Source organism: Bacillus sp. G1(2015b), assembly GCF_001482475.1.
GTDB classification, from domain to species: Bacteria; Bacillota; Bacilli; order Bacillales; family Bacillaceae; genus Bacillus; species Bacillus safensis.
This window is the reverse complement of sequence record NZ_LKIC01000002.1, coordinates 57,672-115,342: the sequence shown is the minus strand read 5'-3', so window position 1 is coordinate 115,342 and position 57,671 is coordinate 57,672. Positions and strand designations below refer to the sequence as shown.

General features: G+C 41.3%; 55 protein-coding genes and 2 other annotated features (2 of these 57 cut by a window edge). Of the genes, 33 read left to right on the top strand and 22 right to left on the bottom strand.

Going from position 1 to position 57,671, the window contains the following annotated elements; translation table 11 throughout:
• On the bottom strand, window positions 1-29 hold the 5' portion of the coding sequence (locus AMR95_RS02525) for a phenolic acid decarboxylase (RefSeq protein WP_008341777.1). It extends 457 nt beyond the left edge of the window; only the first 29 of its 486 coding nucleotides appear in the window; it begins with the start codon at window positions 27-29; its stop codon lies off the left edge, out of view.
• Window positions 30-141: 112 nt separating this feature from the next.
• Between AMR95_RS02525 and AMR95_RS02520 the strand changes: the two genes are divergently transcribed.
• Window positions 142-699, top strand: coding sequence for a PadR family transcriptional regulator (locus tag AMR95_RS02520; RefSeq protein ID WP_058837494.1), 558 nt, complete (start codon window positions 142-144; stop codon window positions 697-699).
• 104 nt (window positions 700-803) lie between these two features.
• Window positions 804-1,910 (top strand): nitric oxide synthase oxygenase, encoded by a 1,107-nt coding sequence (locus tag AMR95_RS02515; RefSeq protein ID WP_058837493.1) that lies wholly within the window; start codon window positions 804-806, stop codon window positions 1,908-1,910.
• A 286-nt stretch (window positions 1,911-2,196) separates the two neighbouring features.
• On the opposite strand, the gene AMR95_RS02510 is transcribed toward AMR95_RS02515, so the two are convergent.
• Complete coding sequence (locus AMR95_RS02510; protein ID WP_058837492.1) at window positions 2,197-3,594, bottom strand: MFS transporter; 1,398 nt, start codon at window positions 3,592-3,594, stop codon at window positions 2,197-2,199.
• 117 nt (window positions 3,595-3,711) lie between these two features.
• On the opposite strand from AMR95_RS02510, the gene AMR95_RS02505 reads away from it, so the two are divergent.
• The gene (locus tag AMR95_RS02505) at window positions 3,712-4,599 is read left to right on the top strand and encodes a LysR family transcriptional regulator (protein ID WP_058837491.1); all 888 of its coding nucleotides are present in this window, start codon (window positions 3,712-3,714) and stop codon (window positions 4,597-4,599) included.
• A 260-nt stretch (window positions 4,600-4,859) separates the two neighbouring features.
• Here the strand turns inward: AMR95_RS02505 and AMR95_RS02500 are convergent, their stop codons facing one another.
• Complete coding sequence (locus AMR95_RS02500) at window positions 4,860-5,132, bottom strand: acylphosphatase (RefSeq protein WP_058837490.1); 273 nt, start codon at window positions 5,130-5,132, stop codon at window positions 4,860-4,862.
• Between the two features lie 122 nt (window positions 5,133-5,254).
• Between AMR95_RS02500 and AMR95_RS02495 the strand changes: the two genes are divergently transcribed.
• Entirely contained in the window at window positions 5,255-5,905 is a 651-nt protein-coding gene (locus AMR95_RS02495) for an MOSC domain-containing protein (RefSeq protein ID WP_058837489.1), read from the top strand.
• 42 nt (window positions 5,906-5,947) lie between these two features.
• Here the strand turns inward: AMR95_RS02495 and AMR95_RS18720 are convergent, their stop codons facing one another.
• The 3 genes from AMR95_RS18720 to map all read right to left on the bottom strand — a co-directional run bounded on the left by AMR95_RS18720 (window position 5,948) and on the right by map (window position 7,254).
• Window positions 5,948-6,085 (bottom strand): YflJ family protein, encoded by a 138-nt coding sequence (locus AMR95_RS18720; RefSeq protein ID WP_064497716.1) that lies wholly within the window; start codon window positions 6,083-6,085, stop codon window positions 5,948-5,950.
• A gap of 134 nt (window positions 6,086-6,219) precedes the next feature.
• On the bottom strand, window positions 6,220-6,381 hold the full coding sequence (locus AMR95_RS19190; protein WP_087976421.1) for a hypothetical protein: 162 nt from the start codon (window positions 6,379-6,381) through the stop codon (window positions 6,220-6,222).
• Between the two features lie 123 nt (window positions 6,382-6,504).
• Complete coding sequence (map, locus tag AMR95_RS02490) at window positions 6,505-7,254, bottom strand: type I methionyl aminopeptidase (protein WP_024424611.1); 750 nt, start codon at window positions 7,252-7,254, stop codon at window positions 6,505-6,507.
• Between the two features lie 189 nt (window positions 7,255-7,443).
• Here map and nagE point away from each other — a divergent pair, with 189 nt between their 5' ends.
• Window positions 7,444-8,811, top strand: coding sequence for an N-acetylglucosamine-specific PTS transporter subunit IIBC (gene nagE, locus AMR95_RS02485; protein ID WP_058837488.1), 1,368 nt, complete (start codon window positions 7,444-7,446; stop codon window positions 8,809-8,811).
• A gap of 18 nt (window positions 8,812-8,829) precedes the next feature.
• Here nagE and AMR95_RS02480 read toward each other — a convergent pair whose 3' ends face one another.
• Together AMR95_RS02480 and AMR95_RS02475 are read right to left on the bottom strand one after the other, a co-directional pair.
• On the bottom strand, window positions 8,830-9,588 hold the full coding sequence (locus AMR95_RS02480) for a DUF817 domain-containing protein (RefSeq protein ID WP_058837487.1): 759 nt from the start codon (window positions 9,586-9,588) through the stop codon (window positions 8,830-8,832).
• A gap of 357 nt (window positions 9,589-9,945) precedes the next feature.
• Complete coding sequence (locus AMR95_RS02475) at window positions 9,946-11,337, bottom strand: DJ-1/PfpI family protein (protein ID WP_058837486.1); 1,392 nt, start codon at window positions 11,335-11,337, stop codon at window positions 9,946-9,948.
• Window positions 11,338-11,816: 479 nt separating this feature from the next.
• On the opposite strand from AMR95_RS02475, the gene AMR95_RS02470 reads away from it, so the two are divergent.
• Entirely contained in the window at window positions 11,817-12,320 is a 504-nt protein-coding gene (locus AMR95_RS02470) for a DoxX family protein (RefSeq protein WP_024426621.1), read from the top strand.
• A gap of 43 nt (window positions 12,321-12,363) precedes the next feature.
• On the opposite strand, the gene AMR95_RS02465 is transcribed toward AMR95_RS02470, so the two are convergent.
• A complete protein-coding gene (locus tag AMR95_RS02465; protein ID WP_058837485.1) occupies window positions 12,364-12,951 on the bottom strand; it encodes a YjgB family protein in 588 nt (195 codons plus the stop codon).
• A 98-nt stretch (window positions 12,952-13,049) separates the two neighbouring features.
• Window positions 13,050-15,035, bottom strand: a complete 1,986-nt coding sequence (locus tag AMR95_RS02460) for an LTA synthase family protein (protein WP_039177124.1) — start codon at window positions 15,033-15,035, stop codon at window positions 13,050-13,052.
• Window positions 15,036-15,614: 579 nt separating this feature from the next.
• On the opposite strand from AMR95_RS02460, the gene AMR95_RS02455 reads away from it, so the two are divergent.
• From AMR95_RS02455 to treR, 6 genes are all read left to right on the top strand, one after another.
• On the top strand, window positions 15,615-17,273 hold the full coding sequence (locus tag AMR95_RS02455) for a pyridoxal phosphate-dependent decarboxylase family protein (protein WP_058837484.1): 1,659 nt from the start codon (window positions 15,615-15,617) through the stop codon (window positions 17,271-17,273).
• A gap of 31 nt (window positions 17,274-17,304) precedes the next feature.
• Window positions 17,305-19,029 (top strand): methyl-accepting chemotaxis protein, encoded by a 1,725-nt coding sequence (locus AMR95_RS02450; protein WP_058837483.1) that lies wholly within the window; start codon window positions 17,305-17,307, stop codon window positions 19,027-19,029.
• Window positions 19,030-19,186: 157 nt separating this feature from the next.
• Window positions 19,187-19,573, top strand: a complete 387-nt coding sequence (locus AMR95_RS02445; protein WP_058837482.1) for a J-domain-containing protein — start codon at window positions 19,187-19,189, stop codon at window positions 19,571-19,573.
• Between the two features lie 168 nt (window positions 19,574-19,741).
• Window positions 19,742-21,178, top strand: a complete 1,437-nt coding sequence (gene treP / locus AMR95_RS02440; RefSeq protein WP_058837481.1) for a PTS system trehalose-specific EIIBC component — start codon at window positions 19,742-19,744, stop codon at window positions 21,176-21,178.
• A gap of 15 nt (window positions 21,179-21,193) precedes the next feature.
• Window positions 21,194-22,894 (top strand): alpha,alpha-phosphotrehalase, encoded by a 1,701-nt coding sequence (gene treC, locus AMR95_RS02435; RefSeq protein WP_058837480.1) that lies wholly within the window; start codon window positions 21,194-21,196, stop codon window positions 22,892-22,894.
• 19 nt (window positions 22,895-22,913) lie between these two features.
• On the top strand, window positions 22,914-23,642 hold the full coding sequence (treR, locus tag AMR95_RS02430; RefSeq protein ID WP_039177134.1) for a trehalose operon repressor: 729 nt from the start codon (window positions 22,914-22,916) through the stop codon (window positions 23,640-23,642).
• Between the two features lie 16 nt (window positions 23,643-23,658).
• Here the strand turns inward: treR and AMR95_RS02425 are convergent, their stop codons facing one another.
• Window positions 23,659-27,951, bottom strand: coding sequence for a multifunctional 2',3'-cyclic-nucleotide 2'-phosphodiesterase/3'-nucleotidase/5'-nucleotidase (locus AMR95_RS02425; protein ID WP_058837479.1), 4,293 nt, complete (start codon window positions 27,949-27,951; stop codon window positions 23,659-23,661).
• A 253-nt stretch (window positions 27,952-28,204) separates the two neighbouring features.
• Here AMR95_RS02425 and AMR95_RS02420 point away from each other — a divergent pair, with 253 nt between their 5' ends.
• Window positions 28,205-28,723, top strand: coding sequence for a type 1 glutamine amidotransferase domain-containing protein (locus tag AMR95_RS02420; protein WP_058837478.1), 519 nt, complete (start codon window positions 28,205-28,207; stop codon window positions 28,721-28,723).
• Window positions 28,724-28,830: 107 nt separating this feature from the next.
• On the opposite strand, the gene AMR95_RS02415 is transcribed toward AMR95_RS02420, so the two are convergent.
• Both AMR95_RS02415 and AMR95_RS02410 read right to left on the bottom strand, forming a co-directional pair.
• A complete protein-coding gene (locus AMR95_RS02415; RefSeq protein ID WP_003214000.1) occupies window positions 28,831-29,046 on the bottom strand; it encodes a DUF1128 domain-containing protein in 216 nt (71 codons plus the stop codon).
• Between the two features lie 74 nt (window positions 29,047-29,120).
• Window positions 29,121-30,476 (bottom strand): alanine/glycine:cation symporter family protein, encoded by a 1,356-nt coding sequence (locus AMR95_RS02410; RefSeq protein WP_039177145.1) that lies wholly within the window; start codon window positions 30,474-30,476, stop codon window positions 29,121-29,123.
• 173 nt (window positions 30,477-30,649) lie between these two features.
• On the opposite strand from AMR95_RS02410, the gene AMR95_RS02405 reads away from it, so the two are divergent.
• Genes AMR95_RS02405 through AMR95_RS02395 form a run of 3 tightly spaced genes read left to right on the top strand, consistent with a single transcriptional unit; the run spans window position 30,650 to window position 32,310 of the window.
• Window positions 30,650-31,120, top strand: a complete 471-nt coding sequence (locus AMR95_RS02405; protein WP_058837477.1) for a low molecular weight protein-tyrosine-phosphatase — start codon at window positions 30,650-30,652, stop codon at window positions 31,118-31,120.
• Between the two features lie 20 nt (window positions 31,121-31,140).
• Window positions 31,141-31,464 carry a YtxH domain-containing protein gene (locus AMR95_RS02400; RefSeq protein ID WP_039177147.1) on the top strand — a complete coding sequence of 108 codons (324 nt, stop codon included), beginning with the start codon at window positions 31,141-31,143 and terminating at the stop codon, window positions 31,462-31,464.
• 27 nt (window positions 31,465-31,491) lie between these two features.
• Window positions 31,492-32,310 (top strand): YihY/virulence factor BrkB family protein, encoded by an 819-nt coding sequence (locus tag AMR95_RS02395; RefSeq protein WP_039177150.1) that lies wholly within the window; start codon window positions 31,492-31,494, stop codon window positions 32,308-32,310.
• Between the two features lie 205 nt (window positions 32,311-32,515).
• Here AMR95_RS02395 and AMR95_RS02390 read toward each other — a convergent pair whose 3' ends face one another.
• The gene (locus tag AMR95_RS02390; protein ID WP_058837476.1) at window positions 32,516-33,697 is read right to left on the bottom strand and encodes an MFS transporter; all 1,182 of its coding nucleotides are present in this window, start codon (window positions 33,695-33,697) and stop codon (window positions 32,516-32,518) included.
• A 75-nt stretch (window positions 33,698-33,772) separates the two neighbouring features.
• Between AMR95_RS02390 and AMR95_RS02385 the strand changes: the two genes are divergently transcribed.
• The 3 genes from AMR95_RS02385 to AMR95_RS02375 all read left to right on the top strand — a co-directional run bounded on the left by AMR95_RS02385 (window position 33,773) and on the right by AMR95_RS02375 (window position 36,133).
• On the top strand, window positions 33,773-34,150 hold the full coding sequence (locus AMR95_RS02385; RefSeq protein WP_058837475.1) for an OsmC family protein: 378 nt from the start codon (window positions 33,773-33,775) through the stop codon (window positions 34,148-34,150).
• Window positions 34,151-34,215: 65 nt separating this feature from the next.
• Entirely contained in the window at window positions 34,216-35,283 is a 1,068-nt protein-coding gene (cax, locus tag AMR95_RS02380) for a calcium/proton exchanger (protein WP_058837474.1), read from the top strand.
• A gap of 67 nt (window positions 35,284-35,350) precedes the next feature.
• Window positions 35,351-36,133 (top strand): YfkD famly protein, encoded by a 783-nt coding sequence (locus tag AMR95_RS02375; RefSeq protein WP_039177159.1) that lies wholly within the window; start codon window positions 35,351-35,353, stop codon window positions 36,131-36,133.
• Between the two features lie 354 nt (window positions 36,134-36,487).
• On the opposite strand, the gene AMR95_RS02370 is transcribed toward AMR95_RS02375, so the two are convergent.
• The 4 genes from AMR95_RS02370 to yfkAB all read right to left on the bottom strand — a co-directional run bounded on the left by AMR95_RS02370 (window position 36,488) and on the right by yfkAB (window position 39,805).
• On the bottom strand, window positions 36,488-37,207 hold the full coding sequence (locus tag AMR95_RS02370) for a YebC/PmpR family DNA-binding transcriptional regulator (RefSeq protein WP_003218036.1): 720 nt from the start codon (window positions 37,205-37,207) through the stop codon (window positions 36,488-36,490).
• A 131-nt stretch (window positions 37,208-37,338) separates the two neighbouring features.
• Window positions 37,339-37,740 (bottom strand): nuclear transport factor 2 family protein, encoded by a 402-nt coding sequence (locus AMR95_RS02365; protein WP_058837473.1) that lies wholly within the window; start codon window positions 37,738-37,740, stop codon window positions 37,339-37,341.
• A gap of 99 nt (window positions 37,741-37,839) precedes the next feature.
• Window positions 37,840-38,676 (bottom strand): mechanosensitive ion channel family protein, encoded by an 837-nt coding sequence (locus AMR95_RS02360; protein ID WP_058837472.1) that lies wholly within the window; start codon window positions 38,674-38,676, stop codon window positions 37,840-37,842.
• A 7-nt stretch (window positions 38,677-38,683) separates the two neighbouring features.
• A complete protein-coding gene (gene yfkAB, locus AMR95_RS02355) occupies window positions 38,684-39,805 on the bottom strand; it encodes a radical SAM/CxCxxxxC motif protein YfkAB (RefSeq protein ID WP_041106321.1) in 1,122 nt (373 codons plus the stop codon).
• 146 nt (window positions 39,806-39,951) lie between these two features.
• Here yfkAB and AMR95_RS02350 point away from each other — a divergent pair, with 146 nt between their 5' ends.
• Window positions 39,952-40,143: an SE1561 family protein gene (locus tag AMR95_RS02350; protein ID WP_012009274.1), complete on the top strand. Its 192-nt coding sequence runs from the start codon at window positions 39,952-39,954 to the stop codon at window positions 40,141-40,143.
• A gap of 101 nt (window positions 40,144-40,244) precedes the next feature.
• On the top strand, window positions 40,245-41,036 hold the full coding sequence (gene pdaA, locus AMR95_RS02345; protein ID WP_058837471.1) for a delta-lactam-biosynthetic de-N-acetylase: 792 nt from the start codon (window positions 40,245-40,247) through the stop codon (window positions 41,034-41,036).
• A gap of 34 nt (window positions 41,037-41,070) precedes the next feature.
• Here the strand turns inward: pdaA and AMR95_RS02340 are convergent, their stop codons facing one another.
• The 3 genes from AMR95_RS02340 to AMR95_RS02330 all read right to left on the bottom strand — a co-directional run bounded on the left by AMR95_RS02340 (window position 41,071) and on the right by AMR95_RS02330 (window position 43,205).
• Window positions 41,071-41,565 (bottom strand): DUF2716 domain-containing protein, encoded by a 495-nt coding sequence (locus AMR95_RS02340; protein ID WP_058837470.1) that lies wholly within the window; start codon window positions 41,563-41,565, stop codon window positions 41,071-41,073.
• Window positions 41,566-41,598: 33 nt separating this feature from the next.
• On the bottom strand, window positions 41,599-42,558 hold the full coding sequence (corA, locus tag AMR95_RS02335; RefSeq protein WP_048240108.1) for a magnesium/cobalt transporter CorA: 960 nt from the start codon (window positions 42,556-42,558) through the stop codon (window positions 41,599-41,601).
• A gap of 131 nt (window positions 42,559-42,689) precedes the next feature.
• A complete protein-coding gene (locus AMR95_RS02330) occupies window positions 42,690-43,205 on the bottom strand; it encodes a hypothetical protein (protein ID WP_039177173.1) in 516 nt (171 codons plus the stop codon).
• Between the two features lie 434 nt (window positions 43,206-43,639).
• Between AMR95_RS02330 and AMR95_RS02325 the strand changes: the two genes are divergently transcribed.
• The 12 genes from AMR95_RS02325 to AMR95_RS02270 all read left to right on the top strand — a co-directional run bounded on the left by AMR95_RS02325 (window position 43,640) and on the right by AMR95_RS02270 (window position 56,580).
• Complete coding sequence (locus AMR95_RS02325; protein ID WP_058837469.1) at window positions 43,640-44,509, top strand: DNA-3-methyladenine glycosylase family protein; 870 nt, start codon at window positions 43,640-43,642, stop codon at window positions 44,507-44,509.
• A gap of 102 nt (window positions 44,510-44,611) precedes the next feature.
• A complete protein-coding gene (gene rlmD, locus AMR95_RS02320) occupies window positions 44,612-45,997 on the top strand; it encodes a 23S rRNA (uracil(1939)-C(5))-methyltransferase RlmD (RefSeq protein ID WP_058837468.1) in 1,386 nt (461 codons plus the stop codon).
• 115 nt (window positions 45,998-46,112) lie between these two features.
• Window positions 46,113-46,523 (top strand): DUF6508 domain-containing protein, encoded by a 411-nt coding sequence (locus tag AMR95_RS02315; RefSeq protein ID WP_058837467.1) that lies wholly within the window; start codon window positions 46,113-46,115, stop codon window positions 46,521-46,523.
• A gap of 32 nt (window positions 46,524-46,555) precedes the next feature.
• Entirely contained in the window at window positions 46,556-47,071 is a 516-nt protein-coding gene (locus AMR95_RS02310; RefSeq protein WP_058837466.1) for a hypothetical protein, read from the top strand.
• Window positions 47,072-47,231: 160 nt separating this feature from the next.
• Window positions 47,232-48,053, top strand: coding sequence for a MerR family transcriptional regulator (locus AMR95_RS02305; protein WP_058837465.1), 822 nt, complete (start codon window positions 47,232-47,234; stop codon window positions 48,051-48,053).
• Between the two features lie 26 nt (window positions 48,054-48,079).
• Window positions 48,080-49,267: an MFS transporter gene (locus AMR95_RS02300; RefSeq protein ID WP_058837464.1), complete on the top strand. Its 1,188-nt coding sequence runs from the start codon at window positions 48,080-48,082 to the stop codon at window positions 49,265-49,267.
• A 186-nt stretch (window positions 49,268-49,453) separates the two neighbouring features.
• Complete coding sequence (locus AMR95_RS02295) at window positions 49,454-50,284, top strand: DNA alkylation repair protein (protein ID WP_058837463.1); 831 nt, start codon at window positions 49,454-49,456, stop codon at window positions 50,282-50,284.
• A gap of 216 nt (window positions 50,285-50,500) precedes the next feature.
• Window positions 50,501-51,262, top strand: a complete 762-nt coding sequence (locus AMR95_RS02290; RefSeq protein WP_058837462.1) for an HNH endonuclease — start codon at window positions 50,501-50,503, stop codon at window positions 51,260-51,262.
• A 189-nt stretch (window positions 51,263-51,451) separates the two neighbouring features.
• Window positions 51,452-51,675: a binding site (T-box leader), on the top strand.
• Window positions 51,676-51,712: 37 nt separating this feature from the next.
• Window positions 51,713-51,937 (top strand) — a binding site (T-box leader).
• A 52-nt stretch (window positions 51,938-51,989) separates the two neighbouring features.
• A complete protein-coding gene (gene thrS, locus AMR95_RS02285; protein WP_082672193.1) occupies window positions 51,990-53,918 on the top strand; it encodes a threonine--tRNA ligase in 1,929 nt (642 codons plus the stop codon).
• A gap of 158 nt (window positions 53,919-54,076) precedes the next feature.
• Complete coding sequence (locus AMR95_RS02280; RefSeq protein WP_058837461.1) at window positions 54,077-54,646, top strand: hypothetical protein; 570 nt, start codon at window positions 54,077-54,079, stop codon at window positions 54,644-54,646.
• A gap of 26 nt (window positions 54,647-54,672) precedes the next feature.
• Window positions 54,673-55,956, top strand: coding sequence for a hypothetical protein (locus AMR95_RS19185; protein WP_058837460.1), 1,284 nt, complete (start codon window positions 54,673-54,675; stop codon window positions 55,954-55,956).
• A gap of 342 nt (window positions 55,957-56,298) precedes the next feature.
• On the top strand, window positions 56,299-56,580 hold the full coding sequence (locus AMR95_RS02270; protein WP_039177194.1) for a hypothetical protein: 282 nt from the start codon (window positions 56,299-56,301) through the stop codon (window positions 56,578-56,580).
• Between the two features lie 57 nt (window positions 56,581-56,637).
• On the opposite strand, the gene AMR95_RS02265 is transcribed toward AMR95_RS02270, so the two are convergent.
• Window positions 56,638-57,671: the 3' portion of a helix-turn-helix domain-containing protein gene (locus tag AMR95_RS02265; RefSeq protein ID WP_058837459.1), read on the bottom strand. 475 nt of this gene lie beyond the right edge of the window; 1,034 of the gene's 1,509 nt are visible here — the last part of the coding sequence; its start codon lies beyond the right edge, outside the window; the stop codon is at window positions 56,638-56,640.

The window sequence follows — 57,671 nt, the reverse complement described above, 5'->3', positions numbered from 1 at the left end:
ATCATATGAAGTCCAACGAATTGATCCATGTTTATTCCTTCTTTCATTAGAATGATGTTTTTTCAAACATGTTGTGATTTACATGTTTATTTTAAAGTCTATGGTATACTATTGTCAAAGAATAAGCGTTGGAGGCACATCATGAGAGTACTAAAATATGCCATTCTTGGCTTGCTGGATCAGCATGAGCTGACAGGATACGATATTACGAAACATTTTAAGGACTCCCTTGGACAGTTTTGGAGTGCAAAGCACAGTCAGATTTACCCTGAGCTGAAGCGTCTTACAGAGGAAGGGTTTATTGAATTTGATATTCACATACAAGGAAAAAAGCTGGAGAAGAAGGTCTATCAAATTACAGCGGCAGGAAAAGAAGAATTGCGTCAGTGGTTAAGAACAAAAGATCCGATTCCAGAAACAACAAAGGATGAATTCATGCTCAAAACATTTTTCATCTCCTCCATGGACAAAAAAGAAGCGGCTGACCTCTTTGCATATCAACTTTTAGAGCGCACCAAGAAAGTAGATGTGCTGGAACAAAAGCTGCACGCTTTGACAGAGGAAGACCCTTCTGCTGAATCACTGCACTCAGCGCAATTTGGTCATTACTTAGTGCTGACAAGAGCAATCGAAAGAGAAAAAGGCTATGTCCGCTGGCTCCAAAAGACCCTTATACGTATTGATTCATCTATGGTCTAAGGACAATGGTCGGATGATTTGATAAAAAATGGTTTGAAACGAGTGAATTTATCAATAGAAACCGCTACAATGGATATATTCGTATTAAAGTGAGGCGAGTATGTTTGAGTAATCAAGAAGCGTTGTGGAATGAAGCAGAAGCTTTTATTTCTGTATGCTATGAAGAATTAAACAAATCAAATGAAGAGAAAGCAGCACGTCTGCATGAAATAAAAAAAGAAATTGAGTCTGAAGGTAGTTATACGCATACACTAGAGGAATTAGCTCACGGGGCGAAAATGGCATGGCGCAACAGTAACCGCTGCATTGGCCGTTTGTTTTGGTCGACCCTGCAAGTGCATGACTGCCGGCATGTAAAGACTGAGGATGAGGTGAAAGAGGCGCTCTTTCATCATATTGAGTATGCGACAAATGGCGGGAAAATCAAACCGTCTATTACGATCTTTCCCCCAGAGAGTCACAAGCAGAAGGAAGTCGTCATTTATAATCATCAGCTCGTTCGTTATGCAGGCTATGAGACGGAATATGGCATCATCGGCGACGAGGCATCTCTTGAATTAACAAAATTATGTGAAGCCCATGGCTGGAAAGGAGAGGGCACACATTTTGATATTCTACCTCTCATGTTTCAGCTAAAAGGTCATCCGCCTGTTCTGTATGAGCTTCCGAAAGAAATCGTCCAAGAGGTAGAGATCACCCATCCTGAATATGATGGATTCCGTGATTTGGGACTAAAATGGTATGCGGTTCCGATTATTGCTGATATGAAATTAGAGATTGGCGGTATTCATTACAACGCTGCACCGTTCAACGGCTGGTATATGGGCACAGAAATTGGCGCACGCAACCTAGCGGATGAAAACCGCTATAATATGCTAAAAAAAGTTGCTTCTCTTTTAGGACTGGACACGACCAAGAATTCGTCCCTTTGGAAGGATAAAGCCATTGTCGAATTGAATGTGGCGGTTCTCCATTCTTATCGCGAAGCAGGGGTGACGATTGTTGATCACCATACAGCAGCACATCAATTCAAGCAGTTTGAAAAGCAGGAAGAGAAGGCTGACCGCAAGCTGACTGGGGACTGGACATGGCTGATTCCCCCTGTATCACCAGCAGCTACCCATATATTCCACAAGCATTACGACAATACCATTGTGAAACCAAACTATTTTTATCAGGACAAGCCCTATCACGGGACAGAAAAAGCCTAGCGATAGTTATATGTATGTTCTCTAATATGATGTTGAACATTTAAATTGATTAAAAAACAAGGGATAGATATCTATCCCTTGTTTTTTATTTATGATGACCACAAAAGATCTCTTCCTTACTACAACAAGGGGCGAAAATTTGCGCTCTCGCATTCCACTTCTGTATGACTTTCTCACCCTGGGGTTGTTTATCCTTTTGCATTCCCTGCCAAGTTTGATCCCATGAGGACCATTCCTTGATATTAACAATTGTTATAACATTCAACTCCTATTTTTATTTTTTGTTTTAATTGCTTTTACTCGGTTCATCCAATTGCTCAGAATTTCTGAGTCGCAGACTTATAAATACTAAGATCAATGCAATGACCGTTAGGAAAACCCCCAGCAATCGGAATCCTGTAAAGTTGAACGCACCTCCCATAATGATACCTGTCAACAGTGAAGATAAAATTGTTCCCAAGTATCTCGATGTAAGAAATAGGCCAGATGCTACACCGGCAATTTCTTTTGGAGAGCTTTTAAACAAAGCTGCCTGCATACCAACAGCGTTTAGCCCGTTGCTAAAACCGAATGCGGCTAACGCCAGACACACACTGATGACTGGTGAACTTTGCGTCCATGTCACGATCCACACTGCCCCTACCACCATCAGTAATGAGGATACAATCAATACAGGTCTGGGTCCTGATTTATCGACCCATTTCCCTGCTATTGGCGAAGCTACAATCGAGCTCAAGCCCAAGGTTAACATAAGAATCCCTGTCTGGAATTCACTGACAAGACGTACCATTTGCAGGTATGATGGAATCCCAAAAAAGAGTGAATAATAAAGTAAGTTAACTAGCAAGTATTGTATATTGACCCAAGTCATCTCTGGATATTTGGCGAAGGTGCGTAAAGGAATAAATGGCGACACTGTTTTTAGCTCATGTCGTACGAATATTCCCACCGCAATGAGACCGATTAGCACAATAACGATATTCCACATAGAGAAATGCCCAGATGATTTCGCTGCCAGCAAGCCAACTAGAAGGGCAATCAGACCCACCGCAAAGAGCAGAATTCCTGGCACATCAATCACACCCAGTAATTTTCGAAACGACATGTCACGTGAAACCGTTGCGGCTGGTCCATCGTTAGGAATCATTTTCCAAGCTAATATAAAGCTCGCCACTACAAACGGGGTATTGACGATGAAGATCGCTGGCCAGTCCCACCATTGAATAAGTACTCCTCCGGCAAAGGGTCCTATAGCTGCTGCACCGGATAGGAAAATTGATAAACCTGCTAAAGCATCTGATTGCTTTTCAGTAATATGAATGCGTATTATAGCTGTTCCAACTGCAATCAGCATACTAGTTCCGATTGATTGTAAGATTCTGAACACAATTAGCCATCCGAAATTTGGAGAAAATGGAGCCAGAATAGAAGAAACTAAGGATACAACAAGACCCGCCAGAAATATCTTCCTCCGACCGAATAAATCACTAGCCTTCCCCATGACAGGTTGGGCGATAGCACTAGCGATATAAAATGAAAACACAATCCAGGAAACAGCAGTAAAATCAATGCTATACACATGTTGCAACCTAGCAATAGCAACAGAAATCATTGATGAATTTAAAGGGTTTAATAATATTCCTAGTCCAACGGATATCATTAACCATCTGCTACGAGAATTCATTTTTTCTCCCCCTTTATAGTTGTTACATTGATATCTTAATTGGAATTTTACATTCATTCCAACGCATTTAAAGTTATGATATCATTGACCAAAAGGAATGATTGGAGAGAAAATGAAATGGAACTCCTTCAACTACAATATTTTCTAGAGGTAGCTCGATTAGAGCATGTAACCGAAGCTGCACGAAGCCTCCACGTTACGCAATCGTCGCTAAGCAAAACGATTCAGCGTCTGGAAGAAGATTTAGGGGTACCTTTATTTGATCGCACAGGCAGAAAACTGCGATTAAATGAATTTGGCAACAAATTCATTCGTCGCGCGGAAAGGGCTTTGTTTGAGTTGGAACAGGGAAAACAAGAGATTAGCGATTTGTCTAGAGCAGAATCTGGCACACTAAAGCTTGCGGTAACCACAGCAAGCACTTTGCCTCAGATTATGCGAGAGTTTCGTAAAAAACGACCTAATATCCAATTTCATGTGCAAATGCTGACCACACTGGAAATGGTCACGCTTTTACATCGAGGCGAAGTCGATTTTTGCTTGTCGTCCTCTCCTTTTCAAGGGGAAGACATCGAATGTCAAGTTGTCTTTGTTGATCCCATTCTTGTAGCAGTTCCTAATGGGCATCGACTGGCAGACCGAAGTAGCGTATGTTTAACAGAACTTAAGGATGAATGCTTTGTCGGTGTGAAAAGAGGATACGGCACTCGTGATTTAGTAGACTCTGTATGCAAATCGGCTGGAATTGACCTTAAATATGTGTATGAGGGCGATGAACCTACACGTTTGATCAGTCTTGTAGAAGCTGAAATTGGACTTGCCTTCATACCAAGCACAGCAAAAATATCATGGGGAAAGATTAAATATTTGCAAGTTGAGAATCATGAACTTGTACGTGATATCGCTTTATTATGGCATACAAGCCGATACATGACGCAAGCTTCATTGGAATTCCGCAAGGTAGTTCTAGACTATTTTGAGGCAATATCGAACCAGTCCAATTAATCTTATGCATGACTTGTACCGATTCGATGTTATACGAGGTCTAAGTCCCAACCAGCCTCAAACATATCTCTACAAGTAGGTGTTAAACTGTTTACTTGACGGAAATCAATGTCCTACGCCCCCGTACGTTCTACCCTGGCTACTGATAGATTAAATCTAAATAAAAAAAGTTCAACCAGAAAGTTCTGGCTGAACTATATAATACGAACGCTCCGTCTAACTATCATGAATAGGAATAATGTTTACAAATAGCTAGTTTTTTATGACCGTATTCGAAAAACCTTATAATGAGCCAGCTCGGTGAGCGGTTCCATGTGCATGCCGGTGACTTTTGAAAAAGGACTTCCTTTCCGGACAGTTTCTAAGAAATCAATCACTTTCTGCTGCTCACCTTCTACCTTTAACTCGACATGACCTTCATCTGTGTTGCGTACCCAGCCTTTCATTCCACGATTGACGGCTTCTCCCTGAACAAAATAACGAAAGCCGACTCCTTGCACACGTCCTTTTACAATGGCGTGATAATGAACCATGGTCATCTCTCCTTTTTTCACATCGTACCATAGCCTGCATCTGATCTTCACGCCTCGACTTTGATTTGTTTGTCAAACGATGTAAAATAAAAGCCAGTAGACAACCAAAGGAGATGGCCATCGTGGGACAGAAGAGATATGCCATAGAAGGAATCCAGGTGGGACAACCTATCATTACCTATGCGAACGGAAAAGAAATCAAAACAGCCATCAACAAAAAGCGCATTCATGAGCCTGTGTATTTAAGTCAGATCAATTTTGAGGGAGATGGCCAAGGTGATTTGATTCATCATGGGGGTTATGATAAAGCCGTCTGCGTCTTTCCGTACGATCATTATGCTTACTTTGAGCAATTTTTAGGGATTCCTTTACAGGAAGCTGCCTTTGGCGAGAATGTAACAGTACGCAAGCTAGTCGAGACGAATGTGCATATTGGCGATGTGTTTCAGCTTGGAGATGCATTTGTTGAGGTGAGCCAGCCAAGACAGCCTTGTGTGAAATTATCTGTTAAGCATGGCAACATGAAGCTTGTAAAAGAAGTGCAAAAAACAGGGTATACAGGCTTTTATTTACGTGTACTGAAAGAAGGCATGGTGCCGCCTGATGCATCGCTTGTACTCGTAGAAAAAGCGTCCCATCACATTACGGTCCATGAGGTCAATGAAGTCAAATATCGTCAAACAAGTCCAGAGAGACTGAAAGCCGTTCTTGAAGTAGAAGCTTTAGCAGATGTGGTGAGGAAGTCTTTAGAAAAACGAATTCAGCACATTTAAAAAAAGCCGTACATCAGCTTAAGATGTACGGCTTTTCAGCGTTTATGAGCTGCGTTTCTTTTGCTCAAGAAGATTTGCAAGGAAATATGTTTTTAAGCTTTGAAGCTTTCTTCCTTCATGCTTAGTCACACCAAGCTTCTTTAATTCTTCGACATACCAGCCTTTGCTACCATAATGCATGATAGAAAACTCCTTTCAATTGAAACTGCCTGCATTGTAACATCTCAAAAAAGGACGTGAAAAGTGTGCAGGTGTCAAGAAATGAAAACTGATTCTATCTGCCTATGATCCATGTATATGCTGGAAATATTGATTTATGAATTTGGCGGGTTGAGGGTAACGAGGATCATGCCGACCGTCATAATCATGATGATAACACCAAGATAGGTCATCATGGATTGTTTTTTCTTAATCCCTACAACCGTTAAAATAATACTTTCGATGAAAAAGATAACACCTATGATGATGAACCACATATCAAATAAGACCCCTTTCGCATATCTTTGCCTATTTTACCACAGGCATTTTTGTTTAGTCGTGACAGATTCGTGAAACGGGCATGAAAAAATCCCCTCCAGTAAAGGAAGGGATCCGCTGGCTTACAGCTTTGTTAAAATAATCGGTTCGTCTTTAGTGATCACAATGGTATGTTCAATCTGTGCGACTAGACTTTTATCTGGTGTTTTAAATGTCCAGCCATCATCAGCCTGATAAATCGATTCAGCATTTGTTGAAATGAAGGGCTCGAAGGCAATAACTGTGCCATTTTTAAACAAAGCATTATCGAATGGATCATAGTAGTTCAAAATATGGTTAGGTGCTTCATGCAGGTTCTTCCCAATGCCGTGTCCTGTCAGGTTTTTAATAACGGTAAACCCTTGTTCTTTCGCTGTATTGTAGACCGCACGGCCAATTTGGTTTTGTCTTTTACCGGCTTTTGCATGTTTTAATCCTTCTAGGAACGCATCCTCCGCACACTTACATAATGCTTCAAGACGAGCATCACCTGTACCTAAAACAAATGAAATGCCTGTATCGGAATAATATCCGTCAAGCTCTGCTGAGATATCAATGTTTACGAGGTCACCCTCTTGTAAAATCGTTTTTTCACTAGGGATACCGTGTGCCACTTCATCGTTTACACTGATACAAGTGGTACCAGGGAAGTCATATTCCTTTTCAGGTGCTGAATTGGCACCGTGCTCTTCTAATATTTTTTTCCCAATCAAATCTAATTCTTTTGTAGACATGCCTGGTTTCGCTTGGCTTTTCATTTCTTCTCTTGCCAAAGCGACAATTCGGCCGACTTTTTTTAAGGCTTCTAACTCATGATCATGTTTGACAATCACTGTTCATTCCCGCTTTCTATAACTTCATTCTATTCAATAGCTTACCACATTTTACGCAAAAAGAGTAAAGAGCGGAATTCAAATGGATGTGGACAAATTGGTATAGATAACTAGACGTGCATATGATATATTTTTTATGAACATCATGAACGATTTAGTCATGATGATGACAAAGGGGGGAGAAGTCAGATGGTGTTTCAGTTTTTTCAAAAGCTAGGAAAATCATTTATGCTTCCAATCGCTGTACTTCCAGCAGCAGGGATTATTTTGGCCATTGGGCGTGAGGATGTATTCAATATCCCGTTTATTTATGAGGCAGGGAATGCAATTTTTGCGAACTTGGCTTTAATTTTTGCAATGGGTGTAGCGATTGGTATTTCAAAGGATGGGAACGGGGCAGCGGCATTATCAGGTGCGATTTCTTATTTTATTTTGTCAGCCGGTACAACGTCGATCAACTCAACCAACAATATGGGGGTATTGGGCGGTATTTTGTGCGGGCTTTTGGCAGGTTATGTTTACAATAAATTTAAGGATACGAAACTGCCGGAATACTTAGGTTTCTTTAGCGGAAGGCGGCTTGTGCCTATTATGACGGCACTTTTCACCATTCTATTAGCAGCCGTTTTCGGATATGTATGGCCTCCGATTCAAAGTGTGATCAATGATTTAGGGGAATGGATTTTAAGTCTCGGTGCAACAGGTGCAGGGCTGTTTGGTTTCTTTAACCGATTGCTCATTCCATTAGGACTTCACCATGTTTTGAATAACTTATTTTGGTTTCAATTCGGGGAATTCAGCGGGGCAACAGGGGATTTAGCGCGATTCTTTAAAGGAGATCCAAGCGCGGGTGTCTTTATGACAGGATTCTTCCCAGTGATGATGTTTGGTCTGCCAGCGGCATGTCTAGCCATGGTTGTGACTGCAAAACCTGAGAAGCGAAAAGCAACAGCTGGTCTGATGATTGGGATGGCACTTACATCATTTATTACAGGGATCACTGAACCAATTGAATTTTCTTTCATGTTTTTATCTCCACTTTTATATGGTGTGCATGCTATTTTAACAGGGCTTTCGCTTTTTATTGTGAACACCCTCGGGATTCATAGCGGCTTTGCCTTTTCAGCAGGTGCGATTGATTACGTCTTAAGCTTCGGCATTGCGCAAAAGCCGATCTTGCTTCTTGTAGTAGGAATCATTTATGGCGTCGTGTACTTTGTCGTTTTCTATTTCCTCATTAAACTATTAAAGCTGAAAACACCAGGCAGGGAAGATGATGACATGGAAGATATCGCAGCGGATGATGCGGTGACAACAGGAGGAGCAAGTATGCTCGTAGAGGGACTTGGGGGCAAAGACAATATCACCACGATTGATCATTGTGCCACACGTCTTCGCTTAACAGTAGAGGATACAAATTTATTAAATGAAGGTACATTGAAAAAAGCAGGCGCCAAAGGGGTGCTGACTTCTGGAAAAACATCCGTACAAATTATTATTGGAACGAATGTAGAATTTGTCGCAGATGATCTCCGTAAGGAAGTCGATCGAGATTAAAAAAAGCGTTCAGCCAGGTCAAACGGGCTGAACGTTTTTTTGTTTACGCTGTTCGATCACTAGCACAATACTGATCACAACGAGTAAGAACCATGAACTAATTTTCCCTAGATGAACAATGGACCAAGCATGCTGCTGATTTGGATATTGCCATGCGCCTAAAAAGGTGGTGACATTTTCGGCAATCCAAATGAAAAAGCCAATCAGGAAAAATGAAACAACAAGCGGCATTCGAAAGGAAGATGGACCAACCTGAAACGAAACCGACGTTTTCCAAAACACAACAACAAGCAGACATGTCAGCCACCACCTGACATCATAAAGCCAGTGATGCGTAAAGAAATTGAGATAAATGCACAAACTGATACCAATTGAAAGAAATGGATGAGGCCAGTCGGTCACTTTTACATGAAGTCGTGAAAATGCCTGATAAATATAACTAGCCACACTTGCATACATAAAGCCGCTATAAAGTGGAACCCCGAATATTTTTGTATAAGCTTCTTCTGGATAGGACCAAGAGCCCATATGTACTTTATACACTTCTAAACAGATTCCTATGAGATGAAATAGACAAATGACCTTTAGCTCCGTCCAAGTCTCCAGCCGCAACGCAAGCATCAGGATTTGAGCTGCGAGGCAAAGCAGTAGAATGAAATCATACCGGTGAAGAAAAGGAATAGACACCGTCTTTGATAGGGCAAGCGCCGCAAAGATCATGACGGGGAATAGACATGAGATGGCCTGTAAATAAGCAAAATGAAATAGTGTTTTCATACAAAATTAAACCCCTTTTTACTGTCTGAAATGACTTAGACGGTTTTCGCAAGGGAAAAGTTTACCTCTATGAAGCAGCAAAAAGAGAAATAACAAGATAAGATGAATTCTGGTGTGACCTGTTCAGTTTTGACTCATTGGAAAGTTTGAAAGGTGTTGCTTTGTAATAAAGTTTAATCATAAATACCTCATAAACCCTTATTTTGCGATAAATTAGAAGAACCCATTTTTGAAAAAAGTTTGATCATTTTTTATCAGGAATTTAATTAAATTTATAGTAATCAACCATTATGGCAACTTTAAAAGCATGATCAATCTCATTTACTCTTAATTGTAAATGGATTGTGTTTCTTCTTCCTAAACTGTGATGTTTCTTTTGCTTCCTGTTTTATGTGGAACAGTTTTTTTCCTTAAGAAACGTCTTTCTACCAAATATACGACGAACATAGACAACAAGCCGACACCGATCGGTATGCCGAACGCTTCGTACGAAAATGATGATCCTTTAAGCTTAAGCTGGCTTGTGGCGCGGTACTCGAGCCGCTTGGCGGCGAATTTCGCCGTCAAGATATCTTCTTGCTTCGCCAAATCTTCAAACGCAGGTTCCATCGCGAACCGCTCTGGCGAATCACTGTGCAGGAAAAGCTGCTCAGCCTTTCCACCGTTCACGTTCCAGTTTCGGATATCATCTGCAGCGCGCGTCTTCACGTCCGGTCCCACAAAAATCATTTTGTCGAGTTTTGGAGCATCCTCTATTTGATATCGGGCGATCAGGTTCAGACCGTGCCGAGTAACAACCGGCTCGCGTTTGTTGGATATCGTCAATGTTGTTGTTGTTCCAGAAGCCCCGTACGTGTCAAAAGCCGAGGATAACATAAGCTCGTCGGCACCGTCATACAGCAGGACTCCGTTCTTTTCCTTGCTCCATTGAAACGCATTGTTCAAAATATAGACGATATCGCTCAATCCGGCCGTGAAAGGCTCCATTTGCGGATGCTGAACAAAATCGTAGGAAGGGTAATTCATTTCCTTCGCCACTTTCTCCGCTACAGGATCTCCCATTTGCTGGGATATAACATACAGTGTGGCATCAATCCCCGAAGTCAGGCCGGCGGAGGAGACTATGTTACCGTCATGCACGTAACGCTGATCCCTTTTCCAAGTAATCTCGGTATATTTCTTTTCCAATCTGCCGATATCTCCCCAATGTGTTGCTGCAGATTTCCTGTTCAGCAGGCCGGTATCCGCCAAATTTTCCGCCCCATTGCAGATGGACAACAATATCGTTTCCTTGCCGGAGTGCTTCATTATCCAATCGCGGACGGGCTTGTATTGCGCTTCATCCAAAATCGGCATGAAAGGGATCACAATTATATCCGGGCTTTTGCCTGTCAATTTGTCCAACTCGTCGAAAGAGTAATGCGGTACGACATCAAGCCCGCCCGTCAACGATTTTATGTTTTTGTTGGGAGCTGCCGCAAATACATTGTACGAACCCGTCATGGAGAACATTTCGTATGGTACGAGAAAATCAAACACCTCGGTTACTTCATTCGCCAAAATAACGACCACTGTTGGCTTTTTCGAATCATAGGTAGGAGTTTGGATGCTTTGTAGAGAAGCAGGAACTGGCTTATCATAAACCGACATAGCCTCCTGCATCGTGCTCATGAAACCGATCGCTCCGGTTCCTCCAACAACCAGAACGAAAATGCATACATACACGATGAAACGCCATAATTTATTCAATTGTCTTCTCTCCCTTAATGTTCTCTAGTTAATTGTGACGTGTTACTTACTTTGATAATAAAGGGAGGAGGAAATTGATTAAACCCGCTCGAGGCTTATATTTTCTCTGACTAAGGTCTTAGTAAAGGACTTTTTTCTCGAACAGCAGACGAAAGCTTATTTTAAAATATTAACTGACCGGACAGGTTGTTAGAGTATTACTTCTGGTTCTTTAAAGGTACACATCACTACTAACCAATACCTCATCCCTATCGTACTTTGACACAGCAGTTGAGTTGTTTGAAAACCATGAAACGCGTCACACTCCAAAAGTTTATTTCTACAAGCTGCACACACTTTTGAGATTTGCATAAATTAGATATTCATGAACAATTTGTGAATATATATGTGAAAAAGATCACAAATAAGAAATAGCATAGTATAATAAGATCATAAAGAAAATGTGAAATATTTCACATAATTTAAAAGGAGGCATCATCATGTTTACAAAATTCTTACAAACGAATGTATGGGCAGCCGTTATCCTTTTGGCAGCAAGACTTTATATCGGATGGACTTGGCTGACATCTGGTATTGGAAAACTAACAGGTGGATTTGATGCATCAGGCTATTTGCAATTTGCGATATCTGAACCTGTCGTCAAAGATGGTCATCTTGTGTATCCGTTCTATGTATGGTTTTTAGAAAATGTCGCTTTGCCAAATGCCGGATTATTTAGTGCTATGGTCATGTGGGGAGAAATCTTAGTAGGCCTAGGATTAATTGTCGGATTATTCACAACAACGGCAGCCTTTTTTGGAAGCGTGATGAATGTCTCTTTCTTACTAGCTGGAACTGTCTCTGTGAACCCGCTGCTTCTTCTGATCGCGGTCTTCATCATGGCAGCGAAAGGAAATGCCGGAAAACTTGGTCTTGATTATGTAGCAGGTCCAGTCCTCAAACGAAAACTGAAAAGAAAGCCGCAATTAGAAGTGGCATCATAATAAAGAAAAGCATCCAGAGCATGTGCTCAGGATGCTTTTTAATTTAAGAATTGGCTTTTATCAAGTTGATATGCAGCACGGTGAGTTCATGCTGGCTAATATCAGGATCATGTCCAACGATAAATTCGAGCTCATAATCACCCGTTCGATACACATATTTTTTCTCTTTTGTTTGCGGGATGGTGCTCACTGAATCCGCTGATCCAAGCTGTTTCTTTAGTAGAGCAGGGGTCATTCCACCAATATTCGTTTCTTTTTCTACATTCGTTCCGAAATAACGGATTTCATCAATCTTGCCTTTTGCATCATAGTGAAAAGCAAATCCAGGATTCCCCATTTCAGCGTGATAGAGATCAAAGCTGCTTTGACCTGTTTCTGGGTATGGATTTCCGAGCTTATGATGAACGTCTTTTTTGGTTTGAACGCCAATTTTCAATCCTTTAGCATAGTAGGGCATTTGTCCTTTATGTGCCAGCTCATAAATGCTGGTAAGCGCGGCTTTTGGACCTTGAGGAACGGATTGTTCTGCTGCTGGTTTGGCCATGGCGTGTGCTGAGACAGCAGGGCTGAAACCGAATAGGGCAGACGAAGCAAGTGAGGCAGTCACGACAAAAGCTGCTGTTTTCTTCATGATAAATCCCTCCTTCTTCTCCTATACCCGGTGCAATCATGATCAAACGTAAAAAGAACCAGCTGATCAAGGATCGGCTGGTTCTTAGCATGAGAAAGTTATTTTGAAGAAGAGCTGGATTCATCTTTGGCGGAAGAGGAATCCTTTTCATCCTGTACTTTCTTTGTATAGTCATAGTCGTTGCGGTCAATCGGTGTAAAGCCTTTAGGTTTGTAGAAACGGAGTAAATCTTCGGTGACAATCTTATCAGATGTCTCCAGCATCTTTTTCACCGTTTCATTTTCTTGTGATGCCTTGTCAGTTGGCTCGATTTTCTCGCCTGTTTTGTTGCTGTAATAGTTATTGCCTACTTTCGTGTAGTCCTTAGACACGAAGTCACCGTTTCTAAATGGCACAAGCTCTTTAAAGTTCTTCGATAAGATATCAGAACCAGACATTAAATAGTTCTTCGTATCATCGCCGAGCAGGTGCAGAAGGGTTGGTGCGACATCGACTTCACCAGAGTATTTATGAATCTGTCCGCCTTTTACGCCAGGTACATGGATAAAGAGCGGCACACGCATGAGCTGTGCATTTTCATAATCTCCAATTTTTTGCCCTGTCACTTTTTCCATCGCTTCATTATGGTTTTCAGAAATGCCGTAATGATCTCCGTACATAATGACGACTGTGTTGTCATAGAGACCTGACTTTTTCAAATCGTTGAAGAACTGTTCAATCGCTTCATCTAAATAATGAGCCGATTGGAAGTAGTTATCGACGACAGAGTCACCGAAGTCACCAGGTTCGAAATCAGTGTCACCTTCGTCCATTCCAAATGGGAAATGGTTCGATAAGGTAATGAATTTCGAATAAAACGGCTGCTTCAGGTTTTTAAGCATTGGCATCGATTCTTTGAAGAACGGTTTGTCTTTCAGTCCGTAGTTCTTCGTATCCTGCTCGTTCATATCGTAGTACTCAGAATCGTAAAATCTGTCATACCCAAAGGATTTAAACATTTCATTACGGTTCCAGAAGGTTTTCGTATTGCCATGGAATTCGGCTGACGTATATTGATCCTTCTTCAAAATACCAGGAAGTGCTTGATACGTGTTTTGCGCTTTGTTAATAAAAACAGAGCCCTGTGATAATGGGAATAATCCAGTATCCATCATAAATTCAGCATCAGACGTTTTTCCCTGTCCTGTTTGATGGAAGAAGTTATCAAAGTAAAACGTTTTGTTGTCGTGTGCCAATGAGTTAAGGAACGGCGTTACTTCTTTTCCATTCACTTTATAATCAATGACAAAGTTTTGCAGAGATTCAAGAGAAATTGTAATCACGTTCATGCCTTTCGCTTTCCCGTAATAAGCCGGGTTAGGATCAGCGCTGTTCGCTTTTAAATAATTCTCTACATCTGTCACGTCATTTGAATTTGCGAGAGCACGCTGGCTGTTTGATTTCACATTTTGAATGGCATCAAACACAGTAAAGTTATAAGCACCTAAATATTTAACTAAATAATTGCGGTCGAACGATCTTGATAAAAGCTCTGGACGATCGATCTCTGCAGCAACTAAGTTTAAAACAAAGATCACAACAGAGGACACAAGGACGAGTCTAAACGATTTTGACTTTTGTACAGGTACAGTCGTGGCTGTACTTGTTTGCTGCTGCCTTTTCATGCGGACTGCAAGTACGATCAAAATGATTGTATCAATAAAGTAAAACACATCAGTCCAACGCATGAGTGAAAATGCACTATCACCTAATTGTCCGCCATTCGTTCCTGCCTGCATCACTGTAGGCAGCGTGATAAAGTCATTGAAGAATCGATAGTACACGATGTTTGCGTATAGTAAAAAAGACATGAAAAAGTGAATCACAATGATAGCGGCAGGCTGCCATTTTTTCTTGAACAATAAAGCAAAGCCAAGAAAGAACAAGCTGGAGCTAATAGGATTCACGAAAAGCAAAATATGCTGAAGCACATTTGATATACCAAGTTTAAATTCGATTAAATACGCTGAATACGTTTTGAGCCATAGTAAGATGGCTGCAATCAGAAAGAAGCCGAGACCTCTTTTTTGAATAAATGTTTTCATATAAACACTCCTTTTCTCCGATACACGGAAGAGGCGGAACGAAAGAAAACGAACCATTAGAATATACCACGAAATGCACAAATAGAAAAGTCATAACCGGTGAAGCGCCTTTGCAAGCCTGTCCGAGCAATAAAAGGAGAGAAAATGAAAATATTCGCCCATCGAAAAACTTTTTATGAAAATCGACCTATTATTGACAGAAAATTCAGCAATTTTCCAGTTGCTATATCAATAAAACAGGTAAAAAGGCATAAGTCTAAAGAATTAATTTAATTTCTACAATGGTCATTTAGAGAGTTTTTCCATTGTTTATTAATGTTTATGCAGGTTAAGCAAAAAAAATGAACAATGGAATGGAACAAGAAGATGGATAAAAATTCCTCTTATACGATATATCAATATATTTTTGTGTTTCATCAACATAATGCTTTTGATGTGTTTTTTAAGGGTTTCATTTATTTTAATAAGTAAACAAATTATCTAGATATACTTAAGTGAACATATCGAGACTATAAACTTCTGAATTGGGGTCGATATAGACAGTGACAGGAAATCTTCCATTGAAAGGATTGATAGTATATGACTGTACGAGCAGAGAACCTCGTTCAGAACTGGTTTCCGAGTGAGGACGGAAATGCAGGAGAGCGTAAAGAACTCGTCAAATTGATGGAGCAGATCATTTCAGGGGTCGATGACCTGAAGGATCCCAACCGTGCACACCTTAAAGGCGAAAAGAATCGTGGGGAGGACTTTTACAAAAAGCTCACTGAAACAAGTCAAATTCCGATGAACGGCCAGCAAGCGGAACTTGTGAATGAAGAATTACTGAAGCTTTTACATAACCATCCATACCACACCAAGTATTTCTTCACGAACATTTTGCCAATGGCAAGTACACCAGGAATTTTAGGCATGCTGACAGCTATGCTGGTAAACGGAAACAACCTATGGGATGTTTATGGGCCAGCAGGTGCGGAAGCTGAGGTCAGAGTGGTCTCAATGATGTCTAAGCTCATCGGATATGATCCAAACGTGAGCGGGGGATACACAACATGGGGAGGTCAAGGAGCGATTTTTTCAGGACTTCGTTTAGCGATTGCCAAAGCAGCGCCGGAGTCACTGCGAAAAGGAGTTCCGCAAAATCTTTATGCGTTTTGTTCTGATGCCGCACATTACAGCTTATTTAAGTCAATGGAAGCAACAGGACTTGGCACAAACAACTTAATCAGAATTAAGACGAATAAAGATCATTCAATGGATATGGAAGATTTGCGTTGTCAAATGGAACGTGTTGCACAGGATGGCGGGATTCCCGTTTATATTGTGGCAACAACCGGAACAACAGATGCCATTGCAATTGATGATGTAAAAGGGGTACGTGAAACAGCAGAAGCGATTGCTGAAAAGTATGATCTGAAGGTGCCGCATATTCATGCAGATTCGGCGCTGGGTGGATTCTTTGCTTTCTTTAATGAGTATGATGTATCAGAAAACCCGCTGCAATTCACAGACGGTGTTCTTCGTATGCTAAAAGAAATCAAAGCGAAATTCCAGCATCTTTCTCTTGCAGACTCGATGTGCTTTGATTTTCAAAAGCTCGGCCAAACACCTTACACATCCAGTTTATTCTTAGTGAAAAACGCTGCTGACTTAAAGCGTTTGGATCTGGAAGAACAAGAGACGCCATATGTTGGCCATAGAGGCTACGGGGAATACCATACGGGTTATACACTTGAGTGCTCAAGAATGGGAAGCTCAATCAGCATGCTGAGTGTGCTGTTAACGTTTGGGATTGAAGGCTACCAGCGCTTGCTCGGTCAATTCTTAGAAGTAAACCTTGCCTTCAGAGAAGCACTTAGTAGGGAAATTCCGCAAGCAGAAGTCGTGAATGATGACAACGTCGGAATGGCTACATTATTTAGAATTTACCTAGACGGCTCACCGCGTTTTCAAGAAGAGATTTCTGGCGAAGCGACTTCAATGGAAATTGAGCGAAACAATGAATTGAACAAAATGTTGTTTGAAAAGCTTGGAGAGAAAAGAGACGAGATGTTCTTTGGCGATACAACGAAGTTTTTACTTGTTAACTCAAAAGAAGGTCAAGAATTCTATCTAAGTGTTAGTAAGTTTTTTGTCATCTCACCTTATACGTTACCAGAGCATATCCCTCATATCGTATCTTATTTAAAAGATGTGATTGCATCTGTTTGTGGACAATTTGAAAATGTACATGCTTAAACCAAATCTGAGAGTGGAGATGTAGGAAAAAATGGCGAAACAAAGGAAATTTGGAGGATACACGATATCCTCTAAAATCATGTCAGTCGTTACCGTAACATTACTCGCAACCGTTGCATTATTCGTTCTAACATTTTATCTAGTCAGCCAGGATTTATCATCCCAGTTATTAAAGCAATTTGATTATCGATTAACAACAGATATTGATACCGCCAAAAAAGAAATCGATAACATCGATGGAAACGTGCTCAGCATTAGCGGGAAGGATGATCCCATTTATGTTGATATCAAAAAGAAATTCACAGAGCTTCAAAAAGATCATACGCTTGAGAACTTATACGTGTTATCTAATAAAGGCGGTAAAGAAAGAATTATCGTATTAACTGGGGAAGACAATGATTTTGACCAGGATTATGCATTCTCAGATGAGATGAAGCAAGCTCTTTCTGAAGATAAAATGGTCAAAAGTGATATTTACCATGATTCATATGGAACACATAAATCAGTCTTTTTGCCAATCAAAGATTCAGGCGGTGAGCTGACAGGGATTTTAGGGATTGATCTAGATGCATCAATTGTTCCAGCCACTACGAAGAAGCTCACAATCTACATTACGGTTGCATCGGCTATTGTGCTCATCGGTGGATTGCTCTTCTCCTTTATCATGGGAAGAAGAATTGCGAAACCAGCACGTTCATTGATGGATTCAGCGAACCGAATTGCTGACGGTGATTTAACTGGAATGGTAGAAGTTGAGAGTAAAGACGAGATCGGCCAGCTTGCCGCATCCTTCCAAAAGATGCAGGGGCGGATCAAAGAGCTCATTTCGAAGATCTCGCACTCATCTAGTGAAGTATCAAAAATGTCTTCACAGCTTCGCACGGTGACGAACGAATCAAGTCAAAGTGCGCAGCAAGTGTCAGAAGCCATGACGAATATGAGTGAAGGAATCAATGATTCTGTCGCAAATATTACGGATTGTACGAGATCTGTTGCAGAGATCGATACTCAAATCGAAGGCGTCACAAAAGAAGTCGATGAAATGAAATCTGTTTCATCTGATGTACAGGAGCAGTCAGAATCTGGTCAAAAACTTGTGAACCATGTGCTTGATCATCTGAACTTGTTACATGACAAGATGACCAACTCGAAGCAGGCAGCAGAAGAATTACAGTCTCATTCCACGGAGATTGAAAGTGTGATCTCGATTATTACGGACATTTCAGCACAAACGAATCTTCTTGCACTGAATGCTTCCATTGAAGCGGCACGTGTTGGGGAAGAAGGAAAAGGGTTTGCTGTTGTGGCAGATGAGGTACGTAAATTAGCAGAGCAATCAGCAGATGCAGCTAAAACTGTTTCAGACCTCGTTATCGGTACACAGGAAAACAGCCAGCGTGTTCTTGAAAGCGTAGAGGAAAGCAGTAAAGCAGTGGAAGAAGGACGTGAGCAAATGGAAGGCACGTCACAGAACTTCGCTGTGATTTACGACGGTGTATCTCAGTTTTCAAGAAGAACGAACAATTTGCTTGCTTCTATTAAGCAAGTTGAGCGAGCATATCAAACGATTTCTACATCGATTGAGCAAATTTCTGTTGTATCGGAAGAACATGCAGCCAGCTCTCAAGAAGTAGCGGCAGCAACAGAACAGCAAAGTGCTGGTATGCAGCAAATTTCAAGTGCGATTGAACAGCTCTCTGACATGTCAGACGACTTAGCACAAATGGTCTCAACTTTCAAAATCGACAAGAAATAACGAGAAAGGGCTAAAATATTTTAGCCCTTTTTCTCTTTTCAGCGAAGAAGGGACGAGCGCCGAATGCGGTTTGTCTAGACGCTGAAGCTGGCTCTTGTGAGAGAGCCAGCTTTTTTGCTATGCTTAATCACATACTTGCGGTGAAAGGAGAAACGCTATGGATTTTGCGCAGAGATTATCAGAAGAACGGATCAAAAAAGCGATGGATAACGGGGCTTTTGAAGGATTATCTGGCTTTGGGAAGCCTCTGCCAAAAGATGACGCTGCTCATGTACCAGAAGAACTTAGAATGGGCTACCGCATTATGAAAAATGCCGGATTTGCTGGGGAAGAAACAGCGCTGAAAAAAGAACTTATGACTGTCAAAGAATTACTTCAATCGAGTATAGATGGAGAGGTAAGAAAGAAACTGTCTCTCATATGTGAAGAAAAACAAAAACGTCTGGATGAACTTACATCTAAGCGTCAAACTTTTGCCCGCCCAGCCTCCTCCTTTTACAAAAATAAGGTCTACGAGAAATTAACGGAGCATAAAAAAAGATGATGACACGCTGCCTCTCCCTGAGCACATTGAGGGAGCTTTTTTTATGTAAGCGCTACATTTTATTGTTGACTACATGTATATACAAATATAAAATATGAAGTGAACATGTATATACAAGTTTTTTGGTTCTTTTTTCTTATATAAAAAAACGATCTCGGAGGGGATAGTATGGCTGATTATCAGGCAGCAGCAGATCAGATTGTGAAAGCCATCGGCGGCAAAGAAAATATCGATCAAGCGACACATTGTGTAACAAGGCTGCGCTTTGTGCTGAAAGATGAGGGCAAGGTGGATGAGAAAGCACTTGAACAAATTAATGAAGTGAAGGGATCTTTCTCAGCGAACGGTCAATACCAAGTTGTTATCGGCCAAGGGGTCGTCAATCGAGTATATGCCGAAATGGTCAAAAGGACGGGAATTGGGGAAGCCACAAAAGAGGACGTCAAGCGTGCCTCTGATCAAAAATTGAATCCATTGCAGCGTGCTGTGAAAACGCTTGCGGATATCTTTATACCGATTCTTCCTGCTATCGTCACAGCCGGTTTATTAATGGGGATTAATAATATTTTAACAGCTCCTGATATTTTCTTCGATCAAAAATCGATTGTGGATGTGTACCCAGCATGGGCTGATTTAGCGAATATGATCAACTTAATTGCAGGCACTGCCTTCACGTTCCTGCCAGCATTAATTGGCTGGTCAGCTGTGAAGAGGTTTGGGGGGAATCCGCTTTTAGGGATGGTCCTCGGTCTGATGCTCGTACATCCAGACTTGTTAAACGCATGGGGCTATGGAGCGGCAGAGAAGACAGGTGACATTCCTGTTTGGAACTTGTTTGGACTTGAAGTGCAGAAGGTAGGCTATCAAGGACAGGTTCTTCCGATACTCGTTGCCTCCTATTTACTTGCAAAGCTCGAATTATTTATCACAAAACGGACACCTGAAAGTATTCAGCTGTTAGTTGTTGCACCGATTACGTTATTAGTCATTGGATTTTTATCATTCATTGTCATTGGACCTGTTACATTTGCAATCGGTAATGTTTTAACATCTGGACTTGTAGCGGTATTCCAGCAATTCGCAGCACTTGGCGGTCTATTATACGGCGGACTGTATGCAGCATTAGTCATTACAGGAATGCACCATACGTTCCTCGCTGTTGATATTCAATTGATTAACTCAAAGCTGCACGGCACGTTCCTATGGCCAATGCTTGCCTTATCCAACATTGCACAAGGATCAGCTGCCCTTGCGATGATGTTTGTCTTAAAAGATGAAAAGCAAAAAGGACTTTCGCTGACATCAAGTATTTCTGCTTATTTAGGAATTACCGAACCGGCCATGTTTGGGGTCAACCTGCGTTATCGATTCCCATTTATTTTTGCACTAATCAGCTCAGGACTAGCCGGTATGTTTATCGCCTCTCAAGGGGTGCTGGCAAGCTCAGTTGGTGTTGGCGGCATTCCAGGAATCTTCTCCATTATCCCGAAATATTGGGGTGCATTTGCAATCGGAATGGTGATTGTACTCATCGTCCCATTCATCGGCACACTTTTATATGCAAAACTAAAAAAGAAGAAGGATTTTTCAGACGAACTTAACTAGTGGTGGTGAAGGAAATTGAATCAGCAAACAAATGAACCGTGGTGGAAAAAAGCGGTGGTCTATCAAATTTATCCGAAAAGCTTTTTAGATACAACCGGCTCTGGGACAGGTGATATCAATGGCGTGACGAAAAAGCTTGATTACATCAAAGAGCTTGGGGCGGATTGTATTTGGCTCACGCCAATGTATGAGTCCCCGCAGTATGACAACGGCTATGATATTAGTGATTATACAAAAATCCATGAGATGTACGGCACAATGACAGATTTTGAACGCATGCTGAAGGAAGCGCATGAGAGAGGAATACGAGTCATCATGGATCTAGCCGTTAACCATACATCCATTTTCCATGAGTGGTTTCAAGCCTCGCGTGAGTCAAAGGATAACCCTTATCGAGATTATTATATTTGGAAGGAGCCAAAAGCGGATGGATCTCCGCCGAATGATTGGCAGTCGAAATTTGGCGGTCCAGCCTGGGAACTCGACGAAGTAACAGGAGATTATTATCTTCATTTATATGATGTCACTCAGGCGGATCTCAATTGGGAGAAGGATGAAGTGCGCAGGAAAGTATATGACATCATGCACTTTTGGTTTGAAAAAGGAATTGATGGGTTCAGGCTGGATGTCATCAACAACATCTCAAAGGATCAGCGTTTCTTAGATGATGCCGGACAATCTGTGCAAGGCGACGGCCGCATGTACTATACAGACGGGCCAAGAATTCATGAATTTCTGCATGAAATGAACCAGGAGGTTTTTTCGAAATACGATAGCATGACAGTGGGAGAAATGTCTTCAACGAATATCGCAGACTGCATTCGGTATACAAGACCTGATCGGCAGGAGCTGGATATGACGTTTAACTTCCATCATTTAAAGGTGGATTATCCAAACGGTGAAAAGTGGGCGATCGCACCATTTGATTTTCAAGAATTGAAGTCGATTCTGTCTGAATGGCAGACAAAAATGCATGAGGGCGGCGGTTGGAATGCGCTGTTCTGGTGCAATCATGATCAGCCGCGTATCGTCTCAAGGTATGGTGATGATGACAAGTATCATCAGCAGTCAGCGAAGATGCTGGCAACCACAATTCATCTCATGCAAGGGACTCCTTATATTTATCAAGGTGAGGAAATTGGTATGAAGAATCCTCGCTTTGAGGACATTTCGTCTTATCGGGATATCGAATCACTCAATATGTATGAAGTCATGCTTGAAAAGGGAAAATCAAAGGAAGAAGCACTCGCCATTTTACAGGTCAAGTCAAGAGATAATGCGCGAACACCAATGCAGTGGACTTCAGAGAAGAATGCAGGTTTCTCAACAGGAACGCCTTGGATTGAGCCAGCCAATAACGACATTTCGGTCGAGGCTTCATTAAAAGACCGGACGTCCATTTTTTATCATTACCAAGCCCTTTGCAGACTGCGTAAAGAACTTGACGTGATCACATATGGCAGCTTCTCCTTACTCCTAGCAGAAGATCCAAAGATTTTTGCTTATGTTAGAGAAAGCAAGGATGAGAAGCTCCTCGTGATCAACCACTTTTATGCAGGGGAGACGGACTTTACGCTTCCTGATGAGCTTGTGCAGGCTGTTGATGAGATGGAGAGTCAAGTGCTGTTATCCAATTATGAGGATGTGCCGGCACATATCAAGGGATTTACGTTGCGCCCATATGAGTCAATCGTTTATCATTTAACCAAACGCTAGAAAATGGGGCGGAGGGAAAATGAAAGAGAATAAGTTTCGAGTGATTTATGATCAGCTCGCAAGACGAATTGAACAAGGTGAATGGCAGGATAAAGGTATCCTCCCATCAGAGCATGAGCTTTCGATCATGTACGACACGTCCCGGGAGACGGTGAGAAAGGCATTAAATATTCTTGTGCAAAATGGCTATATCCAAAAAATCCGCGGGAAAGGCTCTGTATTGCTGAATCGGGAGAAAATGCAGTTCCCTGTATCAGGTCTTGTCAGCTTTAAAGAGCTTTCCAAAACGCTTGGCCGAAAGACAGTTACAACGGTTCATGAATTCGGTTTAATCAAACCGGATCAGTATATTCAGTCTCAGCTAAAAATTGACGAACAGACGGACGTCTGGAAAGTCATTCGCTCTCGCAATATTAGCGGGGAAGAAGTGATTTTAGACAAGGACTACTTTTTGCAAAAGCATGTTGAAGTATTGTCTAAAGACATATGCGAAGGATCAATCTACGAGTATATTGAAGGAGAACTCGGTGTATCAATCAGCTATGCTCAAAAGGAATTTGTGGTAGAGCCATGTACAGAAGAGGATGCGAAGTACCTTGATTTGAAAGGATTTGACCATGTCGTCGTGGTAAAGAATTATGTGTTCTTAGAGGATACGAGTCTATTTCAATACACAGAAAGCCGTCACAGGTTAGACCGCTTCAGATTCGTCGATTTTGCTAGAAGAGAAAAAAAGGACAGAGCATAGGCTCTGTCCTTTTCTTTTAAGATGATACATTTTTTCTTGTACGCTTACGCTGGTAGTAATAGAGGATACCGCCTGAGGCAAGCATGAGTACGCCAATCAATACAGCTGTATACATCATTGTTGCTGTATTCGGCAGTGTGCCGCCTGGGAGTCTGGTTCCATCTTGGTTTGGATCTGTACCTGTACCTTCGCCTGGCGCTGAAGTTCCGCCATTTCCGCCAGTTTGATCTGGCGTTGTTCCAGCTGCTCCGCTTTGGTTGAGTACGGTGTATTCGCTAAAGTGCTCAGTTTGACCTGAAACGACCCCATTTTCGAATGATCCATTACTTGTTTTGGCATAACGATTTTTCTTGCGGTCTACATAATATACACCAGGTTTCTTTGCCTTTTGAGGCTCATCTAATGTAAAGGATAGTGTAACAGGATCTTTAAAGGTAGAAACCTTTTTCTGATCTTGTTTGATTTGGAAATCATACGTATCCGTTAATGCATTTTTCACCTTATCCGTCTTTGTCATCGATATTTCTGCGTTTTTCTCGGACAAGTTAGAGAGCGGTAATGCGAGTCCCACTTTGTCATGATAGATAGTGACGTTCGGATCTTGCTCTCTTTTCTTCAGCTCGGCTACCTGTGCTTTTGATAGTGACAATTGAACGTTTTTCGCTTCGCTCGCTTTGTCTAAATAGAGCAATGCTTTGTTTGTATGCTGCACATACGTTTGGAATTTCTCATCATCTTGAATGTCATAGGCGCCTTTTCCTTTCGCACGTGGAAGGAACACTTCTTTCACTCGATGATCGATGACAGGAGAAATATGCCCGCCGTCTGCCTGTTCAATTTGCTCTTTGAAGATTTCATAGTCAACATAGCCTAAGTCTTCGCCGTGAGAGGCTTCTGTAAAGACGCTGTAGCCATCGCCGCCTGTCCCGACAAATGCGTTTGTTGCCACGCGGTATGTTTTCTTATCATCAATGTCAGTTAGTTTGCCGTTTTTGTCTTTCAGTTTGACATCAATGAGTCTGCTGCCAGCTGGTTTACTCAGTGTAAACGTATATTCAATGCCGGCTACATGAGGGAATGCGCCGCCGCCTTCCTCAATGCCTGAAAGCCCTTGTTCGAGCGCTTTCTTAATTTGGCTGCCTTTTAAATCCGCGACATAGAGTGTGTTTCCGAATGGCATGACCGTTAAAATATCACCTAAAGTGATATCTCCTTTTTCAATGCTGCCTCGAATACCGCCGCCGTTTGTGATGGCAATATCAGCACCAGCAGATTCCTGCGCTTTCTTCAGCATGCCGTCTGCAATAAAGTTCCCAAGGTTTGTTTCCTTCGCCCGGACATGCTCTCGTTGTCCGTCTAAGAGGACATCAGTAGACCCGACTTTTTCTGTTTTTAAATCTTGAATATCTGCCTTGTACTGATCGAGGATCGCTTTTGCATCGGCATCTTCTTTGACAGAGTCATCGATGGTGATGAGGTCAAAAGAAGATTTCTTTGGCTGTACGACTCCTTTTTGATTAAAGGCCACATCTACTTTCCCTAAGAATTGTCCGTAGTCTTTCACCTGTGCGACAATCGTTGGTTCTTTCTTATTGACGACCTTTAATTTTTCTACAAGGGTGTGCGTGTGACCGCCAATGATTAAATCAATACCGTCTACTTTTTGAGCCAGCTCAAGGTCACGGTTATAGCCAATGTGTGTTAAAGCAATGATTTTATTGATTTTTTCTTCTGTTTGAATGGTGTTGACTGTTTCCTTTGCTTTCTTGTATGCATCCTTGAATTGAATGTTAGGGCCGCTGCTGGATGTAATGGCCGTGTCTTCAGTGGTTAAGCCGAATACCGCCACCTTTTCACCGTTTACATCAAGCAGGATGTATGGGTAAATCCCAGCTTCTTTTTTCTCACCAGCTTTAAATGTGGCTGGCTTTTTCACTAAGCCGCTCAATTGTTTTTCCTTAGAGACATCAACGTTTGATGACACAATCGGGAATGCAGGCTTTTCAAATTGATGACGGTTTTTCGCATCTACATCTGATGCATCACCTGTCAGGAATTGACGAAGAACAGAAGGACCTTTGTCAAATTCATGATTACCAAACGTCATGGCATCATATTTCATTAAGTTCATCAGTTTGAGATCAGCAAGTCCTTGCCATTTTGTGAAATATAGGTCACCAGAGAAGACATCTCCAGCATCTAATAAAATGTTGTTCTTGCTTTCGGACCGAACTTCTTTAATCTTTGTGGCACGTCTTGCCGCATCATCAAGGTGTGCGTGTGTATCGTTTGTATGCATCACCGTTAAATTCCAGTTGTCTGATGCAGGCGGTTCTGTTGTGCCATCCTCTTTAAAGGCTAGCTTGTACACACCAAGACCATCTGTGCTGGCGTTACGAACAAAGTCTACGCTGCTAGATTTTTCAGCAAACGGCTTAGCTAAAAGAGAAGATTCGAATGTGACTGTTGCGCCTTTGATTGGTGCAATGGACCAGTTTTGGTCCGCACTTGGGTTGATGGTTTTTTGTTCGATAATATAATCCATCAGCACTTGGCGGTTCTCATCGGCTGAGGCAAGCACCACTTTATCTTGCGTCAGATGCGGGAAGCCACCGCCGCCAGAAGCTCGATAGTTGTTTGTCACGACTAAAAATTCTTGATTGTCAGAGACTGGTTTCCCGTTGTAGGACAGGTTTTTGATGCGGTTTGCCTTCGCATTGACAAGAGTGCCTGTTGTGCTGTACTTAGCAGGCTGCGTCACATCAACTTGATAGGTGACACCATCGATCACATCAAAGTTATACGAGCGGTATTCTTCGTTTAAAATAGGCTGTTCATTTGAATCGTTTGGCTTGATCTGATTAAACTGTCCGGCAGACATCTCGAGCCAGTCTTTCACTTCACTGCCTTTCAGTTTGACAATTTGCACGGTGTTATCGTAAAGGTAGAGATCGCCGATGTTTTTAATCGCTAAATCACCTTTTGCGATATTTGTATAATAATTTACACCGTTTCGGCCGCCGGCTTTAAACGGGGCGCCTGCAGATAAAATCGGTAAGTTTTTGTATGACGTATCCTTCATTTTTTCTTGTGCATACCATTTTTGTGCATCCGTCACAATTTGAATAGAAGGGTCATCCATCACTTGAGCAAAAAAGCTGTTAATGTCTGCTTCTGTTTTACCGACAGGCTTTCTTACATAATCAAGTGTGTTTTGATGCGTCGTTTGAATAGCATCTTTTACAGTGCTGTTTTGAGAGGTGACTCCTGCAACAGATTCAATCTTTCCTGTTCCATCTGTGACTTTCCAGTTGCTGCCGTCAGGCTCTAATGTTAAATCAATGACGCCGAGGTAGCTTCCCCAGTTTTTAGACATGACGACTGGAATGCCGTTGATGGTTCCTTTTGAGACATCGAATTTGTCAACGCCGCTATATTCAGCGCTTGGGAATGTGCCGTGCTGGTGGCCAGACACGATCGCATCAATGCCTTTCGTTTTCGTGGCAAGGTCAAAGATCATATTTTCTGATCCTTTAGGCGAAGCGGTTTTTTCAATTCCTGTATGGGCAAGAGCGACGATGATATCTGCTCCTTTTTCCTTCATTTCAGGAATGGTTTCATTGGCAGATTCGACGATATCCTGCACTTGAACTTGTCCATCTAAATGCTTCTTATCCCACGTCATAATTTGTGGTGGAACGAATCCTATGTAACCGACTTTCACAGTTTGTGAGGCTCCGTTTGCGTCTTTAAATGTTTTTTCTTGAATCACATAAGGCGTAAAACGGTGTTCTCCATTTAACTTTTTGACGTTCGCATTGACAATTGGGAAGTTAGCCCCGGCAATAGTACCGTCAAGAAATGATAATCCGTAGTTAAATTCATGATTGCCAAGTGTTCCTGCATCGTACTTTAGTTTGTTGAGTGTATGAATAATGGGGTGAACCTTTGTTTGATTGATGATGCTGTCTTTCTCATTTTTGTAAACGTATTCTCCAAGAGGGGTTCCTTGAATCAGGTCTCCGTTATCAACAAGGAGTGTATTTGGATTTTGTGAACGGTGCTTTTCAATTAGCTCGGCTGTTTTTGCCAAACCAAATTCATTTGTTTCTTTGTCGCTGTAATAATCATAGTTCATCATGTTCGCATGAACATCCGTTGTGGCTAAGATGCTGACTTTTACGGCATCGCCGTTTTCTATTGCTGCATGAGTAGGTACTGCTGGGAGAATGAGACTAATCATCATAATGGAAGTGAGCAGAATAGACAGGTTTTTCCTTCGTTTAGACCTATGTGTTTGCTTCTTCACCTGATCTCCGCCTTTCTAATTTTTTTGACCACAATACCTATTGTAGAAATGTTTCGTTAACTTTTGTAGTTATTTTTTGCAGATTATTGTAAAGATAACATAAATCATACGAATTACCTTGTTGAGGAAATATAAATAAGTCTAAATGCTTATTTTTATCATAAGGGGTTTTCTGATCGGGATAGGATGTTTGATTTCAATGTACCCGGGTATAGTGTGTAGTGTAACGATAATCAAGCAGGAGGGTTTCTACATGGGTAAGAAAATTGCAGTTGTATTAACAGATTACTTTGAGGATGTTGAATTCACCGAGCCTGCAAAAGCCTTTAAAGATGCAGGCCATGAGATCACAGTAATTGAAAACGAAAAAGGTAAAACAGTGAAAGGGAAGCAAGGAGAAGCAGAAGTGAGAGTGGATGCGTCCATTGATAACGTGAAGCCTGAAGACTTCGATGCACTACTGATTCCTGGCGGTTTCTCACCAGACATTCTGCGTGCAGATGATCGCTATGTCCAATTCACAAGAGCATTTATGGACGAGAAAAAACCAGTATTTGCGATCTGTCACGGACCGCAATTGCTCATTACAGCGAAGACGCTGGAAGGCAGAGGCGCGACTGGCTATAAATCCATTCAAGTAGATATGGAAAACGCAGGCGCCAAATTCAAAGATGAAGAAGTTGTTGTTTGTCAGGATCAGCTTGTGACAAGCCGTACACCTGATGACATTCCAGCATTTAACCGTGAATCATTAAAACTGCTCGCAAAATAAGCAGTTTTGACAGGATAAATAAAGCCAGCACCTTGCGGGGTGCTGGCTTTTTCTGTGCATGGATGGAAGAAAGCGGCGTAAACCGCAATCTGGTTTCCTTTGCACGATTATTTTCTTAAGTTTTTTAGTTCGCTTGCGATGGCTTGCATTTCACTTGGGCTGAATGAAGATTTTTTCATCACCATTTGGTGTAGAAATTCAATATCTTCGTACTTGTCTGGACTGAAGTCCTCGGCTTTGATGACTCCAATGTTCAGCATATTTAACTTTTGCGAAATGTCTTCAATCAGCTGATTGACTTCAGCCGCTTTTTGCTCTGACAAGGGCGGCACGTCCTTTCCTGCATATGTGAATAACATGTCTATTTTAACAGAAATGCAAAAGAATAAAAGGGCTATTAAGACGACACCGAGATGTTTTTCTCCTTTTTCTCCTGCTTGATCTTATCAATGATTCGTTTAGATTCAAACACGACAACTCCTGATAAACCGATGAGGCCGATTAAGTTCGGAACAGCCATCAGTCCGTTTAGCATATCCGCCACGCCCCAGACGAAATCATTCTTAAACACGGCACCAAAAAAGACAGCAATAACAAACACAACACGATAATACATCACATACGAATCTTTTGCCAAATATGTAAAGCATTTTTCACCATAATAGGACCAGCCAATAATGGTGGAATAAGCGAATAAAAGTAAGCCGATTGCAACAATGATTGAGCCGATTGGTCCAAGGAAATGAGCAAAGGATAACGAGGTGAGTGCATCACTTTTTTCTGTGACGTACATATCGGCCATGACAATTGTGATCCCGGTTATGGAACAAACAATCATCGTATCAATAAATACTTGCGTCATTGACACAAGCGCTTGACGAGCAGGCATATCTGTTTTGGCAGCAGCAGCAGCGATTGGTGCAGAACCAAGACCTGCTTCATTGGAAAATACCCCTCTCGCCACACCCCAGCGGATTACGGTACCGATCGCGCCGCCTGCAACGGCTTGACCTGTAAATGCATCCGTAAAAATGAGCCCAACTGCACTTGGGACAAGATCCGCATTCATGACAAGAATGATCAGCCCGCAAATGACGTAGAATAAAGCCATGACCGGTACAAAAATAGCCGTCACCCGTCCAATGCTTTTAATCCCGCCTAAAATCACGAGCGCAGTAAAGGCCGTAATAATAATGCCTGTGATCCATGTTGGAATCTGAAAGGTTGAATTCATGACACCAGAAATCGAATTTGACTGCACGAGATTCCCAATTCCAAAGGCAGCCGCAGCACCAAAAATAGCAAACAGCACCCCTAGCCATTTTTGCTTCAAGCCATGCTCCAAATAGTACATCGGCCCGCCGGACATTTCACCTTTTTCATTTTTGACACGGTATTTCACTGCGAGAACAGCTTCAGCATATTTTGTCGCCATTCCAAAGAACGCTGCAAACCACATCCAAAACACAGCGCCTGGTCCGCCAGCAATGACAGCAGAGGCGACCCCTACAATATTTCCCGTTCCAACCGTTGCAGCAAGAGCTGTCATTAATGCTTGGAAGTGAGAAATATCACCTTCTGATGTCTTGTCTTGCTTTGAAAATGCAAGCTTCAGCGAATAGGGGAGCAGCCTAATTTGAATAAAGAGTACGCGAAAGGTAAGGTAAATCCCAGTCCCCACGATCAAAAACAAAAGCGGCGGTCCCCATAATACATCATTGATATTGCTGACAATCTGTTCTACCCATCCCATATGTATCCCCCTTTATTTGTGCAATTCTCCTAAAGTGTCCCCTTTTTTTGTATAATGTGTCAATGCCGATGGGAGTTTTTCTTGCAAAGTTTTCAAAAGAAAAAGGGCTTGATATGATAGAGAAAAGGTTTTCGAAAGCAGTTCTTAGGGAAAAGATAGGAGGAGAATGAAGGATGATTCATGTATTATTCGTATGTCTTGGCAATATTTGTAGGTCACCGATGGCAGAGGCCATGTTTAGAAAACGAGTAGAAGATGAAGGACTAAGCGAGCACTTTGTCATTGATTCAGCAGGCATTGGCGGCTGGCATCAAGGCAGTCCTCCGCATGAAGGTACACGAAAGCTGCTTGATGAAAAAGGGATCAGCTATGAAGGGATGTCCGCAAGACAAATCATAGAGGAGGACATCACAGCATACGACTATATCATTGCGATGGATGCTGAAAATGTAGGGGCACTTCGCAGTATAGCCGGTTATGGGAAACATCACTTTATTGGCCGTCTTCTTGACTTTGTTGAAGACGATGATCGAGATGATGTGCCAGACCCTTATTACACTGGAAACTTTGAGGAAGTACATGATTTAATTGAAACAGGAATTGATCGTTTTTTGACGTATGTAAAGAAAGAGAAACACCTTTAACTGAAAGGAGATCAGACGAGATGGAAGAGAAAAATCAAATCATGCTTCGAGGAGCTGTGATAGGAGCAGCTTGCGGCGCACTGCTGACATTATTTCATCGGCCAACAAGAATTGCGCTTAAAGACAAATGGGATGACTGTCAGGAAAAGCTGGCGGAATACCGTCAGGAGCCAGCCAGAATTTCTGCTTGCGTGAAAGAAAAAATGGAAGAAACGAAGCAGCTGATGCGAACAGTCTCAGATGATTTGTCATTTTTAAATGAACAAGTCAATCAGTTAAAGGAAACAACCCCAAAAGTATTAGAGATTATTGAAGAAACAAAGGATCACTTTCGATCGAAATAGAAAGATTGATCATTGGAGATGAGGCGTATGGGTTTTATTAAAGCGTTAATTGAACGCTTTTTGCTGCATGAAGGACCAGCAAAATCTGCTGAGCTTGCTTACTTCTTTTTGCTTTCATTATTTCCGTTTCTCATCTTCGTGCTGACACTCGTTGGATATTTGCCGCTGACGTCGAAGGATGTCCTGAGCGTCATCTCTGGTTATGCGCCAGAAGGAGCGCTTTCGATGATTGAATCCATCGCCGAAGAGACACTGAACAGCCGCAACGGCGGATTGTTGTCATTCGGGATTATTGCCGCCCTTTGGTCTGCATCTAACGGGATTAATGCCGTCGTCAGAGCATTTAACCATGCTTACGAAGTTGAGGAAAATCGTTCCTTCATTCTCGTACGTTTAACATCAATCATCTTAACCATAGCGATGGTTCTTACGATTATTTTTGCCTTAATGCTACCTGTCTTTGGAAAAGAACTTGGCTTATTTGTCGCTAAATTAGTTGGGCAGTCAGATGCCTTTCTCACCATTTGGACGGCCATGAGGTGGATCATTAGCCCGCTGATTTTATTGATTGTGTTTACAGCCTTGTACTATTTCGCCCCAAACATCAGACTGAAATTGAAATTTGTCCTGCCAGGCGCCATTTTTGCATCGATTGGATGGATTTTGGTCAGCATGCTGTTCTCATTTTACGTAGGCGAGTTTGCTAATTACAGCGCGATGTACGGAAGTATTGGGGGAATCATTATTTTAATGATCTGGTTCTATTTAACCGGCATCATGATTATCCTTGGCGGCGAGCTTAATGCGCTTTTACATAAGCGTAAAATCGTACCAGGCAAGGTGTGAAGAAATCTGGGCATCCTAAAGAAGAACGAATATGTTCAATCTTGATGGATGGGGGAATCACATATGTCCAAACAATCGAAAAAAGGCGGAAGCAACACGAAACAAAACAAAGGCCATCAGCCAAAGCACAAAACAAGCGGCAGTGCGAACGGGCAAAATGGTTATCATTAAATGAAAAAACTCCTCTGCGGTGCAGGGGAGTTTTTTAATTAGAAATGGATTCATTGGGACTTTCCACCACTGCCGTCGTTCTCCCAAACCGAACGCAGCAAAACACAAATAATATCACGATACTGACAAGGTAAAGTAAATTCATTCCTTCAAACGTTTGCACAAAGAATCCTCCGAGTACCGGCCCGAGAATACTGCCGGCACTAAACGCCATCCCGCACATCAAATTCCCGGCGGGAAGCAGATGCTTTGGCAATAAGTCGGTCATATAACTGATGCCAAGTGAGAAGGTAGAGCCTACAGCCATTCCGGCGATAAAGAAACAAATGGCCACAGCCAAAACCGATTGAATGAAGATCCCTGCTAAAAGGAAAAAGAATGATCCAGCGAGTGTCACACATAAAATGATGCGGCGTCTGCCAAACCGGTCACTGAGCATTCCAAGAGGAAGCTGAAAGACAATGCTCCCAATGGCAAACGCAGGTAAAATAAACGCGACCGCATCTACTGTCACCCCGCTTCTTAGCGCATATACAGGGAAGTTACTATTAAGTGTCGTTTCTAAAAATCCATAGCAAAATGGCATCATAAAGGCGACCCAGCCAAATTGAAAGGCCTTTTTGAAGCGCTTCAAACTGTTTGTCTGCTCTGACGTTTGCACTTCGCCCGTATCTGGATATGTATTTTTTAAAACAAACACAAGCAGCCAAATACATAAACTAACGGCACCAGAAACAATAAAAGGCAAAGCTGGATTGATCTCAATGAGCGGCGTTAAAAAAGGGCCGGCGGCAAAACCGAGTCCAAACGATAATCCATACAGTGAAATGTTTCTTCCGCGATTTCTCGAGGATGAAGCATAGGTCACCCACGTCTGTGTAGAGAAATGCAGCATATGGTCACCAATCCCGATCATAAGCCGGAGGAAGAACCAGACGACATAAGATTCAAAAAACACAAAGCTAAACAAGCTTAAAAAGACAGCGGCGCCTCCAATGACGATTAACGGCTTAAATCCAAACCGGCGAAGCGGTGCTTCCATAAAAGGAGACGCAAGCAGTACTCCGAGATATAAGCCTGTGGCATGCAGTCCGTTTAACGTAGGAGAAGTACCGGCATGTTCGAAAATAATGGAAATGACAGGAAGTAATGCACCCTGTGAAAAACCAGACACGGATACAAGTAAAATTAAAATCATAAAGTGAATTCTCGACATAAGATGCTCCTTACAAGTTCATATTTTCATCGTACAATGGAACCATAGGGGTTTCAATAGAAAGGTGGAAAAGGAATGAAGCTGACATACGAAAAGGATCATTGGATCGCACATAATGAGGACAGGCAACTGCCTATTTCAGGAACGGAAGAAATGGGGTACCGTCCATCTCAATTGTTCACCTCAGCCATTGCAGGCTGCTTTGGAGAAATGCTCTTTCATGTGTGCCGTAAAAAGCGAATATCCTATAAAGGGCTGACGATCACACCTGAAACGACAAGGGCAGGAGCTGTAAACAAGATTTCCTGCATTCATTTACATATCTTATTTGAAGACATTAATACATCTGATGAACAAATCGATAAAGTGATCACCCTTGCATTGAAGCATTGCTCTATGGTGCAGTCCGTGAAAGGAAGTATTGATATCACCTTCTCACACGCGCGAATCTAAAATGTATATGATGCCGGCACTCACGAAAGAATAACAGTCAGACATATGTAAAGGAGAATGGCTGTATGAATCGTTTATTTCTTGTGATTGTCGCAATCGGTGTTCCGCTATCGGTGCTTGGCAGTTTTCTTCATTTCCCGCAGGTCGTCATGTTTGCCGTTTATTGTATCGCCATTATTGGTCTTGCTAGTTTTATGGGAAGAGCCACAGAAAGTCTTGCCATCATTGCGGGGCCCAGAATTGGCGGACTTTTAAACGCTACATTTGGGAATGCGGTGGAGTTAATCATTTCGTTTTTTGCTTTAAAGCAAGGATTGACGGCCATCGTACTTGCATCATTAACAGGATCGGTTATCGGAAATTTACTGCTTGTGGCTGGCTTGTCTTTTTTCGTTGGCGGATTAAAATATAAGCGTCAAGTATTTAATGTCCATGATGCAAGGCACAATTCAGGCTTGCTCATGTTTGCCATTATTGTAGCGTTTGTCATTCCAGAAGTGTTTTCGATGGAGATGGCAGAGAATAAACAGTTTGTTTTAAGCATTGGGATTAGCATTGTCATGATTTTGCTTTATGTCGCGGCGCTCTATTTCAAACTGGTCAGCCACCGCGGGGTGTATGTTGCCAAGCTGGAGAGCATGGAAGGCGAAGCAGAGAGGGAAGAAGAAACACCTGAATGGTCTGGCAAGTTTGCCACTGTCATTTTGCTGCTTTCGACAATCGCAGTTGCGTACATTTCAGAGCGCCTTGTTCATACATTTGATACGGTAGGAGAACAATTTGGCTGGAGTGAGCTGTTTATCGGTGTCATTATTGTGGCCATCGTCGGCAACGCAGCAGAACATGCCTCAGCTGTCATCATGGCGTATAAAAACAAAATGGATGTAGCAGTAGAAATCGCCTTTGGCTCCACACTTCAGGTTGCCATGATGGTTGCGCCGATTCTTGTCATCAGCTCGCTATTTTTTGATAAGCAGATGCCGCTCATTTTCTCCTTGCCAGAGCTCATTGCGATGGCATCCTCTGTGCTGCTCACGGTCATTTTATCAAATGATGGTGATACAAACTGGTTTGAAGGCGCCACATTACTCGCTGCCTATTTTATTATGGCGATTGGATTTTTCCTTTTATAATCTTTTGTGGATAAGGGACGTCTTTCGGGAAAATACTATGGAAAAATGAATGAGAAAGAGTGATGATATGAAAAAGATGCCCCGCATCATGTTTGTTGTTCTCTTATCCTTAAGTTTTCTATACAGCTTTCCAGCGGAGGCGGCAAAGCCATTTAAAGTGCCATCCTCTGTCGCAAGTATTTCAAAGGAGAATACGTATCCGAACGCGTCACAGGATCAGCCGCTGCTTCAGCCGAGCGAGCTGACGGCTGAATTGTTCAAAACAACAAGTGTCCCGATTGAGAATACTCATTTGATTAAAATGCTGAACGAATCCAGCATTTCAGGGACGCCATTAGCAGTTGGATACCGCGCGACCATTTTCCTTGGGAGATGGGCGCTGAGCTACGATTCAAACGAAACCGTCGCCAATTGGGAATACAAAAAAGTGAATACGAACCATATTGATAACAGAGGCGGCAATAAAACAGCCATTGGAAAATACGTTCAAAAGCAGCAAGTGAAAGTAAGCGGCGGACTCACAGCAAAAGTGCCAAGCCCAGAAGATGTGAAAACATTGATGATGCAAAAAGCGATTCAAAAAACAAAGCTGCCCCTCGCGTTTGACACCGTAATTGGTGCAGGAACAAAACGAGATCAGTCTTACCATGTCTCTCCAAAAAAAGCAGCATCGCTTCATGCCTATGCACCAGCGATTAACGAAAAAGGTAAGGTTACTTACGGAGAAGTGTACCTTGTGCTAAAAGGAAATAAACGAAAACTCGTCGTGAAAAACGTGACCTCACAAGGAATCGGCGCTTGGATTCCAGTTCAGGATCACCTGACGTTTGGGTTTCAAGGGATGAATTAAAACAGTCATCTCCTCTTATCAACAGAGGAGATGACTGTTTTTTGCTAATAGGGTTTCTCTTTTTTTCTTTTTAATTCATTTTTGTAAAAGTCAAAGACGTTATATAAATACCAAATGATAAAAAGAAAGAAGATAACTTTAGTCAATATCGGTAAGTCGTTGAAAATAAGACATAGGCCAAGATAAGGGATGATCATAAATCCATAATAAGAAAACCACCATGTTTTAAAAATGAAACTCATCTCCTTGAAAAGTGTAGACATTAACATATTATACATATATTACATTTTTTGAGGAAATAAAAAAGCCATAGTAGAAGTTGAATGAACTCAACGACTACTATGGCTAAGTTTTTTATTCCCCTAAATCCACATTATGATAAACCTGCTGCACGTCTTCAAGCTCTTCTAAAACATCGATCAGCTTTTCAAATTGTGCCTTAGATTCATCATCTAATGTCACTTCGTTTTGCGGGAGCATTGTGATTTCAGCGACAGTGAATTCTTCAACACCCGCTTGTTTGAATGCTTCTTGTACTTGATGGAATTGATCTGGTTCAGCGTACACAATCACCGTTTCATCTTCTTCCATGATGTCACGTACATCAACATCTGCTTCCATTAAAAGCTCAAGTGTTTCTTCTTCGCTTTTCCCTTCGACACCGATGACAGCTGTTTGGTCAAACATGTAAGCAACAGAGCCGCTTACGCCCATGTTTCCGCCGTTTTTCCCAAATGCTGCTCGAACATCTGAAGCTGTCCGGTTCACGTTATTGGTGAGGGCATCAACGATGACCATTGATCCGTTTGGACCAAATCCTTCGTAGCGCAGCTCATCGAAGTTCTCTTCCGCACCGCCTTTGGCTTTTTCAATGGCACGGTCCACAATATGTTTTGGGACACTATATGTTTTTGCACGTTCTAGGACAAAACGAAGTGCTTGGTTTGATTCTGGGTTTGGCTCACCTTGTTTGGCAGCCACATAGATTTCACGCCCGAATTTTGCGTAAATACGACTTGTACTAGCATCCTTTGATGCTTTCTTTTCTTTAATGTTGTTCCACTTACGACCCATCTTATTCACTCTCTTTCAATTAGAAAATACACAGTATGAGGGTCCCCATGCTGCATGAAATCATTCTGCTATCTATTATACATGAATCAGTCAAGAGGATAGAAGTAAGAGGGCTGAAATGAAGAGAATTGTTAGCTAATGTGCCCCAGCTGTTCAAGCATTTCATGTTTTTCGTGAGCCCGAGTCAGCTCGTCGCACCGAATGATCCTGCCATCTAATAAGGTGAAAAGAGCTGTGACATCTATTAAACCCCCGTCTCCGCTTGCGAGGTCAACATGTACCGTGTAACGAAAACACGCTTGCTGCGTTTCTTCATCAAATAACACATCATGAAAGGCGGGGATCACAAGCTGTGTTGTCATTTCTTTTAATGTGGATAGATGCTTTTTAAATTCATCAAGCGTGGACACCTTCCCATCGGTCACTTGCTGATAGTCAGGTGAAAAATATGTCTCCACCTTTTTTGTATCGAACTTGGTTAATACCTCTTGATACATCTCCTTGATGAAAGAAATTGCTTCTGTTTTTGTCATTCCATACATCCTCTCTATTATTAACTGGTTAACTAAATAACATTATAATTAACCGGTTAACAAAATACAAATAAAAAAATAACCCCATATAGAATGAGGTTATTTTGCAGGCTGGGGATAAGCGAGATCCTCAAGCAATTTGACATCATGCTGATGAAGTTGTTTGATCATTTCTTTTCGCACAGCGAGAGCGGCTTCGAAGTATTTTTCGTCTTCGACCATTCCCTTAACTGTGATTTCAATCCCGCGATTCAGCTTATTCAAGCCCATAATTCCATGAACCTGAAAGGGTTCAATGGCATCTTGGAATTCATCTTTTTTAAGAAAATCATGATGCATTTGATTTAAATTGTCACATGCTGATTCAAGCGCTTGGAAGGCGATATCTGGGTTTTGATTCGCGCTAATTAACACAGATTCCGTAATCCGCATATATTGCATGTTATAGTTTTGGATTTGCCTGATATCCCCGTTAGAAATGGTTAACAACTTGCCGCTCCATTCTCTAATTTGCAGAGAGCGGAGACCAATCTCTTCAATGGTTCCATTAAAGAGGTTATTCACCGTCACATAATCCCCTTTATGAATCTGGCGTTCATAGATGAGAAAAATGCCTGCTAAAATATCACGAATGAGCGTCTGGGCGCCAAAACCGATGACGATCCCAGCGACACCAGCACCCGCAAGAATTTTCCCAAAGTCATGAAAGAAAAGAGAAATGACATAGAGCACAAAGCAAATCGAAGCGGTGTATTTCGTGACCGATTTGACCAAGCTCTCGATCGTTTTCTTCTTTTTATCCTCTATAAACTCAGTTCGTTTAAAGAAAATTTGAAGGGCTTTGTTGATCATAAAGACAGCAAGCCAAAGAACGAGCCCAACAAGGAGAATTTCAATGTATTTGTTTTTGACCACTGTCAGAAATGTATCGTCCATCTATCGGTTACCCCCTGGCTGTTCGAGAAGTAAAATCAACATCTTGATAATAGCTGTTTTTCACTAGAACATTCGGACCGAGGCACTGCACGCTTGGGCAATGACAATTCAGCTCTTTTGCTAATTTCGTGTCCATCCAGCGTGTATAGGCTGATTGCAATGTATCAGTTGCAATGTTTCCAAGCGGCGGTGTATCGCCAAAGTCTGTCACAATAATATTCCCATCAAAAATATTCACATTCAACCGTGAACGTCCATCAGGGTCATTTCGTACTGTGACATTTTTCTCCTGGCGCAATCGATTGAGGAGGCGCTGGTCTTCTTCATCTGTGCTGCATGAATAAAATGGCAGGGTGCCAAACAGCATCCATGTGTTTTGATCACGAATATCAAGCAGCTGATGAATCGCATCCCGCATTTGCGGAAGCGTCAAAGATTCAAGGGCGCTGGCGAAATCACTTGGATACATCGGGTGAACTTCGTGGCGCTGGCATTTCATTTCCTCGACGATCTGCCGGTGGATGTGCTCAATATATGGAAGCGTGCGCTTATTCAGCATGGTCTCAGCGGATACGGTTACGCCTGCTTTGACAAGTGCCTGACTATTTTCAATCATGCGGTTAAATAATTTCTCGCGCTGCTCAAAGGTTGGTTTACGATCCATCATAGCAAAACCGACTGTTGCAAACTCTTCGACAGTGCCCCAGTTATGTGAAATGTGAAGGACATCTAAGTATGGAATAATTTCTTCATAGCGTGCCAAATCAAGGGTTAAATTTGAATTGATTTGTGTACGCACGCCGCGTTCATGGGCATACTTTAATAAAGGGACGACATATTCTCGTACAGATTTAAGAGAAAGCATAGGCTCTCCGCCTGTAATACTGAGTGAGCGCAGGAGCGGAACTTCATCTAAACGGCGAAGTAACAAATCTATCGGCAGTGCATTCGGGTCTTTAGGCTGTAAGGTATAGCCGACCGCACAATGCTCACATCTCATGTTACACAATGTTGTTGTCGTAAATTCAATATTAGTCAGCTTCATTTCTCCGTAATCCTGCACATCGAGATAGGCTTCCCAAGGGTCGTATGCAGGGGTGATCGGACGAAGTGCTGTTTTTTGGTTCATGGTATCTATCTCCTTTTCATTCGGGCAAACGTAGACCCGCCAACAGTTAATTTTAAGCCTCATCACGGTTATACGCAAGAGGGACACAATTGATTTACAAAGGAAAAAAAGATAAGCTATAAACAAATGCTAAAGGGAGTGTATCGATGGGCAAGGCAGCAGACAGCAAAGAGCAGCAGGTTGATTATTTAAAGAACCGATTAGATATGTTTATGAATGTGATTGATTCATTAGATCCCGAATCAACAGACGTTGAGGATATAGACAGACTGATCCAGATGATTGACGACCTGGAAGCGAAATATGAACGGTTTAAAAATGATTGGAAGGAAGAATAGCTCGCGCAATGCGGGCTTTTTTCTTTAAATTGGCAGGTGAATCGGTGTATGAGTCTCGGTCTTATTCTGCACAATAGAAGAAAAACCGGGAAGTGACGTAAATGAAAAAATTCATGCTGATCTGTTTATGTGCGCTTTTTGTTTCCATGCCTCTTTCAGAAGCAGGAGCCGTGTCTAATAAGCCCATCCACTGGGGATTTGCGAAAAGCAAAGAGCACAGGCCGCCGGATGCGGGCAAAGAATTGACGGCACTCTTAAAAAAGTATGATGCCTTCTATTTAGGCAACACGAAAAAGAAAGAGATTTATTTCACCTTCGACAACGGCTATGAAAATGGGTACACACCCAAGATCTTAGACGTGCTGAAAAAACATCAAGTACCAGGCACCTTTTTTGTGACAGGTCATTTTGTAAAGGACCAGCCCGGGCTTGTCAAACGTATGGCAGAAGAAGGTCATATCATTGGCAACCATTCCTATCATCATCCAGATTTAACAACAAAAAGTACGAAAGAAATCAAAGAAGAACTGGACCGTGTCAATGAAGCTGTGTACAAAATCACAGGAAAGCAAGATAACCTCTACCTTCGTCCGCCGCGCGGTGTGTTCAGTGAAAGGGTACTAAAAGAAACAAAACAGCTCGGCTACCAAACTGTTTTCTGGTCAGTAGCGTTTGTAGACTGGCATATCCATCATCAAAAAGGAAAACAGTATGCTTATGATCAAATGATGAAGCAGGCGCACCCAGGTGCCATTTACTTACTTCATACCGTCTCAAGAGACAATGCCGAAGCGCTGGATGATGCCATCACCGCTCTGAAAAAACAAGGATATTCCTTTAAAAGCCTAGACGATCTCATGCTTGAAAAAGTATGGCATCTGCCTCAGCTATAGAAAGAAGCCTGCAGAAGACCTGCAGGCTTTTTGATTATCCCTCTCTGATTTTATGCTGAAACAAAAGAGGGGGATGACGTGAAAAAGAGTCAATCAAGCCCTCACCGAAAATTGTGATGCTTTGCTCCCAAGGATGTCCTAGCAGCCCCCAATTCATTTCTTTTGATAAAAAGAAATAGTAATCCCCATTAGGGAGAACAGGAACTTTCCATTCTCCAAATTCATCTTTTTCAAACGAGCCATATGGTGTGATCCAGTAGCATTCGTGCTGCCAATCAAGTGCCAGCATATATTCGTCTGTTCCGGTGATATTCTCCTGAAAAGAGAGCAGTGCCTTTTTTTCAAGATCTTCATCTGCATGTAGAAGAGAAGAGTCCTCAAAATACGCAGAGATGTCATATGTGATGTAAGGAGAAGGTGCTTTAAAAGCGGGAAAGCGAGAGATGCTTGGTTTAAATTTGAACTCTCGAGCAAATGTCTTCCATGCGAACTTTAGTTCTTTGTCTTTCAGTGGAATCCAGTTTTCCATATGATTTTCCTCCCAAGCACTTCTCTCAAAACACTATTTAAAAATCCGGAACCACCCTTTATGTTTAAACCATAAAAGCATTCCCGAGACGAGCAGCCCCATGAAAATCAGCACGCCAAAATAGCCGTATTTCCAATGTAATTCAGGCATGTTGTCAAAGTTCATTCCGTACACCCCAACAATAAAGGTCAGTGGAATAAAAATGGTCGACACAATGGTCAATGTCATCATAATCGCATTCATCCGGTTGGAATTCAGCGTCTGATAGCTGTCTCGTAAATCCGCTGTCATGTCCCGGTTCGACTCAACGATCTCTGTTAGTTTCAAAAGATGATCGTAAATATCATTAAAATACGCTTGGCGGTTTGTATCGCTTTTCATCGTATTTGTGTTCACAATCCGATATAAAAGGTCCCTCATCGGGATAATCGTTCTTCGCAGTTTGAGCAAATCGGATCGGATTCCGAATACTTCGTTCATCAACGTGCCATACGTTTTATGACCTTCTTCATCCTCAATTTCATTCAGCCTGTCCTCTATTTGATAAATAATAGGGAAATAATCATCAACGAGCTGATCAATCAGCATGTAGGCAATATGCTCGGGTCCGCTGTTTCTTTCTTTATCAGACCCCTTGAGCTTTCGAATGACACGATCAATGTATGGCGCTTCCTTTAAATGAAAGGTCACGATATAGTTTTCACCAACAAACAGATCAACTTCCTCAGAACGCAGCGTTTTTTGATTAAGGGCATGTAGCACGAAAAATAAATACCCCTCATAAAAATCAAGCTTAGGCCGCTGCAAATAATGGAAGCAATCCTCAATCGCAAGCGGATGGAACTGAAAATATTCCTTCAAAAGCGCTGCTTCCTTTTCCGTTGGTGCATGAAAATCAATCCAATACCAGGCGATTTCGGGGCTTGAAAGCTGCTGCATTGTTGCATGTTCAATCAAGTCGCCGTTTTTTGTCACTGCAAGTTTTCTCAGCATGTGCACCCCTCCAGACTTGCATTATATCATGAAGCAGCGCCGGTGAACTTATACGTTTTCTACATAAAAAAGCCGATCTCAGAAAGAGATCGGTTAAATGTGCGTGTATGATTGATGGATAAAACCGAGAATTAAGGACGATGGAACGTAACGAATTTATCTTGACGGTCAAACCAGCCTCTAAACGCCCAGTTATCCCAGCCGCCATCGCCGTTGTTTTTAAATGTACCGCTTTCGAATACCCAAATTCCGTAAACAACATTACCAAGATTAGCAGTAGCGAAAGTTTTGACGCCGTTAAAACGGTCTTCGTAGTTCTGGCTTAGGTTAAAGACCATGACATTATATCTGCCGCCAGCAGCGTAGAATGTGCTTTCCATGACGCTTTTCACGAATCCAGAACGGTTTGCATTTGCGTTTACTGCGTTTACAATGGCATTGGCAATCCCAAGAACATCAAAGTTTACGTTAACATTAGGGCTAGCCGTAGTGCCAGCTTTACCTTCAGCAGCAGCTTTGTTTAAGACAGTTTGCTGAAGTGTAGTAGAAACAGGTGCTGAAGTTTTTGGCTCAGCAGCGTCAGCGAATAATGGCAGTGTCGAAGAAACAGCAGTGGCAAGTGCAACAGAAAGAATGGTTTTTTTCATTGGTCGGATCTCCTTTGTTTTTTAATTTTGGGTCTTCTTTTTTGTAAAATGTGAAACTAGGTGAAGCCGGTTATCAATGAGGTAAATATGTTCTTGCAAGATAAAACAAATGATTGCCTAATCCGCTAATTCCTTTGTTCACCTCCTTGATATGCCATAATTATACAAATATATTCAGGGAGGAAGATATCACCCAGAGGTTCTATTTCTAATTTAAGGAAAATGATCCTAAAATGTTGAAGATTGCTGTCGAATGTTAGCTGAATTCGACTAAAAACTTTCGTCTATCCAAAAGGAGAATGACCACAAATAAGGAAGATATAACTGATAAATTCTTGTACTCTTTATGTTAAAAAGTATTCAATAAAGAGAATCATTCATGCAAAATGAAACAATTACATCTGCGTATGTTGGCAGAAAGGAAGAGGACATGTATGTGGGAAAAACAGCTGGTGATAGAGCCGCCGTATCATTTCGATCAAGTGCTTAGACGCTTATCAAGTGATCCATTAAAAGCAGTCGATTTGAGTCAAAGAGAAATCAAAGTGCCGATCAGATTGGAGCAAAAACCGTATGTGGTCATCGTTCAAGCTACTGGAACAATAGATGCGCCTATGTTCCGGGTGCGATCAAACGGCCCAGAGGAACCCCTTCTTTCTGAGGTAAAACGGATATTTGGCATGGAGCATCAATTACACATGATTCAAGACCATTTTTCTCAAACCAATTTAGCGCCCATTTTTGAGGAGCATATCGGAACGCCACTCATGCTGGATTTTCATTTATATCATTGTTTCATGAAATGCATCATTCATCAGCAGCTGAACCTTTCGTTTGCTTACGAGCTCACGAAACGATTTGTTCATACGTACGGCGAGCAAATAGAAGGTGTATGGTTTGATCCTTTACCAGAAACCATTGCCTCTCTTGAAACAGAGGATTTGAGAAAGCTGCAGTTTAGTCAGCGAAAAGCAGAATATGTTATCGATGTATCGAAACGAATTGTGAGCGGCTCTCTTTGTTTAGAGGAATTACACGATTTATCTGATCTGGAGGTAGAAGAGCGATTGCTTCCGATTAAAGGGATTGGACCTTGGACGGTTCAAAATGTGCTCATGAATGGGCTTGGAAGACCAAATCTCTTTCCAATGGCAGATATCGGCATTCAAAATGCAATCAAACAGCACTTCGACCTGCCTGAAAAACCGACAAAAGAAGAGATGGCAGTGCTAAGCAAGGAATGGACTCCATATTTAAGCTACGCTTCTCTATATTTATGGAGAAGCATTGAGACAGATAAATAAATGAAAGGCATTTTCTCTCTTTGTCCAAGACGTGATATACTAAGGAGATGGAATAAAATGAAGACAACCTATCAATGGTTTAAATAGAACGGAGAGAATAAAGTGAAAGAAAAACAGCAAGGTGCCCTTTTGCAAAAGGGACAGCAGTTCCCGCTTACCATTAAACGCCTTGGCATTAATGGAGAAGGGGTCGGTTATTTTAAAAAACAAGTGGTCTTTGTCCCAGGCGCGCTTCCAGGTGAGGAAGTGGTGGTTGAAGCAACGAATGTCCAAGCAAAATATGCAGAAGGTACGGTCAGGAAAGTGCGAAAGCGCTCTGAGCATCGAGTCAAACCGCCATGCCCAGTATACGAAGAGTGCGGCGGCTGTCAGCTTCAGCATTTGGCGTATGAGCAGCAGCTAAATGAAAAGCGTGATATTGTCATTCAATCAATGGAGCGCCATACAAAGCTATCGGTTGAAAAGCTTGATATTAGGCCAACGATCGGCATGGAAGACCCGTGGCATTACCGAAACAAAAGTCAGTTCCAAGTAGGACGTTCTCACAGCGGAGACATCATTGCAGGACTTTACGGACTGAATTCTCATAAGCTTGTACCGATCAAGGAATGTATCGTGCAGCATCCAAAAACAAACAAAACAACGGGCGTTGTCCGCAAAATTTTAGAGAAATTCGGCGTATCGGTCTACAATGAACGAACAAGAAAAGGCGACGTACGTTCGATTGTCGTGCGTGTCGGCTTTGAAACAGGGGAAGTACAGGTCGTTCTTGTCACATCAAAACCTGAATTTCCAAAGAAAAAAGAAATTGCCGAAGCCATTCAAAAACGTCTGCCTGAAGTGACGTCCATTATGCATAATATCAATGGCGAAAAAACATCAGTCATCTTCGGCCATAAAACATCTCACCTAGCTGGCAATATGGTCATCCAAGAATTTTTAGGAGACGTCTCTTTTGAACTAAGTGCACGTGCTTTCTTCCAATTGAATCCGAAGCAGACGCTAAAGCTTTACGATGAAGCGAAAAAAGCGGCCAAACTGACTGGCAAAGAAAAGGTCGTCGATGCGTATTGCGGCGTTGGAACCATTGGGATGTGGCTCTCAGATGGCGCAAAAGAAGTAAGAGGAATGGATGTCATCAAAGAATCAATCGATGATGCGAAGAAAAATGCCAAAAAACACGGCATGAAAAACGCAACCTATGTGACAGGAACAGCTGAACATTGGCTGCCAAAATGGGTCAAAGAAGGCTTCCGTCCTGACGTCATCGTCGTCGACCCGCCAAGAACAGGCTGCGAGCGCACCTTCTTAGACACCGTCAAACAAGTCAAAGCAAAACGCTTTGTCTACGTCTCTTGCAACCCATCCACACTAGCAAAAGACCTTGAATACATGTCAAAAGACTACAAAATCGAATACATGCAGCCAGTTGATATGTTCCCGCATACCGCGCATGTGGAGACAGTTGTATCAATGGTAAGAGTGTAAAAAGTGAAGTGAATAAACAGTCCGTGATTTGAATACTGGTGGCTAACTGGTAGGATGATCACGGATTTTTTTATCAACTGAGTAAATCAAGTTCATAAAATAGAGGAGGATAACGATGAGTCAATTTGAAATACTGACAAAATACATACCGATGCTTCACGAGGACCATATCGGAGAATGGGTGATCGATCAAGAAAATGATGGAACAGCTGAACGCCCAATCCAGATGCCCTTTGTGAATTATTCCGAAACGGTCCAACGCTTTCTTGATGATGTCTATACCTTTGCAGAACAGCATCAAGAAATGGAACTTACCCGCTATAGTGAAATCCTCTCAGAAAATGGAATTGAATGGGGATCGAACGATATGGAGCATGTGGACATCTCAAATTTAAATGCGCAGTGTGTACTTGCTCTCATCATGGGGGTTGTAAGAGCTGAGCGATTTAGTGAGGGAGCCATATTCAATTTCTTTAAAAGTGGTAACATGTTGAAGTGTCTTGAAAGATTAGATTGTTTGGACTAAGAGCGGTTTATTTCAATTATTGGAGTGATCATATGAAAAATAAAACAGATGCAGCCGATACTTTTCCTCCTATGAAAATAGAAGAAATTGATCAAATTTTATTATATGAACTTGATGCAATAAAAATTGAAAAAGAAGATGAACGTATAAAATTCATTTTACAAGATCCCTATTGTCCTGATAAAAGTCATATTCACAGTGTGTATGTCATTTATAAGAAGTCTATACTCAATTTACTTGAAGGTAGGATTCGTTCTATTCATAGTCATGAATTCATGAGTGCTAAGAAAAAAGATCGAACGATTTCTAAAGAAGATATAGAATATGTATTAGAGATGGCTACAGTTGTGGTTCTTGTAAGTAAAAATAATGGAGTAGTGACGAATTATTTTTATAGTGGAGACGGAGAAAGGTTAGATCGTATTTTTAATATATGCTTAGGTTATTCAACAGACTTACAAAAAGAGAATAAAGTAAGTTTGGAACGATTTATGAATGATATGAAGATTGTTGAGCAGATGGGATTGTTAGAAAAAATTTTAGGATAATGGGCAAAGCCTAGATTTTAGAGAAATCTAGGCTTTTTGCGCTTTTGAAAAATTTATTCAACTTCATCAAATGATTATGCAAATGAAAAACTTCTATTGACCTTCCCCTTAACTGAAGGGTTTATACTTTGATCAGATCAACAAAACGGAGGAGATCAGGATGTTCAAGATTGGCGATTTTTCTATGTTAAGTAAAGTCCCTGTCAAAACCTTAAGGTATTATGACCAAATCGATTTATTAAAGCCTAAACAGATCGATCAAGATTCTGGATACCGGTATTACTCAGCTGAGCAGCTGCTTGAGGTCAATCGGATTTTTCTATACAAGGAATTAGGCTTTACGTTAAAGCAAATGAGTCAGCTTCTTCGTGAAGATATTTCTGTCGACCAGATTCAGGGCATGTTTCTCTTGAAAGAGAGTGAGATTCAGCAATTGATCGAGAGAGAACAGCAGAAATTAGCGCGTATTAAGGAGCGGATGCACCTCATCAAACGAGAGGGGTGTGTTGAAAAAGAGCAGGAGGTCATCATCAAATCGGTTGAAAGCAAACACATCATGTCTTTTCAAGTCAACGGAACTGTTGACGAAATCCCATCATTCTTTGAAACGTTTCATCATTTGTTACAAAAACATCCGCAAGAATTGAACTCTGAGCCACAAATCGTGCTGTGGAGGGAATCACTTGCTAAAGAAAGTGAGTTCGAATTTCAGGTTGGGTATTCCGCTAAAGCGTTAAGGGGCTCTCTGCCTCAGGGAATTACGATGCGCACGTTACCAGCTGAAGAAACCATGGCGACGCTCCTATTTCATTCAGATTCTCCATTTGCACAATCTGCTTGTGTTGACCTGGCGACATGGATCGAAAATAACGGATACCGCGTGAAAGAAGATCAGCCTGGCAGAGAGATTTATTACCCATTGTCTGAAAATGAAGAAGGAAGACTCATTGAAATACAAATTCCTATAAAAAATGAAGTGTAAACATTGCCCAAAGGAGAAACGTCACGATGAAAAATAAAGCCGTTGTTTATTTACTTGCTTTAGCAGCCTTCTTAATCGGAACAATCGAATATATCATTACAGGGATTATTCAAATGGTCGCAGATGATTTACAGGTCACGACATCAGCTGCTGGTTTATTGGTCACATCCTTAGCGCTCTCAGCAGCAATCGGCGCACCGATTGTCATTGCACTAACCATCAATATCGACCGCAGAAAAATATTATCATGGATGCTGATCATTTTTACTTTAAGTAATATCCTCACAAGTGTCAGCCATTCGTTTGAAATGGTGCTGATGACAAGGATTTTACAAGGAATTAGTGGAGGGACGGCCATTGTGGTGGCAATGGCTGTGGCTACTCGTCTTGTCGAGCGAGAAAAAAGAGGAACAGCCATTGGCATCATTTTAATGGGATTAAGCAGTTCCTTGGTTTTAGGTGTGCCAATCGGGACATTTCTAAGCAGCATGATTGGATGGAAAGCATTATTTGCAGCCATTGGATTGATCACGCTCATTCCGCTGATTGTTGTATATAGGCGCATCCCTTCTATGAAAGAACAAGAACCGGTGACGCTAGGTATGCAGTTATCAATTTTAAAAGATAAGAGAATTTTGCTGGCAGTGGCAGTGACGCTATTCTATGTTGGGGGATATTCCACTTTATTTACCTATTTAACGCCCTTCCTGCAAGAATCAGCAAACCTTAGCATCACAGAAATCAGTGGCATTTTATTACTAGCGGGAATATGCAGCTTTTTGGGCTCCAGTCTTGGAGGGGTAGCAGCAGATAAAAAAGGCCCAACATTCACGATTTTCTCCGGAATTATTCTACAAATCATCATGCTTATGCTGCTAGCATTTGTGACAGGGAACCTCGTGGTCATGGTGGCGGTGATCATGATATGGATGATTGCAACATGGAGCACATCGCCAGCTCAGCAGCTATATCTTGTCACACTTGTACCTAAATCTCCTGATATCGCATTAAGTGTCAATACATCATTTATTCAATTCGGATTTGCTTTAGGCTCGGGGTTAGGAGGACTTGTACTAAGCAGGACATCTATATTGAACCTCAGCTGGATCAGCGCTGGAACGGTTCTTCTCGCTTTGCTCATGACCATCTTGATGGTGGCATTTGACCGAATCTCTCAGCAGAAGAGTTTGAAGGTGATGGAGCAAGGAAGGTAACATAGATTCACTAGTATTGAGGGAACTACTTATTTCGTTAGTTCCTTTTTGATTTGAAAAATGAACCAGTTGAGGAAGTTTATTTGCTACAATGGGAGTGAATATCCAAAGGTCTTTAAGCGTTAATAACAAATGACTCCAAAAAATAATGCCAAAAGTGTACTGCTAGACAGGAGAGAATACATAATGCCAATAAGTGAGAAGATCATCAATCGGAAAGGCGCTCGAAAGGGGAGTGACATTCCTCATGACGTCTTGATCCTTTTGAATCAGGGAGAGTTAGAGAGTGTCAATTTAACTGAATGGTTGGCTGTCAATCACGTGACTCTATTACAGCATGTTTTGCCGTCTATTGGTTTAGACAAACATTTAATCGATCTTTCAGCAGAAATCGCCAAACAAAAAGCGGAGTCAGGCATGAAAGCGATTCGTCTCATAGGTCATTTGTTAGATGGAGTGCTGCAGGAAGAAAATGAGGAGAAAAGAGTGGAAGTCATACAGGCATGCAGTCGTCACATATCTGATAGCGTCCGCTGCTGGGCTGCTTATATGAACAAACAGCATTCATCCTCTTTAGAAGAGAAACTAGCGTACATTCAGCCATTTGCAGCTGATCATCATTTTGGTGTACGCGAAATTGCTTGGATGTCAGTGAGAGAAAGTCTAAGTCAGCAGCTCGATCAAAGTATAGAATATTTAACAGAATGGACAAAAAGTGAGGATGAAAATATTCGTCGATTCTCTGTAGAGGCAATCCGTCCAAGAGGTGTATGGACAAAGCATATTGAGTTATTAAAACAGGAGCCAGAAAGAGCACTGCCAATTCTAAATCACCTCAAATCTGATCCATCAACATATGTTCAAGATTCTGTAGGAAACTGGCTGAATGACGCTAGTAAAACACAGCCTGATTGGGTACGAAATCTGTGCGAACAGTGGTCAAAGGATTCTAATACAAAAGCGACAAGCAGAATTGTTAAGAAAGCCAAGAGAACGATTGTGAAGGGGAATTTGTGAAAAAGAACATGAACTAAATTTCCTTTTTTGAGGGAATTTTTATCTAAATGATTCAGGAGAAATTCTTAGAGGTATGCAGGTATATTCTTCAGAATGGTATAAATTAAGTTTTGTTTGAGTCAAATATTGTTTTTGTAACCATTCAATAGAGCATATTAATTCTTCTGAATATCTATCTATAAAGAAAACAATATACAGAGAGAGTGAGTCGTACCATTGATGAATCAAGATACTTTTGCTGATTGGTTGAGAACTTATACAAATATAAAACCATACTCTATTGGAAGATACTCTAAAGCGATCGGCACTATATCCTCAGAATTAGGAGACTATGGATTACAGAAGATTAATTTATTTAATCTAACTGATGCTGCCTTTATCGATGAAATTCTTAGTAATCCAGAGTTCAAAAAGAAGAATGAAAAAGGACATAGGATGTATAGTGTAGCTTTAAATCATTTTAAAAAATACATTGAATATTATGATGATTCTGAGTTGCAAGCAGAGCTATTTAAAGAGGAGCAGGAGTTTGAAAAGTACCTAATAGGAGATTCTGCTGATGTCGGTAGAGCTGATATTGAGGATAAGCCAAGAGATAAGCCTGAACATAGGTTAGTGAAAAATAAAAAGGTATGGAGTAGAAATCCTAAATATGCAGTTTTAGCTGTTGCTGATGCAGATTATTTATGTGAGTTCGATAAACAGCATAATCATTTTATTTCTAAGTTTAATGGAGAGAATTATGTAGAGGCTCACCACTTGATACCGATGCAATATCAGGATCAATTTGATCACAGTTTAGACATCCATGCTAATATTGTTTCAATTTGTTTAGTCTGTCATAAGAAAATCCATTATGGACGATTTGAGGACAAGAAAGAAATATTAGATAAGCTATTTCACAATAGGAGAGAGAGACTTCTTAAAGGTGGAATTGATATAGAAATTTCACAGCTATACACGTATTATCAGGATTGAGAAATTTAAGGGAATTATAGCTGGCTTAAGATTACTACCTACATAAGGATTCTAATTGAGTATTTAGGACAAATTGATTATAGCCTGAGTAAAATCACTCAAAATGTCATTTGAAAGAATGAATTTCATTAGCTTTACTCAAAATAAAGCTTTACATCATCCATTATCATCATGTAAGATATGGAGAAATTAAAAGCGAAGAAAAGGACATGAGCCATTTTTACTGGTTATCAGAGAGGGAAGTCACGCTGAAATCTTCCTAACACAGAAAAGTTGTCTTACCACCTTTGAGCTGTATTGGGGAAATTACAGTATCCAATATCGTCTACGCCACGTTACGGCACCAGAGCCATAAAGCGAATACGCATTATGGGAATTTGGGTGGAACCACGGATCACACATTCGTCCCTCTATGAGGGATGGGTGTGTTTTTTTGTACACTCATATAGGATCATTGCTTTGAAAAGGACATGAGCAGCTTTTATCGGTTACCAGAGAGGGAAGTCACGCTGAAATCTTCCTAACGCAGAAAAGCTGTCTTACCACCTTTGAGCTGTATTGGGGAAAATTGCAGTATCCAATACCGTCAATGCCACGTTACGGCACCAGAGCCATAAAGCGAATACGCGTTATGGGAATTTGGGTGGAACCACGGATTACACATTCGTCCCTCTATGAGGGATGGGTGTGTTTTTTTATTTCAAAAAATAGGAAAGGTGTGTCATTTATGAGAGAAAACATGGTGAAGATTCAATTTCCAGATGGAAAGATAAAGGAGTTTCCAGCAGGTACGACTGTTGCAGATGTTGCCTCCCATATTAGTCCGAGCTTAAGAAAAAAAGCGGTGGCGGGAAAGGTCAATGATCAAATGGTTGATTTAAGTGAAAAGCTAAACAGCGATGTTGGGCTGTCTATTGTCACACTTGATTCAAAAGAAGGGGTTGAAGTGCTGCGCCATACATCTGCACACGTATTAGCCCAGGCTGTGAAAAGGTTATATGACAATGTCACACTGGGAATCGGACCTGTCATTGAAAATGGATTTTACTATGATATGAAGCTCGATCAAACATTAAGCGTAGAGGATTTAGCAGAAATTGAAAAAGAGATGAAAAATATCATAAATGAGAATCATCCTATCCAAAGAAAAGAGGTCTCTTACAAAGAAGCTGAAGCGCTGTTTGCACATGATCCATATAAGCTGGATATTTTAAAAGATCTGCCCTCTCAAGAAGCCATCACAGTTTATCAGCAAGGAGAATTTGTAGATTTATGCCGCGGGCCGCATGTACCTTCTACAGGGTACTTAAAGTCATTTAAACTAACACGTGTTGCAGGGGCTTATTGGCGGGGAGATAGCAATCAGGATGTCTTGCAGCGAGTGTATGGTGTAGCGTTTCAGCATCCAAATCATCTAGCTGATTATCTTCATTTCATGGAAGAAGCAAATAAACGTGATCACCGGAAATTAGGGAAACAGTTATCCCTCTTTATGTTTTCAGAAGAAGCGCCAGGCATGCCGTTTTATTTACCAAAAGGTCAGATTGTCAGAAATGAATTAATGGCCTTTTCAAGAGAAGTGCGAGGAAAAGCGCAATACGAAGAAGTGAGTACACCGTTTATGATGAACCAAGAGCTTTGGGAAAAGTCAGGGCACTGGGATCATTATCATGAAAATATGTATTTCTCAGAAGTAGACCATACAAGCTTTGCTTTAAAACCGATGAACTGTCCAGGGCATATGCTCATGTTCAAAAACAGCTTATATTCATACAGAGACCTTCCAATCAGAATGGCTGAGTTTGGTCAGGTGCATCGTCATGAATTTAGCGGAGCGTTAAATGGATTGTTCAGGGTCAGGACATTTTGCCAAGATGATGCTCACATTTTTTTAAGAGAAGATCAAATCGAAGCTGAAATCAAACGGATTTTCCAATTAGTTGATCATGTGTATCGGACATTTGGGTTTGAGTATTCAGTCGAGCTATCCACTCGTCCAGAAAAAGCCTTAGGGGATGATGCTATTTGGGAAATATCCGAAACAGCACTAAAAAATGTGCTTGATCGTCTAAAGGTCGACTACCAGCTAAATGAAGGAGATGGGGCATTTTATGGCCCGAAGATCGATTTTCATATTAAAGATGCCCTGCAGCGGAGCCATCAGTGCGCCACGATTCAGCTGGATTTTCAAATGCCTGAGAAATTTGATTTAACATATATCAATGAAAAAAATGAAAAGGTACGGCCAGTTGTGATTCACAGCGCCATTTTTGGTTCTCTAGATCGTTTCCTTGGCATTCTCATTGAGCATTTTGCGGGTGTCTTTCCATTATGGCTAGCACCAGTACAAGTACAAATCATCCCAGTCTCAACTGTTCACCTTGATCATTGCTTAGAGGTGCAGCAGCAATTAAGAAGTATCGGGATAAGAGCAACAATCGATGAGCGGGATGAAAAACTTGGCTATAAAATGAGAGAAGCACAAATGCAAAAAATCCCTTATATCGCTGTCATTGGCGATACAGAAATGCAAGACAACACACTAAATATTAGACAGCACGGAGAAAAGACTTCAAAGCAAATGTCTGTTGAGGACTTTAAACGTTTAGCAGCTGAGCAAATAAAAGACAGAACAGCTGCTCAAGAAATGATGTGAGGATTTCATTACGAAGTATGAGACGTCCATTGAATGATGGGCGTCTTTCCCTTTCCATTTCTGCAATGGAAAGGGAAAATATTGAAACATTTTTTCGGTAAAATCGTAATAAAGATAGAGCGTTTAACAGAAACCTTTAAAACGGAGAGGAGTATTACATGGAACAAGCTGCACTGAAAAAGATGAGGACAAAACAAGTAGTTATCTCTAATTTACTATTCGGCGTGATGATCTTGATTTTTTTTATTTTGATTCAAAAAGTTGAGATTCAATTTACATATTTCTTTCTTTGTTTAGGAATCTTCATGCTCCTTCAAGGCATTTACGGCTTGATCAAAAAAGGATCAACAAAGTCTTTCATTCCCATTTTTGAGCAGGTAGCCATTTATGAAAAAGAGAAATTGGGGAAAGAGTGGGAGAAGGAACAGAGAATGGAGAACATTTGGAAATTGATTTTGAGCGGGCTTATGTTCTTCCAATCATTTAGTTTACAAACAATACCAGATTCATTCTTTGAAATAGAACTTAAGTTTCTCATTTTCTTATTTGTTATGGCTCTAGCCCTTATCAATATAAGCATGCTCTTTCGCTTTAGAAAAATCGACCGGTCGACTGAAGCGCACGGATTAAAAGGCTTTACAAAGGAATCAAATATGCTGGCAATGGCATTAGGATTATTAACAGCGATCGTTATCTTCAGCTTTATCGTCATCTTTGTTCTTCCATAAGACTGAATCATTTTGAGGTGAAAAAAATGAATGCAAACATTCAACAACTGATCGATCAGACAAAGGCGAAATTTGGCTTAGAGCTTTACTATCTAAAAAGGCACAGTTTTCATCGTTACGTCAATATGTTCAATGAAACGGTGTATACATTGAATATGGAATGGTTTCCCACCCATGAAGCTGAACCAGAGGACGATGATCTAAACCCGGACGGCACAGCCGTGATTGACGTGAATTTGAATACAGGGCAGGTTGAAACAGTTATTTTTGTCATGGATAAAACCTTCGCGAAGAATGGTGTCACATTTAAAAGCCCTTATCCAGCTCATGCCATTCAATGGATTGAACAAGAAACAGGGTTGATTGATGGTGAGCATTTTCACATGCATCAAAAGGAGAAAGGGGAACTTTTTTTCGAAGAATCAATAGATGGTGTGAAAGTGACGCCTTCAGGTAGAATCGAGGTGAAATGGGATGAACATGGGCAGCTCATTCACTTTATACATCGAGGGCCATTTATGGCAAAAAAACGACTAAGAGCTGAAGAATATGTGCTTTCCATTGATAGGATCGAGGATTTAACTCAGCAGCAAGTGCAGCGGTTTGATTGGCCCTCCTTCGAGCAGAATCGAATCCGCCCTATATTTGCGTTAGAAGAAATTTATGTCAAGAATGATGGGACAGGAACGGTACCATTTGAAATTGGGCGTGAAGAAACACATTGTATACACATGAATCAGGTCATGGAGTGGAATGAACCTTTAACCAAAGCCTTTGAAAAAAAGGAAGTCAATATAAACGAGGACATTACTGCTGAACAAGCCTTCTCACTGGAGCCTTCACCAGATACATTCCCGATCTCAAAAGAAGAGCAAGCGGAGTGTATCAAAGCGGTTCGCACCTTTTTGGCGCAAAAATATTCAAAGGATACAGGGAAGTGGGTGCTTAAAACACTCCACCGTGATCATGGCTATATCGAAGCGATATTAAAAACGAATGAGCAAGAAGGCTGTGGATTTATGGATAAGATCAAGGTCTTCATTGATGCCAACACTTTTGAAGCCATTAATTACATAGATAAAAAAGAGATGTTTCAAGTATGCGGGATACTCAATCCATCTCAATCAGCTAGTGAAATCACCATATCTCAGAAAGAAGCCTTTGAAACATTGAAAGAACGCCTCGAACTTACACCCATCTATGTCTATGACGATGTGCAAAAAAAATATGTTTTATGCGGCAAGCTTGACTGTCATGATGGCGTTGATGCAGTGAGCGGCGAAGTATTCTCTTTGACAGACCTTTCATAACTTCTAAAAGAACAGTGAGCAGCTGTTCTTTTTTGGCCTATTTTCCTCTTTTTAGAATAAAAATGGAATTTTGTAGAAGGAAGTTGTCGTTTCATCACGAAAGAAACAGATAAGAATATGATCATAGGTCCATCGGTGGGAATTCGTATTTCATATAGTAAACGTCATACATATGGAAAACTCATGACAGTAAAGTTGATCTACAAATCTTTTAGAAGAAAAAATGACATTGTGTCTCTAGTAGTATGCGAAAATAGGCGGACTGAGATCATAGGGTGAGTTGAACATGTTTGTTTTAGGTAAGCTTAAAGCTATAAATAGAAGAAAGTGAGGATATCTAACTTGAGTACATTGGAAGTGTTTCGTCAGTTTTTGGTTGACCATTATCCTGCGTTACAAGATGAGCTTTGGTTGCAAGATGTTGATACCCTTCGAATCTCTCCTATTCTTCATCCTTTTCTGAAAAGCAAGCTGCCAGAAGGAATCGAAAAATTCACTTGTGTCCTATTCACGCAGCAGACAGATCAAACCGCTGCACCGCTCAAAGTCTACCTTCTATTAGATGAATATGAGCAATCGCTTTATGCTATTGATTTGATGAATGAACAAATAGCGCTTCATTAATACAGAAGCAAAAAGCTGCTTGAGAGAGCTCCTCAGCAGCTTTTTTTTTGGTGAATCTTAGTTTGTCATATCAACCAATCTTGAGTGCAAGTTGTCCACTTCTTTCTTTGTTGGAAAAGAGCTGATCAGCAGCGTAGACCGTCCTAATTGATTAGGAAGTTCAGTATCGGTCACAATCATATCAATCCCAAGTCGATCCATTGTCTGTTCATTTAATGTATTTTCTGGACTTGTGAAAATATGAATGAGAGGAGGCAATCTTAATTTAATTAAATCCGCAATAAACAAACTATGATTATAACCTAATGTTGAAATGACAAAAATGTTCAACACGTTTCTCCGATCCATTTCCAAATGAACAAGCCCCCTCCAGTTAGAAGTAATGATACGAATCAATTCTCGTTCATTTTTCACAAAAGAAGCAAGTATATCGTCTGTTTTTAACTCTTGGATGATATGAGTAATCCTCGAATAGAAGTAAGGAAGCTGTTTTTTTACCTCTGATAAATACCTCGATTTCTTTTTGAAAAGGAATCCATCTCTTACGGTAATTTCCCTAGAATACACATAATATTGGAGAAGAATCAGTGTCATCGCCTTGCGATTAGCCACCTCTTGATGAAATATCAACTCCAGTTGGTTGATAAAGGAATGAATGGCTTCGAAGAGGTGTGGTGTATGCGATTGAAAGAACGTCAATTTTTCTTCGACAGTTTCAATTGATTTATAATGGCCAATAGCTGGTTCAATCAATAGTAAAAAGACAAATTCGTGACGATCCAACGTAACACCAAAAGTGTCCTTTGTCATTTGGCAAACGTGTTCTTCCAAGTTTTTGATTTGATTATAGATACCTTTAGCTGTAGATGTTTGTTTTTCCTTATCCATTGAGTACCTATAATTGCGTCGTATTGAAAAATTTTTCCTCACTCGGTGTATGGAAACGGCGAGCCATAGGCAAAATTTATCTATCGCCACATCAGGTAGATTGACTTCGAGCACCTGAAATAGCTTTTGTAAAAAATCAACTGCATCTTGCTTTTGAATATCATCGAATGGCCAAAGCCTGCTTCCATAGACTTCAAACAAAA

Excerpts from the sequence above, each read along its gene's own strand:
- AMR95_RS02520 (WP_058837494.1), top strand. The coding sequence starts at position 142 with ATGAGAGTACTAAAATATGCCATTCTTGGCTTGCTGGATCAGCATGAG.
- AMR95_RS02510 (WP_058837492.1), bottom strand. The coding sequence starts at position 3,594 with ATGAATTCTCGTAGCAGATGGTTAATGATATCCGTTGGACTAGGAATA.
- AMR95_RS02505 (WP_058837491.1), top strand. The coding sequence starts at position 3,712 with ATGGAACTCCTTCAACTACAATATTTTCTAGAGGTAGCTCGATTAGAG.
- AMR95_RS02500 (WP_058837490.1), bottom strand. The coding sequence starts at position 5,132 with ATGGTTCATTATCACGCCATTGTAAAAGGACGTGTGCAAGGAGTCGGC.
- AMR95_RS18720 (WP_064497716.1), bottom strand. The coding sequence starts at position 6,085 with ATGCATTATGGTAGCAAAGGCTGGTATGTCGAAGAATTAAAGAAGCTT.
- AMR95_RS19190 (WP_087976421.1), bottom strand. The coding sequence starts at position 6,381 with ATGTGGTTCATCATCATAGGTGTTATCTTTTTCATCGAAAGTATTATT.
- nagE (WP_058837488.1), top strand. The coding sequence starts at position 7,444 with ATGGTGTTTCAGTTTTTTCAAAAGCTAGGAAAATCATTTATGCTTCCA.
- AMR95_RS02480 (WP_058837487.1), bottom strand. The coding sequence starts at position 9,588 with ATGAAAACACTATTTCATTTTGCTTATTTACAGGCCATCTCATGTCTA.
- AMR95_RS02470 (WP_024426621.1), top strand. The coding sequence starts at position 11,817 with ATGTTTACAAAATTCTTACAAACGAATGTATGGGCAGCCGTTATCCTT.
- AMR95_RS02465 (WP_058837485.1), bottom strand. The coding sequence starts at position 12,951 with ATGAAGAAAACAGCAGCTTTTGTCGTGACTGCCTCACTTGCTTCGTCT.
- AMR95_RS02460 (WP_039177124.1), bottom strand. The coding sequence starts at position 15,035 with ATGAAAACATTTATTCAAAAAAGAGGTCTCGGCTTCTTTCTGATTGCA.
- AMR95_RS02455 (WP_058837484.1), top strand. The coding sequence starts at position 15,615 with ATGACTGTACGAGCAGAGAACCTCGTTCAGAACTGGTTTCCGAGTGAG.
- AMR95_RS02450 (WP_058837483.1), top strand. The coding sequence starts at position 17,305 with ATGGCGAAACAAAGGAAATTTGGAGGATACACGATATCCTCTAAAATC.
- AMR95_RS02445 (WP_058837482.1), top strand. The coding sequence starts at position 19,187 with ATGGATTTTGCGCAGAGATTATCAGAAGAACGGATCAAAAAAGCGATG.
- treP (WP_058837481.1), top strand. The coding sequence starts at position 19,742 with ATGGCTGATTATCAGGCAGCAGCAGATCAGATTGTGAAAGCCATCGGC.
- treR (WP_039177134.1), top strand. The coding sequence starts at position 22,914 with ATGAAAGAGAATAAGTTTCGAGTGATTTATGATCAGCTCGCAAGACGA.
- AMR95_RS02420 (WP_058837478.1), top strand. The coding sequence starts at position 28,205 with ATGGGTAAGAAAATTGCAGTTGTATTAACAGATTACTTTGAGGATGTT.
- AMR95_RS02410 (WP_039177145.1), bottom strand. The coding sequence starts at position 30,476 with ATGGGATGGGTAGAACAGATTGTCAGCAATATCAATGATGTATTATGG.
- AMR95_RS02405 (WP_058837477.1), top strand. The coding sequence starts at position 30,650 with ATGATTCATGTATTATTCGTATGTCTTGGCAATATTTGTAGGTCACCG.
- AMR95_RS02400 (WP_039177147.1), top strand. The coding sequence starts at position 31,141 with ATGGAAGAGAAAAATCAAATCATGCTTCGAGGAGCTGTGATAGGAGCA.
- AMR95_RS02395 (WP_039177150.1), top strand. The coding sequence starts at position 31,492 with ATGGGTTTTATTAAAGCGTTAATTGAACGCTTTTTGCTGCATGAAGGA.
- AMR95_RS02390 (WP_058837476.1), bottom strand. The coding sequence starts at position 33,697 with ATGTCGAGAATTCACTTTATGATTTTAATTTTACTTGTATCCGTGTCT.
- AMR95_RS02385 (WP_058837475.1), top strand. The coding sequence starts at position 33,773 with ATGAAGCTGACATACGAAAAGGATCATTGGATCGCACATAATGAGGAC.
- cax (WP_058837474.1), top strand. The coding sequence starts at position 34,216 with ATGAATCGTTTATTTCTTGTGATTGTCGCAATCGGTGTTCCGCTATCG.
- AMR95_RS02375 (WP_039177159.1), top strand. The coding sequence starts at position 35,351 with ATGAAAAAGATGCCCCGCATCATGTTTGTTGTTCTCTTATCCTTAAGT.
- AMR95_RS02370 (WP_003218036.1), bottom strand. The coding sequence starts at position 37,207 with ATGGGTCGTAAGTGGAACAACATTAAAGAAAAGAAAGCATCAAAGGAT.
- AMR95_RS02365 (WP_058837473.1), bottom strand. The coding sequence starts at position 37,740 with ATGACAAAAACAGAAGCAATTTCTTTCATCAAGGAGATGTATCAAGAG.
- AMR95_RS02360 (WP_058837472.1), bottom strand. The coding sequence starts at position 38,676 with ATGGACGATACATTTCTGACAGTGGTCAAAAACAAATACATTGAAATT.
- yfkAB (WP_041106321.1), bottom strand. The coding sequence starts at position 39,805 with ATGAACCAAAAAACAGCACTTCGTCCGATCACCCCTGCATACGACCCT.
- AMR95_RS02350 (WP_012009274.1), top strand. The coding sequence starts at position 39,952 with ATGGGCAAGGCAGCAGACAGCAAAGAGCAGCAGGTTGATTATTTAAAG.
- pdaA (WP_058837471.1), top strand. The coding sequence starts at position 40,245 with ATGAAAAAATTCATGCTGATCTGTTTATGTGCGCTTTTTGTTTCCATG.
- AMR95_RS02340 (WP_058837470.1), bottom strand. The coding sequence starts at position 41,565 with ATGGAAAACTGGATTCCACTGAAAGACAAAGAACTAAAGTTCGCATGG.
- corA (WP_048240108.1), bottom strand. The coding sequence starts at position 42,558 with ATGCTGAGAAAACTTGCAGTGACAAAAAACGGCGACTTGATTGAACAT.
- AMR95_RS02330 (WP_039177173.1), bottom strand. The coding sequence starts at position 43,205 with ATGAAAAAAACCATTCTTTCTGTTGCACTTGCCACTGCTGTTTCTTCG.
- AMR95_RS02325 (WP_058837469.1), top strand. The coding sequence starts at position 43,640 with ATGTGGGAAAAACAGCTGGTGATAGAGCCGCCGTATCATTTCGATCAA.
- AMR95_RS02315 (WP_058837467.1), top strand. The coding sequence starts at position 46,113 with ATGAGTCAATTTGAAATACTGACAAAATACATACCGATGCTTCACGAG.
- AMR95_RS02310 (WP_058837466.1), top strand. The coding sequence starts at position 46,556 with ATGAAAAATAAAACAGATGCAGCCGATACTTTTCCTCCTATGAAAATA.
- AMR95_RS02305 (WP_058837465.1), top strand. The coding sequence starts at position 47,232 with ATGTTCAAGATTGGCGATTTTTCTATGTTAAGTAAAGTCCCTGTCAAA.
- AMR95_RS02300 (WP_058837464.1), top strand. The coding sequence starts at position 48,080 with ATGAAAAATAAAGCCGTTGTTTATTTACTTGCTTTAGCAGCCTTCTTA.
- AMR95_RS02295 (WP_058837463.1), top strand. The coding sequence starts at position 49,454 with ATGCCAATAAGTGAGAAGATCATCAATCGGAAAGGCGCTCGAAAGGGG.
- thrS (WP_082672193.1), top strand. The coding sequence starts at position 51,990 with ATGAGAGAAAACATGGTGAAGATTCAATTTCCAGATGGAAAGATAAAG.
- AMR95_RS02280 (WP_058837461.1), top strand. The coding sequence starts at position 54,077 with ATGGAACAAGCTGCACTGAAAAAGATGAGGACAAAACAAGTAGTTATC.
- AMR95_RS19185 (WP_058837460.1), top strand. The coding sequence starts at position 54,673 with ATGAATGCAAACATTCAACAACTGATCGATCAGACAAAGGCGAAATTT.